Genomic DNA, 53796 nt, shown 5'->3' on the forward strand with positions numbered 1-53796 from the left:
TCGCAACAGCAAGGCTGTGGAGGTCGCATAATCTCGGTCCAAAGCGCGTCGCGTTCAATCGGGCTTATGCGATGCGCTTTAGACTCTTGCTTTCTATGCATGTCCGTATCGCAAAACCGCTGCACACTGTTGCGCGACATGCATTAGCGGGGACGCCGCGGTTTATCTCCCGCGCCAAACGCTTTAAGGGATTTTTGAGAATGGAGCCTTGCATGACGCCGAAAGCGGTTTTCTGGGATATGGACGGCACGCTGGTCGACAGCGAGCCGCTGCACGAAGCGGCGCTGATCGCGGCGCTGCACAGTGTCGGCATCGTACCGCCGGCCGACCTGCATGACCGCGTGCTCGGCATCGCCGCATGGCCGGTCTACGAAATGCTGCGCGACGAGTTCGGCCTCGACCTGCCTTTCGACGACTGGATCGTGCGCAAATACGATCACTATCTGCCGATGGCCGAAACGCTGACGCCGCGCAGAGGCGCGATCGAGATCTTCAACGAGCTGCGCGCGGTTGGCATACCGCAAGCGGTGGTCTCCAACTCGGACAGGCTGATCGTCGATGCCAATCTGCGCGCCGTCGGCCTCGTCTATCCCGGCATGAAGACGGTCAGCCGCAACGACGTGCGTGAAGGCAAGCCGCATGCCGAACCTTTCCTGCGCGCCGCCTGGCTGGCCGACGTCGATCCCGCCGAGGCCGTGGCGGTCGACGACAGCGTGACCGGCGCCACGGCGGGGCTGGCAGCGGGAATGAAGACGATCTTCTGGCCAGAAGCGCCCATGGAGGGGCCGCCGGGGGCGATAATCATCAACAGCGCCGACGAATTGCGAGCCGAACTCGGGCTTTAAGCCAGGCCCGGCGGGACCGCGCTCAACTCCGGTAGGCAGGCTCCTGCTCGTCGAGGATCGCCTTCAGTTCGGAAAGGTGGCGTTCGGCCTGGCCGGGATAGTCTTCCTGTTCCCTTGCCGCCTTTTCGGCGATCTCATCCGACAGTACCCGCAGCGGCCGCCCGGTCCACAGCGCCTTGATATAGGTTTCGGCGGCGCGCTCGAAATAGAACATGCGGTTGAAGGTGTCGGCGACGCTGTCGCCGATGACCAGCACGCCATGGTTGCCCATCACCATCACCTTGACCTTCGGGTCGACAAGAAGCTGCGAGCAGCGCTCGCCCTCTTCCTCGAAGGCCAGCCCGCCATAATGAGCGTCGACGACATGGCGGTTGAAGAAGATTGCCGAGTTCTGGTCGACCGGCGGAAGCGTCGAGTCGGCGAGCGAGGCAAGCACGGTGGCGTGGATCGAGTGGACATGCATGACGCAGCGCGCATGACGCACATTGCGATGAATGGCACCATGCAGGCCCCACGCCGTCGGATCGGGCGCATTCGGGCCGGAGAGCGTGCCGGGATCGTTGGCGTCGATCAGAAGCAGATCGCTCGCCTTGATGCGCGAGAAATGCACCTGGTTGGGATTCATCAGGAATTGCGAACCATCGTCGTTGACGGCCAGTGAGAAATGATTGGCCACCGCCTCGTGCATGTTGAGCCGCGCCGTCCAGCGGAAGGCGCAAGCGAGGTCGACGCGCTCCTCATAGAACGGCAGGTTGGTCAGCACTTCCTTCTGCAGGCGCGTGATGCTCATCGTAAACCTCCGTGAAAGAAGCAAGGATGCCGCGCGGCTGGAACACGCGCAACCGGTTTCGTTTGGTACAGGCGAGCGCCGTTATGCCGCCGTGCTGGTGGCCGCGCCGACCCGAAGCCCGCCATGCTCGACGATGAAATCGATCACCTCCTGCAGCCCCTTGCCGCGCGACAGGTCGGTGAAGCCGAACGGCCGCTTGCCGCGCATGCGGGCAGCGTCGCGTTCCATGATGTCGAGATTTACGTTCACATAGGGCGCAAGGTCGCTCTTGTTGATGACCAGGAAATCGGACCGGGTGATCGCCGGTCCGCCCTTCCTCGGGATCTCCTCGCCCTGGCAAACCGAGATGACATAGAGCGTCAGGTCGGCAAGATCCGGCGAGAAGGTGGCGGCGAGATTGTCGCCGCCCGATTCGATGAAGACGATGTCGAGATCGGGGAATTTTCTGGTCATCTCGGCGATCGCCTGCAGATTGATCGAGGCGTCCTCGCGGATGGCGGTGTGCGGACAGCCGCCGGTCTCGACGCCGACGATGCGATCCTCGGGCAGGGCCTGCAACCTGGCCAGCATCATGGCGTCTTCCTTGGTGTAGATGTCGTTGGTGACGACGGCGATCGAAAACTCGTCACGCAGTGCCTTGCAGAGCTTTTCGGTAAGCGTCGTCTTGCCCGAGCCGACCGGGCCGCCAATGCCGATGCGAAGAGGACCGTTGGGCGATATCATGCGGGGAACTCCGTGACGGCAAGAATGGCGAAGGCAAGCCCGATCAGCAGGCACAGCGGCGAATAATAACGCAGATCGAGCCGCGCGAAAGGCTGTTCGGGCGTCAGCCGGCGCCACCAGGGCGTGAAGCCGGCAATGCCGCGCGCCAGGAAAACCAGCGCGATGAGCAGCGACGTGGCGGCAAGCCCGGCTTTGGGAAACGGCGTGGCAAAGATGCCCTCGAGCGCCATCGGCCACAGTGTCGCCAGGCCAAGGCAGGCGGCAACGGCGAAGCTGGCGAAGGGTGCCGGCATCTCGTCGACGCCATGAAAGCCGATGACCGCACGAGCGCAGGAGGCGGCGTCCCTGCCCGGCCAGATGCCGCCAATGCCCCAATAGACATGCAGTGCTGTGATCAGCAGCAGGACGAGCGAGACGGCGAAAGCGAGGACGATCATGAGCGGAACAGCCGCGAATACTGGGCCTCGTGCTTCATCGCCGTGATGTCGGAGATAAAAGCGCAGCCGCCGAGATCATCGAGGGTCGAGCCGGCAGCGCGGTCGGACGTAGCCAGGGCAAGCGGCTCGAAGCCGGCGAGCAGCGCGGTGGCGCCGGTCTGGCCGACGGCGCCGAGCCGGATCGCGGCCTGAACAAGGTTGGAGAAGAAGGCCTGCAGGAAGGCGGCCAGGGCGTCCCGCAGCGAAATGCCGTGATCGCCGGCAACAGCGCCGACGGCAACGCAATAGGCACATTCGGTCGGCAGGCGATCCAGCACCTGGCACGGCCAGGCGGAGGCTGCTTTCAGGAAAGCGGCGCCCTGCAGCATCGTCTCGGTATGACGCTCGCGCGAGCCTGCCAGAGCTTCGGCAAGGGCGACGATTTCATCGAGATCGCCGGTTTCGCGCGCCCTGCGCCAGCTTTCGGCAAACAGCACCGCATCATTCCAGCCCGAACCCATTTCGACCAGCGTTTCCAGCCACGCGGCGAGGTCTTTGCTGTCGGCAACCAGCCCGGCATGCACGGCTTGTTCCAGGCCATGGCTGTAGGAAAAGCCGCCGACCGGGAAGGAAGGCGACAGCCACGCCATCAGCCGCAACAAAGCAATATTGGAAGGCTGGGCAACGCTGGAAGGCCGGTCAGTCATGGTCATGGTCGTGCGAATGGCTGTGGGAATGCGAATCGCTATGGCTATGGGAATGCGCTTCGGCGTGGCTGTGCGCATGTGCCTCGGCATGGGCATGGCCGTGCCCGCCAAGCGCGGAATAGGCGCCGCGCACCGGCTTGAACGGTTCGGAGACGTCGCTCACAATGGCGCCCAATCCCTCCAGCATCGCCTTGATGACATGGTCGCGCAGGATGAGGATGCGGTTAGCCTCGATGGCGGCGGCGAGATGGCGGTTGCCGATGTGCCAGGCGAGCTCGGCGAGATGGATCGGGTCGCTGCCCCTGATATCGTAGAGCGGCTCTTCGGCCGCGATGATCTCGATGTGGCGGCCATCCTCCAGCACCAGCCGGTCACCATGGTTCAACGTCACCGGTTCGGGCAGGTCGACCAGCACCTTGTCGCTACCGGCCGTTTCGATGGCACGACGGCGCAGATGCCGCTCGTCATGGGCAAGCACCGCCCGGTCGTATGGCGTGGTGGTTCCGGCTTCGCCTGCGGCCAGGACGGCGACGGCGCGCGGGAATTTGGTGAAGTCGGTGCGAATATCGAGCTTCATGTAAAAACTGCCTCTCCCAAAAGCCTAGCCTATCGCGTGCGCCGCCCCAATGGCGCTCAAACGATCGTGTCGAAGAGCCGCATGATAAACGATACCTGATAGACGAGCGCGCCGGCGACAAAGGCGATGTGAAAGCGGCGGTCGCGCAGCAGGACCGCAATGACGCAAAGCGCGACGAAAACCGGCGTGCGGATCAGATATTCAACGCCGAAATGGGCGAAATGCGCCGGCCCTTTCAGCAGCGTGTCGACCACGTCGAGCAGATAGGTCGCCGCCAGCAGGCCGAAGAACCAGGCCCGGCGCGAATAAAAGAAATCCTCATAGCTGGTGTAGTCCAGCATCGAGTCCGGAAACAGCAGCGCGCAGAGCAGGAACAGCGTGACGGCGTAGAAGATGATGAACAGGTATTTGCCGAAGGTCCAATTCTCGATCTGGAACAGGCCGAACTCCCACCACCAGAAATGCACCAGCATCAAAAGCACCGACGCAACCCAGGCGAGATGCACGGGATAGAGCCGGTACTGGCCGGGATGCTGGACGATGCGGGCGAGCCCCGACAGCAGGCGGGTGACGCCAAGCCCGATCACCATGCCCAGGACAATGCGGATATGCGGGAAGATGTCGTGGGCGTAGGGGAGTTGCTGGTCCATAGGCCTGGCGCGGCATGTTCTACATCGGTCGTTCTAACGCCTAGGGTTCAGAACAGGAAGTAGCGTTGCGCCATCGGCAGCACCGTTGCCGGCTCGCAGGTGAGCAATTCACCGTCAGCGCGGACCTCATAGGTCTCCGGGTCGACCTCGACATGCGGCGTGGCGTCGTTGAGCACCATCGAATGCTTGCCGATGCCGCCGCGGGTGTTCTCGACGGCCACCATCTGCTTGTCGACGCCGAGCCTGCCGCGCAGGCCGGCGTCGAGCGCGGCCTTCGAAACGAAGGTCACCGACGAATTGGTCATCGCCTTGCCGTAGGCGCCGAACATCGGCCGATAGTGCATCGGCTGCGGCGTCGGGATCGAGGCGTTGGGATCGCCCATCGGGGCGGCGGCGATCATGCCGCCGATCAGCACCATGTCCGGCTTGACGCCGAAGAAGGCCGGGTTCCACAGCACAAGGTCGGCGCGTTTTCCGACCGCCACCGAGCCGATGTCCTTCGACAGGCCATGCGCGATGGCCGGATTGATGGTGTATTTGGCGATGTAGCGGCGGACGCGGAAATTGTCGTTGTCGCCGGTCTCCTGCGGCAGCGAACCACGCTGGCGCTTCATCTTGTCGGCGGTCTGCCAGGTGCGGATCGCCACTTCGCCGACGCGGCCCATGGCCTGGCTGTCCGACGAGATGATCGAGAAGGCGCCGATGTCGTGAAGAATGTCTTCGGCGGCGATGGTTTCCTTGCGGATGCGGCTTTCGGCAAAGGCGATGTCTTCGGGGATCGACGGCGACAGATGGTGACAGACCATCAGCATGTCGAGGTGCTCGGCCAGCGTGTTGACCGTGTAGGGACGCGTCGGATTGGTCGAGGACGGAATGACGTTGGGCAGACCGCAGACCTTGATGATGTCAGGCGCGTGGCCGCCGCCGGCGCCTTCGGTGTGGAAGGCATGGATGGTGCGGCCCTTGATCGCCGCGACCGTGTTTTCGACGAAGCCGGACTCGTTCAGCGTGTCGGTGTGGATCATCACCTGCACGTCGTAATCGTCGGCGACCGACAGGCAGCAGTCGATTGCAGCCGGTGTCGTGCCCCAGTCCTCATGCAGCTTCAGCGAGCAGGCGCCGGCGAGCACCATCTCCTCGAGCGCGGCAGGTAGCGACGCGTTGCCCTTGCCCGACAGGCCAATATTCATCGGGAAGGCGTCGAAAGACTGGATCATGCGCGCCAGATGCCACGGCCCCGGCGTGCACGTGGTCGCCAGCGTGCCGTGCGCCGGGCCGGTGCCGCCGCCGAGCATGGTGGTGATGCCCGACATCAGCGCTTCCTCGATCTGCTGCGGGCAGATGAAGTGGATATGCGCGTCGAAGCCGCCGGCGGTCAGGATCTTGCCTTCGCCGGCGATGATCTCGGTGCCGGGACCGATGATGATGGTGACGCCGCCTTGGGTATCCGGATTGCCGGCCTTGCCGATCGCGACGATGCGGCCGTCCCTCAAGCCGATGTCGGCCTTGACGATACCGGCGGTGGCATCGACGACCAGCGCATTGGTGATGACGGTGTCGACCGCGCCTTGCGCGCGTGAAACCTGGCTCTGGCCCATGCCGTCGCGGATGACCTTGCCGCCGCCGAATTTCACCTCCTCGCCGTGAACGGTGAGATCCTTTTCGACCTCGATGAACAGCTCGGTGTCGGCGAGCCGGACTTTGTCGCCAACGGTCGGGCCGTACATCTGCGCATAGGCGGCGCGGGTGATTTTAGCCATCAGCAATTGCTCCCGAAATACAGCCCGAAAATACCGCTTGTCGAAGGCGGGCCCCACATTGCCGCCATCCTATGATCACGCAATGACCCGCTGAGCGACACTTTCCGATCCCATTTGGCGTTTGAGGTGGCCGGGCCACCCCAAAACGACCATTTGCCAATCGATGGAAAGGAACATCCATGCGCAAAACGACCCTTTTGGCAGCCGCCGCCACGCTGGTGCTCGCAACCGCCGCCAGCGCCCAGCAACAGCCTGCGCAGCAGCCCAGTCCGGCGCCGGCCGCGCCTGCTCCTGCCGCGCCCGGAGCGCAGCCACAGGCGCCCACCATCCAGGCGATCAACGTCGTCGACATCAAGGATCTGCCGGCGGACACTCAAGCCAAGGTCAACGAGGTGATCGCCAAGCGCAGCGACGCCGATCTGCAGAAACTGCGCGGCTCGATCGACGCGACACCGCAGGTCAAGTCCGCACTCGAAGCCAAGGGGCTCACCTCGGCGCAGGTGATCGCCGCCAGCATGAGCACCAATGGCGCGCTGACGCTGATCACCAAGAAAGCGAGCTGACGAGACAAGGCGGCGGGCCGGCGCCCGGTCAGCCCGCCGCATCGCAAAGGGAACCTTCACGGGGGACGTTTCGTTTCGGTCCTGTCGCCCTGACACAAGCCTCGAAAAGGACCCTGAGAACGAGCGATGGCGATCACCACCTTCTCCGACACCAGATGGCTGCATGGCATTGCCGCGACCGCGTTTCTGGCAGCCAGCATTCCGCACGCCGCGCTGAACGCGCAGAGCCTCGACAGCGCCGAGACCGTCAACCGGATCGTCGGCTCGGAGGTCGGCCAGGAAGAGACCAAGACAAATGCGGAAGCCGGCAAGGTCAGCTCGGCGATCGACCGCACGCGTGAGAACATCGCTGCCGTGCGAAAGACATCCAAGCTCGACAAGGTCGATATCGTGTTTCTTACCGACGCCGCGCGCACCGAAGGCGGCCCGCCGCCGGCGATCGAAAGCAAGGTCAGGCAACATCGGGACGACATTGCCGAGCTGCGCAAGGAGATCGAGGCGAACGCATTGCTGTTCAACGCTATCGACTCGCGGCGAGTGCAGACCGAGGACGTTCTGGCGGTTGAATTCGACGATTCGGGAAAGGTCGTCATCTATGCGGCGGCCAAGCCGCCCGGCTGAGCCGAAACTGCTCGACGCCTTCGATCTCACAGCTTGCCCATGATCTTCTGCTGAAATCCGTAGACCTCGCGCTTGCCGCCGAACGGCACTAGCGTAACATCGCGCTCCTGGCCGGGCTCGAAGCGCATCGCGGTGCCGGCGGCGATGTCGAGGCGCATGCCCCGCGCCTTGTCGCGATCGAATCTCAGTCCTTCATTGGTCTCGAAGAAATGATAGTGGCTGCCGACCTGGATCGGCCGGTCGCCGCTGTTGGCCACCTTCATGGTGACCGTCGGCAGTCCCTTGTTCAGTTCGATCTCGCCGCTTGCCGTGATGATTTCGCCGGGGATCATCACGGCCTCACAGGATGCCGAAGGCGAGGCCGGCGCCAATCGCGGCACAGGCGGCGCCAGCGGCGCGGGCAAGCCCACTGAAGCGCCAGCCGAGGCCGAGACCAGCCGTGATGCCGACGGCATGGAGCAACCCGGTGGCAACGGCAAAGCCTGCGGTATAGCCAAGCCCAGCGGCATTTTCAGGCACCTCGGTGCCGTGGGCGTAGCCATGGAACAGCGCAAACAGGCCGATGACGGCGACGCCGGCCGAGACGGGAAGATCGACGGCGAGCGCAACCAGAAGCCCAAGTGCCACGACGGACGCCAATATGGCCGGCTCGACGAAAGGCATCGGCACATGCAGCATACCGAGCGCGCCGCCGGCCAGCATGACGCCGACGAAAGCCAGCGGCCATGCCCAGATCGCCTTGCCGCCCCTGAGCGCCGCCCACAGGCCGACGACAATCATCACCGTCATATGATCGAGGCCGGAGAGCGGGTGGGAGAAGCCGGCGGTGAAGGACGAAACCTCGCCGACGCCGACATGGGCATAGGCTGGCATAGCTGCCGCCAGCATCAGGACCGCCGACAGTGTCGTGCATTTCATCGTAGCGGAGATCATCGGCGTAGCTTCCATCTTCGAGATCATCATGCCTCTCACGCCGCCTTGCGGGCCGGACCGCAGCCTTCTGCCTTGAGGACGCGCTTGGTCGAGGCCGGATATTTCATCAGCAGCGCTGCCGGACGGATCGGGCGGGCCGAGAAGTTGCCGCCGCAATTCGGGCAGGCGCCGCCGAGCACGTTTTGTGCGCAGTCGGCGCAGAAGGTGCATTCGAAGGTGCAGATCACCGCGTCCGTCGCATCGGGCGGCAGATCCTTGTCGCAGCATTCGCAGTTCGGACGCAGCTGAAGCATTTTCCTCTCCTTGGCGGTCTTATCTAATCGGCTCGTGCACGGTCACCAGCTTGGTGCCGTCTGGAAACGTCGCCTCGACCTGCACATCGTGGATCATTTCGGCAATGCCTTCCATCACCTGGGCCCGGGTGACGACATGGGCGCCGGCCTCCATCAGCTCGGCGACGGCGCGGCCGTCCCGGGCACCCTCGACGACGAAATCGGTTATCAGCGCGATCGCTTCCGGATGGTTGAGCTTGACGCCGCGTTCGAGCCGCTTGCGGGCCACGATCGCCGCCATGGCGATCAGCAGCTTGTCTTTCTCCCTCGGCGTCAGATTCATGCGTTTTCCTGCGGTGGTACAATCGAAATCAGAGTGACCATAATTTGGGCAGGCCCGCCCGTCCGTTGAGCAATTCGACAAGCGGCACCAGCCGCTTGCGGAGCTGGTAGCCGTCCTCGGCGAACAGCCGAGCAAGAAGCTTGCCAGATTTCCGCACGCTCCAGAAACTGACGCCGCCCTGGCCGCCGACCATGGCCCGGGCCGGCTCGAGCAAAGCTTCTGCCCGCGGCGACACCATTAGCAGCGTCGCCACCGCGATGCCGCCGCCGGCAACCGCCGGACGATTCAAGGTAGCGGCAATATCCGGCCCGATGCGAAACTCCTCGGCGTGAATCAGCGCCCCGTCGTGGCGGACGCGCCAGCGATCATGGAATTGGCCTTGCGAAGCCCGTTCACCCATGGCCAGGCGGCCGAAGACGGTAGCTTCCAGGATCAGCGCATCGGCTCCGGCGGCAAGCTCCACCTCAAGCGTGCGGGCAAAGGCCGAGCGGTCGAAGACGATGGTTTCCTGCGGCAGCCAGGCAATGTGGCCGCCTTCGCCGACGCTCAGCTGCACCCGCACTTCGGCGCGGTCGGATGCGGCGCGGTAGATTTTCTCGCAGGCCTGCGTCGTTATCGTTGCGGACGCGCCGGCACCGACATCGACCTCCCAGGCGAGACGGTCGCCACCGGTCAGCCCGCCAGCGGTGTTGATCAGGACGGCTTCGAGCGGATCGGCCGAGACTGCCGGCATGCGGATCTTGGCCGAGCCGTCCTGGTACAGGCGCCGAAGACGCGTGCGGCCTCCGTTCCAGTCGCAGCCAAGCCGTGCAACGCCGGCAACGCGCTGGGCCGGCGGCACTGAGGTCAAGCTATATGCGATCGTGTCCACGACACCAACGTTAAGCACTGCGGCGGCTTTGTCGATATATAGCTTGTTGCTTGACAGCGTTTCGGTTTCTATAGAGGGAGCCACCTTGGTACGGTCACCGGCGCCTGGCGGGGGTAAAAGGCGACGATGACGACGTAATCGAGGACAAAAGGGGCGCTGATCAGTTGGCGTCGGGAAACGACAGAGTTGGGGAAGAAACCGAATGGCTGACCAGCTGGCAAACGATATCATCGCCAAGATCAAGGCTCATGCCGAGCCGGGCGGCGAGGAAATCACCACCAGTACCGAACTGACCGCGCTTGGCATCCATTCGCTGGAACTGACGGAGATCATCTTCGACCTCGAGGAAGAGTATGGCATCGAAATCGAGATGAACACGGTCGATGCCTGGAGCAATCTGAAGAATGTCGGCGACATGGTCGAGGCGGTTCGCGCGCTGATCGCGAAAAAAGCCTGACTGAATGCACAAGCGCATCGTCATCACGGGCATCGGCGGGTTATGCGGCCTCGGCACCAATGCACCGGCAATCTGGAATGAGATGCGCGCCGGCCGTTCGGCAATCGGCGCGATCGACAATCCGCTGCTGCATGATCTGAAGGTCAAGGTCGGCTGCGAAATCAAGGCGCTTCCCGAGCACGGCATCGACCGCAAACAGGTCGTGTCGATGGACCGCTTCAGCCTTCTGGCGACGATCGCCGCGCGGGAGGCGGCACAGCAGGCGGGATTGAACCCGCACGCGGCCAACACCTACCGGATGGGCACCATCGTCGGCGTCGGCGTCTGCGGCTGGGAGGCAATCGAAGAGAACTATCGCGCCATCCTGCTCGAAGGAAAGAACCGCGCCGGCATCTTCACCGTACCGAAAGTAATGCCGGGCGCAGCAGCCGGCCATGTCAGCATGAATCTTGGTCTGCGTGGACCGGTGTTCGGCATCACCTCTGCCTGCTCGTCATCCAACCACGCCATTGCCTCGGCGGTCGATCAGATCAGGCTCGGGCGGGCCGACGTCATGGTCGCCGGCGGCACCGATGCGCCGCTGGTCTGGGGCATCCTCAAGGGCTGGGAGGCCCTTCGGGTATTGTCGCCGGACACCTGCCGGCCGTTTTCGGCCGACCGCCAGGGGCTCGTGCTCGGCGAAGGCGCCGGCATGGTGGTGCTGGAAACGTATGAGCATGCCATGGCGCGCGGCGCCGCCATCCTTGCCGAAATCGCCGGCGTCGGCCTTTCCGCCGACGCCTCCGACATCGTCGCGCCAACTATCGAAGGGCCTGAGGCGGCGATGCGCTTCTGCCTCGTCGATGCCGGGCTCAATCCGGAGGACGTCGACTATCTCAACGCGCATGGCACCGGCACCAAGGCCAACGACCAGATCGAGACGGCGGCCATCAAACGCGTGTTCGGCGACCATGCCTACAAGCTTTCTGTCTCCTCGACCAAATCGATGCATGCCCACTGCCTCGGCGCATCCGGCGCGCTGGAAATGATCGCCTGCGTGATGGCGATCCGCGAAGGCATCGTGCCGCCGACCGCCAATTATCGGGAAGCCGACACCGACTGCGATCTCGACATCACGCCGAACGTGGCACGCGAGCGCGCGGTGCGCACCGCAATGAGCAACAGCTTCGCCTTCGGCGGCACCAATGCGGTGCTGGCGGTCAAGGCCGTGTGACCACACCCTTTGCGGGCCTTTCACCGGGGCCGGTGAAACTTTCCATGCGCATATTGATCGCGCCAGGCGTCGCGCCTAACTCTCTGCGACCCGCCATGACCGTGCCGCTCGGCGCGGTCCCCGACCAGGAGTTTCGATGACCGATCTGTCCGCGTTTCCGATCGCCAGGCGCTGGCCGGCGAGCCACCCCGACCGCATCCAGCTTTATTCGTTTCCGACGCCGAACGGGGTGAAGATATCGATCGCGCTGGAGGAACTTGGCCTGCCCTACGAGCCGCATGCCGTCGACATCGGCAAGAACGAGAGCTGGACGCCGGAATTCCTGTCTTTGAACCCGAACGGCAAGATCCCGGCGATGATCGATCCGGACGGCCAGGGCGGCAAGCCGATCGGCCTGTTCGAATCCGGCGCCATTCTGCTCTATCTCAGCGACAAGACCGGCAAGCTGGTCCCGGCAGACGCAACGCTGCGTTACGAGACGATCCAGTGGGTGTTCTTCCAGATGGCTTCCATCGGGCCGATATTCGGCCAAGTCGGTTTCTTCCACAAATTCGCTGGGCGCGAAATCGCCGACAAGCGCCCGCTGGAGCGTTATCGCGACGAGTCGCGACGGCTGATCGGCGTCCTCGAAACGAGGCTCAAGGGCCGCAGCTGGATCATGGGCGACGATTACACCATCGCCGACATTTCGATGCTTGGATGGGTGCGCAATCTGATCGGCTTTTACGAGGCGCGGGACCTCGTCGGTTTCGACGATTTCCCCGGCGTGGGCGCATGGCTAGAGCGTGGCCTTGCCCGGCCGGCGGTGCAGAGGGGCCTCACCATTCCCGCCAGAGCCTGATCAGAACCCTGACTGCCCCGGCTATTTTGCCTTGGTCCGGGATTTCGAGCCGCTCTTGCCGACTACGGAAGCGGCAAGCGAGGCCGCACCTTTGGCGGTCGCAAGCACGGCACCGGCGGCGACATTGGCCGTTGCCTTAACGGTGCGCATTGCGCTGCCGGCGATCGATCCTCTGCTGCTTGCCGACCTTTTGGCCTTGGGTGCAGCGGCTTTGGCCGCGGCAGGCATCACCTTTTTCGGCGCCGCCTTGCCAAAGCTGGGCTTTGCCGCATCCTTGGAATGGGCCGCCCCTGCCGGGCCGGCGCTGGTTTTCGCTCGAGTGATTTTTGATCGTGTTACCTTGCCCTTGGCGGGCGCAGGCTTTCTTGCCATGGTTTCCATCGAACCGTTCCCTCATGCGGCACAATTGCCGTGTCCGGGATAACGGCCTGAAAGTGTTAAGGTTCCGGCCGAACAGTCCTTACCAGATCAGGCCTGTCCACCGACCACCAGGTCGGCGGGCCGCCGACGGGCAAGCACGCGATCGATGTTCGGCATGTCGTTGGAAGCAATCCAGGCGCGCGCGTCCTCGTCGGACCGGCCGTGCTCGTGCCATCGCTCGAGCAGTCGGCGCTCGAGCTCGGCGCGCGGCACGTCGACGAAGATGGAGTAGTCGAACAGCGGCGCCAGCCGCGTCCATGGCTCTTCGTCGAGCAGCAGGTAATTGCCTTCGACCAGGATGAATTTGGTCTCGGCAGCGATGATCGCAGCGGCGGCGCGCGACAGCTCCATGCTGCGGTCGAACACCGGGATGGCGATATCCGGCTCGCCAGCGCGGATGCGCTTCAGCAGCGCTTCGAAGCCGGCAAAATCAAAGGTTTCCGGGGCACCTTTTCGCTGGCGAAGGCCGCGCCGCTCGAGCACGACGTCATCGTAGTGGAACCCGTCCATCGGCACGACTTCCGCCGTGCCTTCCGGCAGCAGGTCATGCAAGCCTGCCGACAATGTCGACTTGCCGGCGCCGGGCGGACCCGCAATTGCAACAATGAAGCGCGGCGCCTTGCCGGCGCGCTTGAAAATGGTAGCGGCGAGATGGGCGATCTCAGACATTGGCATCCGTTAAGATGATTCTGGCGCATTTTGGCGGCAGTTTTCGAAAATTTCAAACGCGGCTTGTGCCAGGCCTTCAATCGGGCCTGGACTGGCTGATCCGCAGGAAATCGCTGTCGAAGCCGATGTCGCGCTCGGCACCGTCAGCCGCCAGGATGCGCATGCGGCCCGGCGAGGTCGTGACGTCGCGCGGCGGCTCGCCGGATGGCCATGGCAGTGCGCCGATGACATGGCGGAACGAAAAGCGGCGCCCTTCAGCAAGGGCAAAGGCGGTCGCCACGCCTTCGCGCTTCAGCCAGTTGTCGCCGAGCGATGCGGCGTGGCCGACGGCCGTGCGGCCGTCCTCGATGCCGAGCACGCCGCGGTGGCGGCCGCTCCATGGCGCGTAATCGCGCCCGCCATTGCTGACCCACAGCATGGTGACCGGCAGTTCGGCCGGGTTCTTCAGCACCAGCACGAGGTCGGCTTCCGCCTGGCGCGCCAGCGCGGTCCAGCCCGGTCCGCCATGGTCGGCCTCGACCAGCGTGACGAAGTCCTCACGCAGCTGGTCCATGCGATAGCCGGTCAGGTCGATCGTGCCGCCGTCGGCGGCGGGAAAGCGCGTCAGGTCGGTGCTGCGCGCCGGGTAGGCGAGCAAAGAGCGGCCGCGGGCCGGATCGGGCTCCGGCGGCTCGTTCGGCGTCGCGGCAAGGCGCTTCGGCGAGAACGCCAGCCTGCCGCCGGCCTTCATCACCGTCATCGGATGGTGGGCGACCGGAATGGCGCCGGCGCCGCCGGAAAAGACGTGTTCCTGATAGAGAAAGGGATGATCGTCGCGCACGATCAGGATCTTGTCGACGGTTGCGCCCATAACCGGGCGCTGCAGGCGGAAGACGGCGCGCCAGCCATCGGCCGTTGCCGCGCTGTCGACGACGTCCCAGCGACTGTTGGCCGGCCAGCCATGCAAAGGTGCCGCTTCGACGTCGCTGACCGAGAACGGCGCGCACAGGAAATCGCCGGACAGGTGGACCGTACCTTCAGGCAGGTCTTTCGGCAGCGTCTCGCGCGGCTCGCCGACCCAGGGTGCGCGATGCAGCGGCTTAAGCCGGCAGCCATCGATATCGATCGCCACATAGGCGAGATGGCCGACGGCAAGATCGACCGATACCGAAATGCCTTTTGCCGTGATCGTGACCGTATCCATGTGCACCTACCGATTCTGCCGGCGCCAACAAAGCCCACTCGCCGCCGGTTGCGCAAGCGTGGTGGCCGGCAATTCTCATCAGACGGCTCGGCACAGCGGCCACGTGGGCCTGTGGACAGGGCACCAACCCAGGCCCCGACCGATATTAACCAAATGGACTGTGCCTTTGCGGTAAGATAGCTTCGCCTCGTCTCGGAAACAGCCTGCCTTCGGAACCGACTTGTCCGCCTTGCGCTTCTTTTCGCTCATTCACAATTACGCCGCGGTGCTGGCGCTGCTGCTGTTTGCCGCTGGCTGCACGACGGTGACGCCGCCCGACAGCGTGCTGGCCGTGCCGGCGCCGCCGCAGAAATATGCCGCGATGGTCATCGACGCCGGCACAGGCAAGACGCTGTTCGAGGTCAATTCCACGGCGCCACGCTATCCGGCGTCACTGACCAAGATGATGACGCTCTACCTTCTTTTCGAGGCGCTGGAGTCGGGGCGGATCAGCAAGGAGACGCAAATTCCGGTGTCGGACTACGCCGCGCGGCAGCCGCCGACCAAGCTGCGGTTCAGGCCCGGCGAGACGATCGACGTCGATTCGGCGATCCGCGCCATCGTCGTCAAATCGGCCAATGATGTGGCGGTCGCCGTTGCCGAATATCTCGGCGGCAGCGAAGAGGCGTTCGCCGGCATGATGACCGCCAAGGCGCGCCAGATCGGCATGAGCAGCACCGTCTTCCGCAACGCCTCGGGCCTGCCGGATGGCGACCAGCACACCACGGCGCGTGACATGGCGGTGCTCGGTATGGCGCTGCACACCCGCTTCCCGCAGCATTTCCACTATTTCTCCGACAGCGACTTCATGTTCCGCGGCAGGCTGGTGCGCGGCCACAACGACATGCTCGGCCGGGTGCGCGGCGTCGACGGCATCAAGACCGGCTACATCAGAGCTTCGGGTTTCAACATCGTTACCTCCTATAATGCGGACGGGCACAGGCTGATCATCGTGGTGATGGGCGCCGACAGCGCGCGCCAGCGCAACGACCACGTCGAGGCGCTGATCCAGCGCAGCCTGTCGACGGCGACGGCGAATGCGACGACGCGGCTGCTGTATGCCGAGCAGCAGTGAGGGTTGACGTCCGGGTGGGCGGCGGATCGGGGGCTCATCAGGCGACAAACGCAGAACCGCCGTTTTGCGCGACACTGCTGAGATACTTTGCCGGTGGCTTGCCAAGCGCTTTCTTGAACATGGTGATGAAGGCGGTGACCGATTCGTAACCGAGATCGGCCGAAACCTGCTGCACGCTGGCGCCGGAGGCCAGCTCGCGCATCGCGACGATCAAGTGCAATTGCTGGCGCCAGCGTCCGAAGGTCAGCCCTGTCTCCTTGACCACGAGACGTGCGAGACTGCTCTCGCTGAGCGCGACGCGATTGGCCCATTCCGCCAGGGTGCTGCGGTCGGCAGCATCTTCCGCCAGCGCCGCGGCGATGCGCCTCAAGCGCGGCTCGGACGAGATCGGCAAATGTAGCTGCTGGACAGGCATGCGCGGCAGTTCGGTGAGCAGTACCCTGGTCAGGAGCTCGCCCCTCCTATCATCGTCCTCACCGCGATCCGCCAGCTCGATGATGAGCTCGCGCAGCAACGGCGAGATCGAAAGCGTGCAGCACCGGTCCGGCAGATCGGCAGCTCCCGGTTCGATATAGACGAAAAAAATCCGGGCATTGGCGGTCGCGACGTTGCTGTGCTGCATGCCACCCGGAATCCACACCCCGCAATGAGGCGGCACCATCCACAGGCCGCTGGGAACGCGACATGTGACGCCACCGCCCAGCGCGAAGACGAGTTGCGCCTTGCGGTGGCGATGGTCCGGCACCTCCGCCTTGGTCTCGGGAACGTCGACGCGCACGGCAATTGCCGGTGCAAGGACGTCATCGGGATCGAAATTCGGCCAGGGGTAGCGAAGCGGCTGTCTCATTTTGACTGGTTTTAGCGATCATGTGACATGATAGCTAAATTATTCCATCGGCAAAGTCGATAAGCTCCGACCCGGAATGAGTCAGGAGCCTGCAAAAGCGATGAGAAAGATTGTTCAGACGCGCGGCGGTGGTACTGAAAGACCGGGCGGTGGATCGCATCGTCAGCGGCCATCGGAGACGGCGACGGCTTGGCGGCCCGTTGCCTCGACGTGCGGCTGGGCTCCGAGACCCTCCGTCCCGCGCCTGTCCCGCCAAGCCGGGCACGTCCGAGGAGCCATGACGCCATGCTCGCTTTAATCACCTCTCTCGACAGCGCCACAGGGTTGAGGCTCGCCGAGCTTGGCGAGCCCGAGCCCGCCCCGCACGAGGCGCTGGTCTCGGTCAGGGCTGTCTCGCTGAACCGCGGCGAACTGCGCCTGCTCAACATCCGCCGGAACGGCTGGGTGCCTGGCCAGGACGTCGCCGGAATTGTCGAGCGCGCCGCGGCCGATGGCTCCGGGCCGGCCGTCGGCGCCCGCGTTGCGGCTCTGGTCGACGAGGCCGGGTGGGCCGAAAATGTTGCCGTTCCAACCGATCACCTCGCCGTCCTGCCGGACGACGTCAGCTTCGTTGCCGCCGCCACTGTCCCCGTCGCAGGCACGACCGCGCTGCGGACCCTGCGCCTTGGCGGCGAGCTGGTCGGCCAGCGGGTCCTGATTACCGGCGCAAGCGGCGCGGTCGGCCGTTTCCAGGTCCAGCTCGCCCGCCGGCAGGGCGCGTCGGTGACGGCGGTCGCCGCCTCCCGGCATGCCGCGGATCTCCGCAACCTGGGCGCCGAGCGGGTCGTCGAAACGATCGAGCTGGCCGAAGGACTGTTCTCGCTGATCACCGAGTCGGTCGGCGGCGATAGCCTCGCACACGCGATCGAAAGGGTGGCGCCTGGTGGGACCGTCGTCATGTTCGGCTCGAGCAGCGGCGAACTCACGCCCATCGGCTTCCGCCAGTTCGTTCCAGGTCATGAGGGCGCGCGGCTTCAGACCTTCGCCTACTACACGTCCGGTCCGGACCGTGGCGCGGACATCGCCTCGCTGCTCGCGCTGATCGCAGCCGGCCGGCTCGAAACGCGCGTGGTCCTGACCGTGCCGTGGCGGGACGTCGGCCAGGCCCTCGACGCGCTGCGGCAGCGCAGCATCAGCGGCAAGGCGGTGCTTACCGTGACCGCATGAGCAGCCGCGGCCGCCGGACGGGACAGATATCTATCCCAGGGGCCGCTACGGCAACGAGAGTCCGTCCGCGATTGCCCGTTGAAGCCGGCGCCTGCTTCCGCTAAGAAGCCGTGGCTGGCCGGTTTACCGGCTGGTTCGTTTTCCGGATCGCCGATCCTGAAAGCACCCGTAGCTCAGCTGGATAGAGCGCTGCCCTCCGAAGGCAGAGGTCACAGGTTCGAATCCTGTCGGGTGCGCCAATTCTCAGAGGGTCCATTCTGGACACATGGGTTGCGGTTTATACCGGAGACATGGTGGACCGTACCCATAAGGGTGAGACACCAATTAGGGACTGTTCCCCAAATTTTGGATTGCGCACAGCCTCCTAGCGCAACGGTTAGGTAGGCGACCGCGGGAAGTCCGCGGAGGGTCAAGCTTGTGCAAAAACGCCGGGCCTGGCTCCAATAAAATCCGTGGATCATGTACTGTGGTGAGACGTCGGGACCGAGGATCAGCGGATATGGACGAGGAGGGCTTGGCCGAGATCTCAGCCCGATATATTCGCTTCGCCGATACGGAAGCTCGCGGTCGCTCGCCGCTCTACGAGGAGTTGGCTCGGGCAGTCGCTGGGGATCGGGAGGCGCTCGGTTTCCTGTCGATCCTTCCGGACCTAAAGCGGCAACCGAACCTTCTACTTGCAGCGGTGCGTCACCTGTTCGGCACGCCGACAGGGTGGACCGAGTTTCGCCAGGCGCTTCAGGCTAATCCCGACGCTATCCGCTCGCTCATGCTCGAGCGCTCAACGCAAACCAACGAGCCGGGAAGGTGCGCCACCCTGCTCCCCGTCCTGGCTCGGTTGCCGCAGCCGCTGGCGCTCATCGAGGTCGGGACCTCCGCAGGGCTATGCCTCATGCCCGACCTCTACGGCTATGACTATGGACGCACGGTGATCCGCGCACCCGCGATGGCCTTGGAGCCGCCTGTCTTCCGATGCTTCGCCAGCGAAACAACGCCATTGCCGACGGCCTTGCCGCAAGTCGTCTGGCGGGCGGGATTGGACCTGAGCCCGATAGATGCTTCGGATGACTCGCAAGTCGCATGGCTTGAGACACTGGTCTGGCCGGAACAGACAGCACGGCTCGCCAATCTGCGGGCGGCCCTGAAGATCGCTGCCACAGTCAAGCCTCGGGTGGTGAAGGGCGACCTGCGCGGGAGCGACCTCGTGCAACTCTGCAACGAAGCGCCAAACGACGCTACACTCGTCATCTTTCACACAGCCGTCCTCGACTATGTCTCCGACCCTGGTGACAGAGAAGCTTTCGCCGAGCAGGCGATGCGTCTCTCGCCTTATTGGGTATCGAACGAGTTCCCTCGCGTCTTCCCGTCCATCGCCACACGCGCCGGAACAAGCTGGCCGCCCGGCCGCTTCCTCCTATCTGCGAACGGTTCCCCTGTAGCCTGGACTGACCCGCATGGCGCCTCGCTCGAATGGATCGCGGACGCGGCGTAGGCTATAGGTGGTGGATTACCGTCCTTGGCCAGAGGCGCCATCAGTTCTCAGCTTTATTTAGGCTCGTTTCGACTGCTCGCGTCTCGAATTCATTGGAAGCGACCTCTCCGACCTGCCTTGTGGCCGCCTCTACCGGACGGCTGAGAACGAGAACGGCGCGCTGAGGCCTACGAAGACCGCTGCACAGTCGGGAACCACAGCTATCGACAAGCCGTTTACGCTGCAAACCCGCCTGGCGATCCTCAGAGGCCGGGCCGAGTTCTCCGAGATCACAAATTGGAGATTGATCATGACAAGCGCTGCCGACGGCGATCCGCGCCACCACACGCAGAAGATGCAGAAGAAATTGGAGGAGGTGAAACAGCACCTTCGCGAGGACATCGAGAAGGTCGATGAGCCGCAGCTGAAGGCGATGTTCGAGACGTCCGCCGAGGTGATCGGCGGTCTCCAGAAAGCGTTCCAGGACTATGAACAAAAGAATGAACCCGCTTGGCGTTGAACGACTTCTTCGTGACCCCGAAGGGAGCGCCCCGTGCCCGCACCGCCCGAAATGGATGTCGTTCTCGAAAAGCTGCCGTTGAGGATCGGCGCCTACATACCTGACGACCTGCTGGAGGACTGGTTTGCGCCAGGAACGGGCATGAACCCGGTCAGCAAGGAGGCGCTTGCGGCCGCCAAGAATTACGGTTGGCGCTTCGAATGCGACTTCAAGCACTACCCCGAACGCAAGGAGGGCGTGTTCTGGAAGTGGGTGCCGGCGATCTGACCGTGCTGGACGGCTCTGCGTTTCACGGAAACGCAGAGCCGGTCTATCTTTTTTTGACGCAATTCCGGACGGAAACCGTTTCACACTTTTCCTGGAATTGCTCTGGCCTCAGCCTATCGGCGTCGTCACCTTGCCGGTTCCGCCGCATTCGGGGCAGGTCCGGCCGTCGATCATGCCTGACCCTGCACAGCGGCGGCAAATGTTCTCGCCAGCGCCGGGGACGCCTGCCGGAACCTCGTCCATGTTGGTTTGAGCGGCTTGCCGGGGCTTGCCCTGCAGCTTGTTTCTCAACCGGGCGACCCAGCCTTCGTCGACCTCGAGCGGCCTGCTGCTATCGTCCGGCAGGCCTTCGCCGGATTGGCCGATGGTTTCATTGCGCGGCCGGTCGTTCGCGCCTGTCGTGATCTTTTGAGCCATTGCCGTTGCCTTTACGCCTTGCAATTTTTCGAACGCCTCAGCTGCGCAGAGGTTCCGGTTGCGGCCAGCCGCCTTCAGCCGGGTTTTGCCCGCGCCGGCCGGCGGCCGCGGCTGGCGAGGATGGTGGGAAGCGTGACCGGACGAAAATCCCAGCTGTCGACACCGACGTCATACTGGCGTGTGACCGGAGTGAGCCGGCCGTGCGAATGGCCATGCAGGTCGATCGACCTCCTGCCGATCTGGTTCCAGGTGCGAAAAGGATAGTGGCAAAGGATCAGCAGGCTGCCGTCCAGCGTCAGCTCCTTGTAGTGTTGCGTGCTCGCCCAACCCGTCGCGTCAATGGTGGCCGCAGCATCGTTGTTGCCGATGATCAAGTGCTTGCTGCCATGAAGAGACGACAGCAGCGACGACACGAAGGACGCCGAGCCCTTGGCAAAATCGCCGAGGTGCCAGACCTCGTCGTCCGGGCCGACAGTCTCGTTCCAGAACGCAATGAGCGCCCGATCATGCTCCGCCAGCGAGCCGAACGGGCGGCGATCGATGCGCAAAATGCGCGGGTCGCTGAAATGCGTGTCGGCGGTGAAGTAGATCATGCGCGCTCGCGGGGGCCCGTTGTCGAACTGCCGCGCATGTAGGCGCGTGGCGCACCAAGTCCATCTTGCTCCCCCCAATGCTTGCTCAACCCGCTCGATCGCCGGTTGTTCCTGTAAACAGGCCTAGGCGGCTTCCGCTTGGTGGAACTTTAAGAAGGGGGAACTTTAAGAAGGGGAACTTTGAAACGTGGGAACTTTGAAATGAGACGCTGGTTAGAATGCTTGAGGCCGATGCTCTGAAAGGACCTCGACGATGACCGACGCAGCACCTGTTGGGCGAAGCCCGGCTCAAGCGCGGGGCGATATCGACGCCGGGCGCGGAGGGGATAAGACACCGGGGATCGACCCAGCCGCGGCTCCCATGGAAACGGACGCGGAATCGGCCGGCAGCGTTCCGGCAAAGGATCGGTCTGCGCCTCATGAAAAGCCGGAGTTCACCAACCAGGCGAGCTATGCCAATGCGATGCGTCCGCTGAAGGATGAGCCCAACGTCCAACCGAGCAGATATGGGCCGGTGCTGGTGATTGCCGCCATCGTCGTGCTGGCCGCTGCGGTTTTCATCGGCGCAGCCATGCTGCGCTGAATATCGCAGATCCGAGAGCAGTGGCTGGACATTTTGCTTCCGGTCCGGGAACTTGCTGACGCGCCAGGTTGAGGCGCGATCAGTCCGGTGCACGTTGACCACGAACCACCAATTCTTTGCCCGAGACGCCACCACCGTGGCGCGCGACATGATTGGCACGACGCTGCTTTTGCACGGCGTTGGCGGCATCATCGTCGAGACCGAGGCCTATCGCCCCGATGACCCGGCTTCGCATGCTTTCGGTGGCAGGACGGTGCGCAATGGCGCAATGTTCGGCACCCCAGGCAGCGCGTATGTCTATCGCTCCTATGGCCTGCACTGGTGCCTCAATGCCGTGTGCCTGCCCGGCAGTGCCGTGCTCATCCGCGCAATCGAACCGCAATCCGGGCTGGAGGTTATGCGGGCCAATCGCGGCGTTGACGACCCCCGGCTGCTTTGCTCGGGACCCGGTCGTCTTTGCCAGGCGCTGGCAATCGACAAATTCCATGACGGGCTGCCACTGGACGTGCCGCCATTCGAATTCAGGCAGCCGGGCGATGCCAGCGCCATTCTTACAGGCCGCCGGATCGGCATTTCCAAGGCTATCGATGCCGAGTGGCGGTTCGGCCTGCGCGGCTCGGATTATCTGAGCCGCAAATTCTGACGCCTGCGGCAGCGGCAGAGCAGCTGCCTGGCATCACTCGTCGGGTTTGCCGAGATGCATGGGTGTCGCCTGCTGGCGGGCTTCCCTGGTCACCTCGTCGGCTCCGGCAGGTGAAATCCCCCGCAACGCCTTCGCGGCTTCGACCAGGCGGCCGCGATCATTGCCGAAGCTCTTGATCAGCTGACGGACCTGGTCGGCGGTGATGCCGTTCTGCTGGGCAAAATACTCGACTTCACGGTCGTCTTCCGCCGAAACGCGATCGCGGTCGCGGAAATCCCGCTTGCTCTTATCGTCGGCCATTTTTTCCTCCTGGTGGAGCTTCGCATCAACGGCAACGTGGGCAAGCGGCTTTCGTTGCCGCGACCGGGCGGACTTTTGCGCCGCCGAGCAGACTTACCAGGAACCATGAGGCGAGCAGCCGGTTTGGCTTGGATGCAGCAGCCACCAATTCATACCGATGGAGATTACGATGACGCTCGCAAGCAAAACCACTGTAGTTGCCGCGGCTCTGGCTATGTTGGCCGCGCCGGCATTCGGCCAGACGAGCCCGCCCGCGCCCGCAGCTCCGGCGCCCGGAATGAGCGGGCAGAGCCAGGATGCCATGCGCGATATGATGCGCCAGATGATGACCGAGATGCTGGAGGAGAGAATGCAAGAGGATCGCGCGCCCCGGGCGGAACGGCGCGGTCGCGACCGCTGGCATCATGACTACAGGATGGGCCCGCCTGACCGAGATTGGGAGACGGGAGGCCGCGGTGGCATGGGACGCGGGATGCATGGCGCGAGGATGCGAATGATGTTCGCCATAGTCGATGCGGACGGCGATGGCGCGCTTTCCCAGACCGAAGTCCAGGATTTCGTCGGGCGGATATTCAACGCCGTCGATGAGGACGGTGACGGCAGCGTCGACATGCAGGAAATCCGGTCCTTCTTTCACGGAGGCGGCGCCGAGGATCAGGAGTAAGTCTCCCACCGGTCGGCAAGGAGGCCAATCCGGGCAGCGCCACCTACGTCGGCCGGGAAGATGAAAACCGCCGCTGGCAACGGGATACCAGGCTGTCAGCCGGGGAGATCCGTTCCTTGGCTGGCATTCGAACGCCGGCGGACCAATCAGACCAGCAGGGATTCGTTGGCCATGACAGAGAAAATTACGGAGAAAACTCCGACCATCGCCCGTATCTGGCGCGGCAGAACCGTGCCTGAAAAGGCGGATGCCTACGAGAGTTACAATTACGAAGCCGGCATCAAGCCGCTGATCGAGAAGGCCCTGGGCGTGCAGACCTTTCGCGAGGACACGCCCACCCATTCGGAATTCGTGACGATCTCCTATTGGGAAAATGTCGAGGCGATGGCGGCATTCACCGGTGGCGATCCGACAAAAATCCATCATCTGGAGCGGGACGAAGAGTTCCTGATCGAGCTGCCGTCGCGGGTGCAGGTGCTGCGCATCCGCACCAGTCACGGTCGCCTGCAATAGCCCTGGTGAGCGCCGCCCGCCTGATCTAGGAAATCGCCGTCAGGTCGATCTCGGTAATGTGCCAGCGGCCGAGATTTGCGGTGTAGAGCTTATCGCCCTTGAAGGCGATGTTGGTGGGATGGGCGAGCGTGGTTGCCGCCGGATCCTCGATCAGCACCTCGAGCCCGCTATCTTGTCGCCAGCGATAGATGCGGCTCGGCTCGTAGCACGAGATGAACAGCGAACCGTCCGGCGCCACGGCGACGCCATCGGGGACGTTGTTCACGCCGTCCACGACGAGCTGGCGAGGTCCTGCCGTGCCGTCGGCACGGATCGGCACATAGCTGACGCAGGCCGCGTGGCTTTCCACGACGTAAAGCCCATTGCCATCCGGCGCCAACGCCATGCCGTTGGCGAAGGCCATGGCCTCGCGGCACCACAGGCCGCCTTCGCCGGTCTTCAGATCATAGCGGAAGATACCGGAACGGTTGTCTTCGCCGAGGCTATCGGAGACATAGAGCCAGCCGCGCGCCTCGTCGACGATCGGATAATTCGGCACGCGGATGCCGGCCGAAGCGAAGCGTTGCATCTCGGCCACCGCGGCATCCCAGCGAAAGACCGCCGCATGTCTGAGATCGCAAGCAAAGCAGTTGCCTGCGTTATCGAAGGCGATGCCAAGCAGAAAGCCTTCCGTGCCACCCATACGTTCGACCGAGCTGCCATCGGCGGCCAGCCGCAGCAGGTCGCCGGTTTCGGTGCCGCACCAGATCGAGCCGTCGCGATGGATGGCCACGCCTTCAGGATGCGCGACGCGCGGGCTGGTGAAGATGCCGTCGAAGAAGACCTTCGCGGCCGACATTTCGAGCAACGGCTTTGCCATGCGCCGCCCCTCTTCAGCGTTTTTCGATATGCGATTGCTGCGCGGCAATACAGCGCTCGACCATCAGCCGGTCGGCGGCGAGGATCTCGGCGATCAGCGCGCCACGCTCCTTGGCGCTGACGAATTCCAGTCGCCGCAGGCCGAGCGGGTCGATCCGGTTTCGCAGGACATCGAGCGTTTCGTTCGCGGGCAGCGGAACGTCGCGGCAATCGGCATCGAATATCACAGCAAATCCGGTGGCATCTTGGATCTGCTGCCGCGTCACGCCCGGCATGGTCTCGATGACGGCCAGTTGCCGGCTCTCCCGGTCGAGCCGAAACACGCAAAGGTCGGTGAACACTAGCGCCGCCCCGGTCCGATAGCCCATCGGCTCGCGTTCGGCCTGCGTCAACAGTCCGCGCGCCGAGCTGGCGATCTCGACCGCATCGACCAGCGACTGCACGGAATGGCGGGGGACGTACAGCAGATAATCGCGGTGCATGTTGGCGACATCGGCCATGCCGCCTTGCCCGGGCAGCCGGATGGCGCTGCCATCGCGTTTGCGCAGCGCAATGGTGTTGACGCGGCCGCGTCGATCGACCTGCGCGGCACCGACGATCTCATGCGTCACTGCGCCGGCCTGGTAGTAGGTCGAATAGGTGTCGTCGCCGCCGGCATGCGCCACCGCCGTTTCGCAATCGAGGCTTTCGATCAGCGACAGGATCATCGGGCTCGGCGCGATGTCGAGATGGCCGCAACTCATGGTGGCGATGATCATGTCCGGCGCGTGCGTCGCTTTGGCCAGCCGATAGGCGACATTGGCCAGCGGCGATACCGCGCCGGCACTGGCAAAGCTCTCATTGTCGAGTTCGGCGGCGATGCGGGCGGCGATGATCTCGTCGATGGACGCCTGCTTTTCGCCGTGCACGAGCCCGGGCATGGCGAGGACTGTCTCAGCCCGGACTTTTGCAGCATCTTGAACCCGCTCCGGCACGCCTTCCGAAGGCATGCTCAGGCTGTCCGACAAAGGTATTTCCTTGGCCGCGAACGCCCCCGCCAACGCTTGATAATCCGTCACATAGAAAGGCAGGCAGGAGGCGGGATAGGCGCCGCCCGGCGCCAGCGCTATGGCCGACACCTGATTGCGGGTCAAAATGCTTTGCCGGCCGTCATGCCGCAGCGCCCCGACCGGGACGATTTCCTCAACCGTGACCAGCACCTGGCGCGCCGCGCCGGCCATGGCGAAATCCAGCGCCCGCGGCCCGATGATCTGGATATTGCCGCTCTCGTCGGCGCGCTGGCCATGGACGACGAACGTGTCGAGCCGCAAGGCCGGGATGAACCCGATCTCGGTTCTGGCAATGGGATCGGGCACCGCGATCGCGCCCGGCACACGCGCCAGCATGTCCGAGCCCTCCGGAAGCTGAAACGGCATCGACGGCAGGTTCTGCTGCGCCGCCCGCAGCGCCTGGATCATGGCCAGCGCCGTCCAGTCGCGGACCGGCACGGCATTGGTCTCGGCGGCCGCGCGGAAGCGCGGCGGCAAGCCAAAAATGTCGAGGCTGGAAAAGCAGATGTCGATCTCCGCCACGGCATCCGCTTCGAGGAGCAGTTCGAGCGGCAGGCCGCCGGCCCAGCAGACATAGCGTAGGCCCTTGACGCCCGAGCGGGCGATGGCGCGCAGCAGGGCGATCGGCAGCCGGGCAAAATGATGCCCGCCGACGCCGAAGACATCGCCGCCGCCGACCCTCGCCGCCAGGCTCTCGACATCGGTGAAGCGCGGCCGGTTCGGCTTGACCAGGGATGTCATTGCCCAGCCTTCGCCCGCGCGGCACTTTTTTCGGCAAACGCCTTCACCCGCTGCTGGCCGGTCTCGCTACGATAAAGCCGGCCCAATACGTCGCGCTCCATGGCAAGGCCTTCCGCCAAGTCGCCCGACACGGCGTGCGCTGTCAGCGCCTTCAATGCCTCGATCGCGGCAGCCGGTTCGGCGGCTATCATGCCGGCGAGTTCCAGCGCCCGCGGCATCAGCTTTTCGGCGTCGACGACCTCGTTGACCAGCCCGGCGGCGACGAGCTTGGAAGCCGGCACGATGGCGCCGGTCATCAGCAAAAGGTTGGCGCGGTTGCGGCCGAGCTTTTGGACGCTGCGCTGCGTGCCGCCGCCGCCGGGGACCAGCCCTAGCTTGATCTCGGGCAGGCCGAGCTTCGCGAACTGGTTGGCGATGACGATGTCGCAACACAGCACCAGCTCCATGCCGCCGCCGAGCGCAAAACCATTGACCGCGGCGATGACCGGCTTGCGGTTCTGCTCGATCGCCGCATACATGCGCGTGCCGGCAGTCTGGAAGACGTCGAACTCGGCAGCTGTCTGGGCGGCGTATTCCTTGATGTCGGCGCCGGCCATGAAGCCGCGCCCCTCGCCGGTCACCACGATCGCGCCGACCCCGTCATTCCGCGACAGCACCTCGAAAACATCAGTGATCTCGCTTTGCATCAGCCGGTTCATGGCGTTGAGCTGATCGGCGCGCCGGAAGGTGACGACTGCGACGCGCCCGGATATTTCCAAGCTGAGTGTCTGGTAAACGCTCATCGTCAGACAGCATCCACGGTCATGTCGCCGGAGGCCTCAAGTGCTGCAATCTCGCCGCTGGAGAGGCCGAACTCGGCCAGTATCTCGCGGCCATGCTGGCCGACCAGCGGCGCCGGCCGCTCTATGGTAGGCGGCGTCTCGCTCATCTTGACCGCCGGTGCGACCACCCTGACCTTACCGCCGCGCGGATGGTCGTAGCTGGTGATCATGCCCAAGTGCTTGACCTGCGGGTCCTCGGCTGCGCGCCTTATGTCCTTCACCTCGGCACACCAGATGTCGGCTGCCAGCAGCCGCGCCAGCAGGTCCTGCGTGGCAAACTTCCTAGTTTCGGCGTTGACCTTGTCGAACACCTCGTCGCGCTTGTCGAACAGCGTCTTGAGATCGTCATAGACAGCAAGCTGCGGCGCCTCCAGCACTTCATACAGCGTCTTGAACGGGCTCATGGCGATGGACACATAGCCGCCGTCCTTCGCTTCGTAGATGCCGAACGGTGCCTGCATGCCGGGGTGGCCGATGCCTGAATTCGGACGCACGAAATCCTCGCCGAGATTGAGCACGGCGACATATTCCTGATTGAGGTGCGCCAGCATCCCGGCCAGCAGATTGACCTCGATCTTTTGGCCCTTGCCGGTCTTCTCGCGATAGTAGAGCGCCGACAATATGCCGTAGACCATGTTCATGGCGCCGATCTGGTCGGCGAGGCCGGCACCGGCCGGAACAGGAGCCTGATCGCCGCGGCCGGTGTTGGAGATCAGCCCGGACAGCCCCTGGATCAGCATGTCCTGGCCGGGACGCTCGACATAGGGGCCTTCCTCGCCATAGCCGGAGCCAGAGCAATAGATGATGCCGGCGTTGACCGCCTTGAAATCCTCGTAGCCATAGCCGAGCCTGGCGAGCACGCCGGGGCGGAAATTCTGCACCACCACATCCGCCTTCTTGGCCATGTCCATGATGATGGCATGCACCTTGCGGCTTTTCAGGTTGAGCGCGATAGAGCGCTTGTTGCGGTTCCAGGCGAGGAAATTCGGGCTTTCGGAGCCGCCGACCCATTTGGCGAAGAAGGTCATGCCGCGGAACATGTCGCCGGCGCCTGAACGCTCGATCTTGATGACGTCGGCGCCCATGTCGCCGAGCAGCTGCGTGGCGAACGGCCCCTGCAGCAGATGGCTGAAATCGAGGATGCGGACGCCTTCGAGGGCCTTGTTCATTTTTGTCTCATTGGTTGTCAAAGCAGGTCGGGTACGTAGCGGGGTGCGGCGGTGAGGCCGCCGTCGACGCGCAGGTCGGTACCGGTGGTGAAGCCGGCGGCGTCGGAGGCGAGATAGACGGCGGCTTCTGCCACTTCGGACGGTTTGCCGATGCGACCGAGCGGATGCATTTTCACCCAGGCCTTGGCGAGATTGCCGCCGATCTCCTTGACCAGTTTGTCGTTCATCGGCGTGTTGATGGTTCCGGGCGAGATCGAGTTGACGCGAATGTTGAGCGGGCCGAACTCGACCGCCATCTGACGCGTCATCGCCATCACCGCACCTTTGGCGCCGGCATAGGCGGTCCAGCCGTCGAGCCCGATATGACCTTGCGCCGAGGCCATGTTGATGATCGAGCCGGATTTCTGCGCGATCATATGCGGCAGCGCATATTTGCAGCCGCGGAACACGCTGGTCAGGTTGACCGCGATCAGCCGGTGCCACTGCTCGTCGGTCATCTCATGGACCGGCATGCCGCCGATGGCGATGGCGGCATTGTTGACCAGAATGTCGAGATGACCGGTCTTGCCGACGGCGCCGTCTATCAGGGCGGCGATGTCGGCCTCCTCTGCCACGTCGCAATGGATGTAGTCGGCGCGGTGGCCGGCGGCGCGCAGCTCGGCTGCGAATTTTTCGCCCTTCTCATCATCGATGTCGCCGAGGAAGACGTGCGCGCCCTCACGCGCCATTGCCTCGCTGATCGCATGGCCGATGCCGTCGGCGGCGCCGGTGACGATTGCGGTTTTCCCTTTGAGACGATCCATGTCAGACTCCAATGGCGCGCCGGCGCTTCGCTTCGTCGAAAGCGACGGCGGCAATGATGATCATGCCGGTAATGACCAATTGCCATTCGGTCGGCAGGCCGAGACCACGCAGCCCGTTGGACAGAAACTGCAGGATCAGCACGCCGAGCGCCATGCCGGTCAGGCTGCCGATGCCGCCGGCAAGGCTCACCCCGCCGAGCACGGTGGCGGCGACGACCTGGAACTCGAAATTCAGCCCGGCCGTATGCTGCGCCGAGCCGACGCGGGCGGCCAGGATAGTGCCGGCTACCGTTGCCAGCAGCGCGCTGATGATGAAGCAGATGAACTTGACACGGCGCACGTCGTAGCCTGCCAGCCGTGCCACTTCCGGATTGCCGCCGACGGCATAGATCTGCCGTCCGAACGGCCGGTGCTGCATCACGTAGGCGAAGACGGCGAGCAGAACGATGGCAATGACAGCCGAATAGGGAACGACGTTGAACAGGCGACCGTCCGACAGCGCGATGAAGCTGTCGAGCGCTGCATCGTCGGGGATGGCGCGCTGGCCGGTGTAGAGGTAGACACCGCCGCGCATGATGAACATCGTGCCCAGGGTCACGATCAGCGAGTTGATGCCGACATAGGCCGTCAGATAACCATTCACAACGCCGATGATCAGCCCGAACAGCAACGCGCCGCTGATGCCGAGCACAAGCGAGTTGGTGTCGTTCATGATGATGATCAGCGGCAGCGCGATCGTCGCCAGCAGCGACCCGATCGAGATGTCGACCTCGCCGGAGATGAAGACGATGGCGCAGCCGATGCCGGCTGTCAGCGCTAGCGAAGCCTGACCGAGCACATTGGTGATGTTGCGCACGGAGAAGAAATTCTCGGCGGTGAAGGAAAAGAACGCGATCACCAGGATGAGGCAGAGGAGCAATGCCACTTCCTGCCGTGCGACGAGCCGCGCCAGCATGGACGGCCCAGATTTCGTGGTGTCGGTGCTTGCCAGGCTCATCGCTTGGTCCCTTTGCGAAGCGTCATCGTCTTAGCCGATCGCCGCATTGAGGATGTTCTCCTGCGTGGCCTCGTCGCGGGACATGATCGCGGTGAGGCGGCCTTCGCAGATCACCGCGATTCGGTCGGCAAGCCCCAGCAGCTCGGGCATTTCGGACGTCATCATGACGACCGCCAGGCCTTCGCCGGCGAGCCGGTCGATGAGCGCAAAAATCTCCGACTTGGCGCCGACGTCGATGCCGCGGGTCGGTTCGTCGACGACGATCACCTTGAGACCGCGCATCAGCCAGCGCGAGATCAGCACTTTCTGCTGATTGCCGCCCGACAGGTTCTTGACCTGCTGGAACAAGCTCGGCGTCCTGATGCGGAAACGGTCGACATAGTCCTGCACCGCTTTGCGTTCGCTTGCCTTATCGACGAAGCCCATCCTGGCGAAGGCACGGAGCGAGGCGAGGCTGGCATTCTGGTAACCGGCAGCTCGCCCATCAGCCCTTCGCTCTTGCGGTCTTCGGTGAGCAGGCCGATGCCGAGCCGGACGCCGGTGTGCGTGTCGTGCGGCAGCAGCGGGCTGCCATCGACCGAAATCGTGCCGGAGGTGATCGGATCGAAGCCGACAATCGCCTTGGCGAGCTCGGTTCGGCCCGCTCCCATCAAGCCGAAGAAGCCGAGGATTTCGCCGGCATGCGCCTCGAACGACACGTCCTTCAGCTTCTTCGCCGTGCTAAGTCCTTGCACGGAAAGGGCGACCTTGCTGGCTGGTGCACCGCGCTTGCGCGGGAACAGGTTTTCGATGCGCCGACCGATCATGTCCTGGATCAGCGTATCGTTGGTGTGCTCGCCGATCGGCCTGGTCGAGACGTGGCGGCCGTCGCGCAGCACGGTCACGGTATCGGCGATCTCGAAGACCTCGTCGAGCTTGTGGCTGACATAGAGCACGGCGATGCCGAGCGCGGCCAGCCGGCGAATGACGGTGAACAGCAGCGAGACCTCGTTCGGCGTCAGCGAGGAGGTCGGCTCGTCCATCACCACGACGCGTGCTTCATGGGCGAGTGCGCGGGCGATCTCGACCATCTGCTGCTGGCTGACCGGCAGCGATCCCGTGCGCGCCGCCGGGTCGACGTTGAAGCCGATACGCCTGAACAGAGCGGCCGCATCGGCACGGATCTTCTTCCAGTCGATCGAGCCGCCTTTGCCGGTCGGATAGCCTTCGAGGAAGATGTTCTCGGCGACGCTGAATTCGGCGATCAGCGCGATCTCCTGGAACACCACCTTGATGCCCTCTTTCAGGCTGTCGCGCGGCGACTTGATGTCGGCCTCGCGGCCGCGCAGGCGGATGGTGCCGGCATCCTTGCCGTAGACCCCGGCCATGATCTTGATCAGCGTCGACTTGCCGGCGCCGTTCTCGCCCATCAGTGCATGGATCTTACCGGGTTCCAGGGTCAGATCGACGTTATCCAGCGCCACCACGCCGGGAAAGCGCTTGCCGATGCCGCGCATCTCCAGCGCCGGCACGCTTTTATCGACAGCCACGGTTTCGGCGGGGTGAAGGAAATCAACCGACATTGGTTCTGTTCCGCACGATGTCGAGATAGCTCGCCAGGATGATGACGATGCCGGGCACCACCATCTGCAGATCCTGGTTCCAGCCGAGAATGATGATGCCGTTGTCGATGACCTTCAGCACCAGCACGCCAAGCAACGTGCCAAGCAGCGAGCCGCGGCCGCCAAGCAGGCTGGTGCCGCCGAGGATGACCGCGGCAATAACCGTCAGCTCGAAGCCGCGGCCGGCGGTCGGCTGGCCGGCATTCATCAGCGACGACAGGATCATGCCGGCAATGCCGACGCAGAGGCCGGTGACGACGAAGGCGAAGAGTTTTAAGCGTTGCGAGCGCACGCCGGAGAGACGAACCGCGCGCTCGTTGGCGCCGACAGCGTAGAGATAACGGCCGAGCGTGGTGAAGCGCAGCGTTGCCGCGGCCAGCGCGAAAATCACCGCGGCAACGACCACGGGCAGCGGGATCGCGCCGATATAGCCGGCGCCGAGCTCGGTGAAACCGGCAAGTCGGTGGTGGTTCTGCACCGCCTCGCGGGTGAACAGATAGACGCCGCCCTGCAGCATCATCATGGTGCCGATGGTGGCGATCAGCGAGTTCACCTTGAGCATGGTGACGACCAGCCCGTTGAACAGACCGACCGCGCCTGAAAAGGCGAGTGCCGCCAGCAGGCCGAGCGTCAGGCTGTGTGTTGAATTGAGCACGGCCATGCCGATACAGCCGACAAAAGCCAGCGATGCACCGACCGACAGGTCGACTTCCGCGGTGACGATCAGCATCGTCATGCCGGAGGCAACGATCAGCACCAGCGCGCATTGGCGCAGGATGGCGATGATGTTGGCCTCGGAATAGAATTGCGGCGCCGCAATCGACATGGCGATGCAGAGCACGGCCAGGATCACGCCGAGCACCAGCTGGCTGCTGCCCAGCAGCTGGCCGCCGATGAAACGCCTTGGCGCAGAGGATTGCGTAAGCTCGCTCATATCCATTTCATTCCGGGCCCGTATCGGTGCCATCGCCGTTCGGAAACCTGCCGGTCAAAACAGGACGATTGACCTGTTTTGCCGTCGGCATCCGATCCGATGCCCTTCCCGCCGTGCGAGAAGGGCTACCCGGAATCCTTACTTCTTCAGATCAGCAGAGGTTTTCATGCATTTTTCCGGTGGCTGGAGTGCATTGACGGCATCCCATTTGATTTTGCGTGTGGTGCCATCGTAGTCGTAGAACTTCTTCCAGTCGTCACCGTTCATCGGCGCGGTCGGGCTGACGATGTGTTCCGGCACCTCTTCGCCGTTGAAGAGCTTAACCGCTGCATCGATGGCGGTGTAGCCTTCCTTTTCCGGGAACATCGCGGCCTCGATCCGGTAGGACGGCTCGTTCTGCATCGCATTGATGAAGGCGAGGCCTTCGCCGCCGGTGCCGACAGTCAACAGGCTATCCTGCGACTTGCCGGCCGCTTTCCAGGCCTGAAGGCCGCCGAGCGAGGAGGAATCGTTGATGCCGTAGATGATGTTGATGTCGGCGTTCTTGGCAAGAGCCGACGACGAGACTTCGAGTGCGCGATCGGGATTGCCGCCGCCGTCGAGGTCGTGGACCATGACCGCGTCGGGGATGATGGTCTTCAGGCCGTCCATGAAACCCTGCGACCGCAGGACGGTGGCGGACAGCAGCGGCAGGCCGACATTCATCACCTTGGCTTTGCCCTCGAGCTTTTCCTTGGCGTATTTGCCGGCTTCGACGCCGGCGGTGTAGCCGGTGTCGTAGTCGCAGATCGCGACCATTGTGGTCATGCCCTTGACTGGATTGCCTTCGAGCACGACCGGAACGTTGTTGGATTTCGCCTGGCGCAGCAGCGGCACGACGCCTTCCTCGTTGACGGGCGTGATGATCAGGACGTCGATGCCCTTGGCCATGAAATCTTCGGCGGCGGAGACCTCCTTGGCGACGTCCAGATTGGCGTCCTGCACCTCGAGCTCGATACCGAGTTCCTTGGCGCGGGCCTGCATACCCTTGATGACGTTCTGATACCACTCATGCGTGGCGTAGTTGGTGACGTAGCCGATGCGCTTCGGCATGTTTTCGGCCTGTGCCGCGGCGGCGCTCAGAGCCAGCACGGCCGCCGACGCAAACAGCATCGATTTGGACCAGTTCATGTTTCTTCTCCCTGTATTTCTTGTCAGTTGCTGAACGGATAGTCCCGCCGTTCCGGGTCGGCACGTGAAGAGGCGGCAGCTTCGCCCGCGCCCAGCGCCGCCGATATCGTCTCGGCCGCCGCCTTAGTCCGTTCAAAGACGGTGCTGCGATCGAAGCGCGCGGCCTTTTGCGGCAGGAACGGGACGGTGAGCGCGGCAATGACCGCGCCGGTATGGTCGCGCACCGGCGTCGAGATGTTGATGCAGCCCTCGACAGCCAGCGAGGCGCGCATTTCATAGCCGAGCCTTGCGACTTCGTTCAGCCGCGCTTCGATTTCCGCCCGGCTGCCTTGGCCTTCGCCTGCAGCGACGATCCGCTCGACGATGCGGTCGCGCTCGGCGCGGCTCGAATGCGCCAGCAGCACCGCGCCGGAACTCGTTTCGAGGATCGGGAAATGCGAGCCAAGGGCAACCGAATAACGCATCGGCAAAGGCGAATCGATCTGCAGCACGACCAGTGCGCTCTCGCCTTCGCGCACGACGAGATGGCAGCTCTGGTCGGCATTGGCGGCCAGGCCGCGCATCACCGGCAGCGCGCATTCGACCAGGCGGTTCACCGGGGGATGCATATGCGCCAGTTCGAACAGCTTCAGCGACAAGCGGAAGCGGTCCGATTGCGTCCGGAAAATGTAGCCGCGCTTCTCCAGCAGCAGCAGGATGCGATAGATCTCGTGAATGGAGCGCCCAATTCCGGTGGCGATCTCGGTCTGGGTCAGCGGCTCGCCGCTGGCAGCCATGAATTCCAGTATGTCGAGCGCCTTCTCCACAGCGGGCACGCGGTAGCCGTTGCGGCCGCTTTCGCCTTCGTCGACGATGTTGGCAATATCGGTGGCCATTACGCGACGCTCCGTTGCGGCTGGCCATGCCTGGTCTCGCGATAGAGCCGGTTCAGCCGGTCCGCGAGCTCCGCCGCCGGCAATTCGCCGGTGATGGCCGCCGCGGCGTGAGGGGCGCATTGGCGGAAGAAGCTGATGAAGCCCGGATGGGTCGGGCGCAGATAGGAAGCTTCGATCGTCGCCAGCGTCGAGGCGAAGAAGCCGCCTGAGAGAGCGTTGACCTCGGCATCCTGCCACGCCGCCAGCGATCCCGGCTGTCCGCCGGATTTCACGTAGTCGCCGCGCTGATAGCCGGGCGAGCACAGAAACAGCGCGTAATCGATGGCTGCCTGCTTGTGTTTCGATTGAGCGCTGACGCCGATGCCGGCACCGCCGAGCAAGGCGCCGGCGGATCGCGGCGTCGGCACGTCGGCGAAGCGCAGATACGGCCTGTCTGCCCTGGAGGCGTAGTTCACATAGCCGAAGGCGAACGGCACGTAGACCACGTCGTTATGCGCGATCATATGATCGTAGCAGCGGATCGGGTTCCATTTCGGCGAGTTCGGGTGCGACAGCGCCGCAAGCTGGCGCAACTGCCCGACGGCCTGCTCGATTTTTTCCCCAGCAATGAACTCGTCGCCGTCTTCGCGGGGCTCACCGAGCGTCAAAAGCAGGCACATGGCGTCAGTCGGCACCAACGGCAGCCCAAGCCATCTGCCGTCCTTCAAGGCGCGCCGGCCGAGCTCCAGCACCTCGTCATGGCTACGCGGCAGCGAACCGTAGCGCTCCAGTAGATCAGGGCGATACGAGGCAACCTGGCAGGCAGCATCGATCGGCAACGCCCATTGGCGCCCGTCCCTCGCGTAGGATTCCCAGGATGCGCCGACCGAATCCCGTTCGAAGCCGCGGCGCTGCTCAGCCGACAAATCGAACGGCACCATCAGCCCGCCTTCGGCAATATCGCCGATGAACGGATGATCGAACACGACAAGATCATAGGCGCCGAGCACCGGACCAAGCGCGCCCTCGCCGAACTCATAGAGGCTGCGGCGGTCCCATTCGATCTCAAGACCGGGACTGGCGGCGCAATACGGCCCGATGCTGGCCTCGAGCGGACCCCAGCAGCGTCGGTGATCCCACGCGAGGCCGCGCAGTCTTGTCATGCCGAAATTCCTCCCAGAGCCGGCCATGCGCCGGCCCAGCCGATTAGTAGCAACTATTTTCACCTACACAAGTAGTTTTTACATACGCAAAGCCGAACTCTCGCTTCCATTTGACAGAAAGCCCCCAGCCGCCCCTGGTTCGCGTCGCGTTGCCGCCCTGCGCTGCAACCAAAGGCTGCGGTGGATCTGGGTTTTTGGGAACTTTCGCGACGAACATTCGTTCGGTTGGCGCAGCCCTCCAGAGCAGCATCACTGGAATCAGCAGCCACGTCGCAGGGAGCGGACTAAATGGACCAACTATGGGCGCGGCCATGAACCGGTTTGCCGCCTTGGCATTCGCCACGTTTCTGGCGATAACTTCGATCTGGGTACTGTTTCTGGTTTCTTAGGGATTTGGTTCTGGTTTTCTTAGGATTTGGCTCTGGTTGCTTGGGATTTGCCGCGGGTTTTTAGGATTTGGAGGGGTTCTCGACAGGTCGACCGCTTAACGATGACATCCGCCGCATGTGGTTCTGCGAGCCGGGGCCCCGTGCGTGAAGAAACTGTCGCCAGGAACACACCGGCGCGCACATTCGGGGTTGGCAGCCACGCTGCCTGCAACGTTCCAATCGGTTTTCAGGACACGGCGAGATCTCATGTTGCTGAGGGCGATCGTTCGAAATTGTGCGGCCATCCGTGTTGGCCGCGTCGGCGCGACGATGCTGCTTGCCGCGCTGCTTGCCGGCTGCCAGGGCGGCGTACTCGACCCGCAAGGACCAGTCGGCGCCGCGCAGCGGACGATCCTGCTCAATTCGGTCGCCATCATGTTGGCCATCGTCATCCCGACGATCCTGGCGACACTCGGTTTTGCCTGGTGGTTCCGGGAAACCAACACAAGGGCGCAGTACCTGCCGGAATGGGCCTATTCCGGGCGCATCGAACTGGTGGTCTGGTCGATCCCCATCCTCGTCATCCTGTTTCTGAGCGGCATCATCTGGATCGGGTCGCATGACCTCGATCCAATCAAGCCGCTGGATTCCCAGCAAAAGCCGCTCGAGGTGCAGGTCGTGTCGCTCGACTGGAAATGGCTGTTCATCTACCCCGAGCAGAATGTCGCGAGCATCAACCAGCTTGTGGTGCCGGCGGGCAGGCCGGTGCATTTCTCGCTCACCTCGGCAAGCGTGATGAATGCGTTCTTCGTGCCTCAGCTCGGCGGCATGATCTACACGATGAACGGCATGACGACGCAGCTTCACCTGCAGGCGGATCAGCCCGGCGAATTCTATGGGCGGTCGGCCCATTTCAGCGGCGACGGTTTTCCAGGTATGCAATTCGTGCTGCATGCCGTCGCAGCGGATGCCTTCGACGCGTTCGTCAATTCGGCGCGAAGCCGGGGACAGGCACTCGACAAGGCCAGCTACCACGAACTAGCCAGACAGAGCATCGACGTGCCGCCTTCGACCTATCGCTCGGTCGAGCCGGACCTTTTCCATGAAATCGCGACGCAGGGCGTTCCGCCCGCGCCCGGTCCCCAGGCCGATCGCGCCGAGCCGAGCGTATCGCCCAAGACAGGAGGCTGACAATGCTCGGAAAATTGAGCTGGGACGTCATTCCGTTCGATCAGCCTCTGCCGATGATCGCCTCGGCGGTCGTCGCCCTGGCAATCCTCGGCGTGCTGGCCTGGGTCTTCCTGGCCGGCCATTTTCCCTATCTGTGGCGCGAATGGATCACCAGCGTCGATCACAAGCGGATTGGCGTGATGTACACGCTGCTGGCGCTGCTGATGCTGCTGCGCGGCTTCAGCGACGCCGTCATGATGCGGTCCCAGCAGGCCCTCGCCTTCCAGGCGCCCGGCTATCTGCCGCCCGACCACTTCAATCAGGTCTTTTCCGCCCACGGCACCATCATGATCTTTTTCGGGGCGATGCCGTTCGTCATCGGCCTGATGAACCTGGTCGTGCCGCTGCAGCTCGGCGTCCGCGACGTTGCCTTTCCAACGCTCAACTCGGTGAGTTTCTGGCTCACCGCCACCGGCGCGCTGCTGGTCAACATCTCGCTGGTGATCGGCGAGTTCGCGCGCACCGGATGGCTGCCCTATCCGCCGCTCAGCGAGACCGCCTACTCGCCGGGCGTCGGTGTCGATTACTATCTGTGGGCGGTGCAGATAGCGGGTGTCGGAACGCTGCTCACCGGCATCAATTTCGTCACCACGATCCTGAAGATGCGGGCGCCCGGCATGAGTTACCTCAGGATGTCGATGTTCTGCTGGACTTCGCTCGCCGCCAGCCTGCTCATCGTCGCAGCGTTCCCGATCCTCACAGCCACGCTCGCGATGCTGACGCTCGACCGCTATTTCGGCTTTCATTTCTTCACCAACGAAGCCGGCGGCAACATGCTGATGTTCGTGAACCTGATCTGGGCCTGGGGCCATCCCGAGGTCTACATCCTCGTCCTGCCGGCGTTCGGCATCTTCTCGGAGGTCATCTCCACCTTCTCCAGCAAGCCGCTGTTCGGCTACCGCTCGATGGTGGCCGCGACACTCTTCATCTGCATCGTTTCCTTCATGGTGTGGCTGCACCACTTCTTCACCATGGGCGCCGGCGCCGACGTCAACGCTGCGTTCGGCATCGCAACCAGCATCATCGCTGTCGGTACCGGCGTGAAGATCTACAACTGGATGTTCACCATGTATGGCGGCCGCATCCGCTTCGCGACCCCAATGCTGTGGTCGCTGGGCTTCATGGTGACGTTCGTCATCGGCGGCATGACGGGCGTTTTGCTGGCTGTGCCGCCGGCCGATTTCCTGCTCCACAACAGCCTGTTCCTGGTGGCGCATTTCCACAACGTCATCATCGGCGGCGTGCTGTTCGGTGCCTTCGCGGGATATACCTACTGGTTTCCCAAGGCATTCGGTTTCCGGCTGCACGAGGGCTGGGGCAAGCTGGCCTTCTGGCTGACGCTGATCGGGTTCTACGCCACCTTCGTGCCGCTCTACGCCGTCGGTCTGCTCGGCATGACCCGCCGCATGCAGCATTTCGACGTGCCGGCCTGGTATCCCTGGGTGCTGGTTGCCGGCGCCGGCATGATCATCACCACCGCCGGCGTGGTCGCGCAGATCATACAGCTCGTCGTCAGCATCCGGCAGCGTGCGGCGCTTCGAGATTCCACAGGGGATCCCTGGGACGGGCGCTCGCTGGAATGGGCCACGCCCTCGCCGCCGCCGGTCTTCAACTTCGCCGCGCTTCCGCACGTCGAGGGCGAAGAGCCCTACTGGAGCATCAAGCAGCGGGCACGCGAGCAAAACCGCCTGCGCGACGAGCCTGAATACGAGCCGATCGAGATGCCGCGCAACAGTCCCACCGGGTTCATCTGCGCCTTCTTTGCGACCGTGATGGGTTTCGCTCTCATCTGGCACATCTGGTGGATGGTGGCACTCGGCGCGCTCGGTGCTTTCGCTACCTTCGTCGTATTCGCATGGCGCGACAAACCCGAATACGTCATTTCTGCCGCCGAAGTCGCCCGGATCGACCGCGCCAACCGAAGCGCGCGCCGCGAGGCGCTGGCTACCTACACGGGGCCAAGGCCATGACCGCGATGGACGTTCGAGAGCGTGACCCTTACCGTATCCATGGCGGGCACGGCCATGCACTCGGCGGCCCGGCCCCGATCCGGATCGTCGTCGGCTATGGCTTCTGGATCTTCCTTCTGAGCGACATCGTGATGTTCTCCGCCTTCTTCGCGGCCTATGCCGTGCTGGCGGGCAAGACGGCGGGCGGACCAAGCGGGGCCGAGCTGTTCGACCTGCGCAACGTCGCGATCGAGACGGCCGCTTTGCTGTTGTCGAGCTTTACCTGCGGTCTCGCCGGCCTTGCCGTGACAGCGCGGCGAAGCTCCTGGTTCTATGTCGCGATGACTGTTACCTTCGTGCTCGGCGCCAGCTTCATCCTGCTCGAGTTGCGCGAGTTCGTGCATATGGTTGCCAGTGGTGCCGGACCGACGCGCAGCGCTTTCCTGTCGGCGTTCTTCACGCTGGTGGGATGCCATGGCCTTCACGTCACGGCGGGGCTGCTGTGGCTGCTCACGATGATGGCGCAGATCTTCGCCAAGGGATTCCGCGACGATATTCTTCGGCGTTTCATGTGCTTCAGCCTGTTCTGGCACGCCCTCGACATCATCTGGGTCGCGCTGTTCACCGTGGTCTATCTCCTGGGAGCAAGTCGATGAGCAATGCGGATGATCGCCACGCGCAACGGCGCGACACCCATGGCCTGGAGCGCTACGACATCGATACGGCGCCGGGTGACGAATACCTCGGCGACACCGACGTCGGATCCGGGCTACGCGGCTATGTGATCGGCCTCGGGCTGGCAACGCTGCTGACCATCGCCTCGTTCTGGTTGCCCGGAACCGACCTGGTATGGGCACCCGGCGTTCCGGTGGCGCTGGTCGTGCTGGCGATCGCCCAGATGGGGGTGCATCTCGTCTTCTTCCTGCACATCACGACGGGACCGGACAACACCAACAACGCCCTGGCGCTTGCCTTCGGCGTGCTGATCGTAGTTCTGGTGATCGGCGGCTCGATCTGGATCATGGCCAATCTCGACCACAATTTGATGCCGATGAACGCGACCATAAACATGAACCGCTGATTTAGCGATTATTCCGGCCATCGGCCGCAGTTCATGCGACAGCGAACTCCGGTCTCAAGCCCGTTCGAATGTGCCGACGAGGTCGGCGTCTCACAGGACGTGTGGGGCGGCCTCCTTCAGCACGTCGTCCACGGCGGCCTTCTCGCCGGGACGCAGCGTCTCGACGTCGACTGCAAGAAGCTCCGGGCAGCCACCCGGTCAAACCCGCAGCCGGCCGTTGGCCGGAACATTCGCCGCGTCAACGGGTTTTTTGGTTCGGACGCATTGCCGCGGAAACGGCAATGGGCTCGGCAATGGACGAAGGGCGCGACATGACCGGGCTAAGCGGTAGGCAACCAAGCGGGGCGAGAGGTGTTGTGATCGCATTCTCCGCGCCGGGCGGCGAGACCATCTACGCCCATGAACGGGAAACCGTCGCTGCCGTCGCACGCACGATTGCAGCGTTGAAGGGATTTTCCTTCCGCGAGGGCCTGCGTGACGGTGGCGGTGACAGGGGCGGGTTGTATTTCGTGCCGGACGACAGCCTGCTTGCTGCCGATGCGGTTCAACTGGGCATAAACGGGCCCGACGATCTCTTCGGCGGGGTGGTGCCCTGGCGCCTCGCAACCACCAAGGCCATAACCCACGAGCTGGTGGACGAATCGGCGGCACGGCCAAAAGAATGGCACGCCGGCTTCGGCAGCGCCGTCGCCGCGGCCGTACTGCCCGGCTACACCGCATTTTCACGCCACGACGCGCTGCGCGCAGCGCAACGTCTGCTGGAGCTCGGGCTGGTCCGGTTCAAGCCACCGCGCGCTTCGCGGGGCCGCGACCAGCACACCGCCGCGACGGTCGGCGATGTCGAAAGGCTGCTGGACCAATATCCGTCGTCTGAGCTAAGCGAATACGGCCTTGTTCTCGAAACGCAGCTTCGCGACATCGTTACGCTGAGCGTTGGCAGAACCATGATCGACGAATTGTCGATCAGCTATTACGGCACCCAGCGGACGACGACCGACAACGACGGACAGCCCGTCTACGGCGGATCCGATCTGGTTGTCGTGCGCGGCGGATGGGAGGCGCTGGATGAGCTGCGATTATCTCCGGCGCTGGGTTTGGCCGTGGCGCAGGCGAGAACCTATGACGCAGCGATGGATGGCTATCCCGGATTCTTCGCCTCGCGACGCAACTACGACATCGGCCAAGGTGTCGATTCCTCGGGCATCTGGCGATCGGGTGTGCTGGAAGCCAGCTGGCGGATCGGTGGCAGCAGCAGCGCCGAGCTGGCAGCGATGGACGCCATGAAGCGCGACCCCAACATCCAGATCGTGCATGTCTCCGCCGTCAAGCAGTTCGGCAGCACTGCGCGGCTGCCGCCGAACGCAGCAATCCATTTCCACGGGGAGGACCCCGAGGAGGGTCAAATCACGCGTTATACCGTCGTCAGCCAGGCGATCCGAGGGCCGATCGGGGAAGCCGGCCGATTCTAGCCATGTCAGGTTGAAGTCAAGCACGCCTCCGGCAGGGAACATCCACCAATGGCCCGAGTTTGTTTCGGGCAGGCAGCAACTCAGAAAAGGCCCAGGCCCTGAAACGGGTGGCGGGCGTGCAATAGGGGCGTTGCCTGCAGGAGTGGTTACGGAAATGGCCATGCCAACCGTTTACGACAAACGACAGGATCCGGAAGGCCTCTGGGAGGTCTATGACAGCGAGAGCGACGAAGCCGTCGTGGTCGATGGCTTGCCGCTTTCCGGTCTCGACGAAAGCGAAGCCGATGAAGCGATTGAAAAGCTCAATCGCGGCGAGCTGACGTCGGACAACATCCCCGAGACAGCTCGGTCAGGGTGGCCTCCGACCAAGAATGGATTGTGATGACGGCCTGACGGACGTCACCGAGGCGATCTGTCGCGGATCTACGACGAGGCCTTGACCCCGAGCTTGCGGGCCTTGTCCTCGAAGTCGTCACGAATGTCCTCGATCGTCGGCAGATGCAGTCGGCGCAGCTGGGCGTGCAACTTTTTGGCAGCGTCGGAATTCAGGTCGCGCCTGAAGTTGGTCGCGACCTCCTCGGCCGAGCCGTAGCGGCGATAGCGCTCAATCTCGGTCTTCGTGGCCTGCTGGACGTGTTCGAGCGTCTTGCGCTCGGCATCGGATTTTCCGTCCGGTTTGGCTCGCATGACCGGGTTGAAGGCTTTGCTGATAACGAATTCGACCAGTTCCTGCTGGGCGTGAGCCATGATTGTTCTCCCTCGAAGGAGGCCTGTCCGAGCCCAACCACGGCGGCAATTGAAGGTTCCGCGGCTTCGGATTTCGTTGCCGCTACAGGGCAAGGTGGTTACTCGAGGATCACAGCCGAGCCTTGGTGGTGCGTGGCGTTGCCAGGAGCAGGCTTGTTTCGCTGCCGGTAATTCCGGGGATCAGGCGGATACGTCTCAGCACCGCGTCGAACTCGCTCAGGGTCTGGGTTCCGAGTTCTATCACCAGATCCCAGCGGCCATTGGTGGTGTGGATGGTCGAGACCTCGGAGAAGCCACCCAGCGCCCGAATGACGCGATCGGCGGCGTGGCCTTCGATCTCGATCATCATGATGCCACGCACGCGCTGATCGACCGCGTCGGCGCGCAGAATGACGGTGTAGCCGACGATGACGCCGTCCCTTTCAAGCCGCTCGATCCGGGACCTTACCGTCGCCCGGGAGACACCCAGGCCGACGGCAAGATCGGAAATGCTGCGCCGGGCGTCGTGCCGCAAAGAGGTGATGATCTGCTCGTCGAGCTGGTCCATGATTGCTCACAACGGAAGTAGATGATGCCACTATGGTAAGGCATTTCGACAAATTTGCCAATTTGACATGTTCATTTTGCCAGCGATGCGGGCTTCAATAAAGGCATCGCAATTGGCGGGGTATGAGAATGCATTGCACGATCGTGGGCGCACCGATCCAGGCCGGCTCAGGCCGCATGGGCTGCGAGATGGGGCCGAGTGCGCTGCGCACGGCCGGCCTGGCCACCGCATTGACCGAGCTCGGCCATACGCTGACCGACCTCGGAACGATCGTCCCTGCCGATATGCGTCCCGTCGTACACGGCAACGCGGCGGTGAAGGCGCTGCCGGAAATTGCCGCCTGGACGGCAGCAATCAGCGAAACGGCCTATGCCGCGAGCGCCGATGCGATGCCGATCTTTCTCGGCGGCGACCACAGCATTTCGGCCGGCACGCTCGCCGGCATTGCCCGCCGGGCGGCTAATGCCGGCCGGCCGCTCTTCGTGCTGTGGCTCGATGCGCACCCCGATTTTCATACGCTCGACACGACCACCAGCGGCAATTTGCATGGTGTGCCGCTGGCCTATGCCAGCGGGCAGCCCGGCTTCGAGGGCTATTTCCCCCGCCTTGCAGCGCAGGTGGACCCGGCTCGCATATGCGCGCTGGGGATCCGCAGCGTGGACCTGGCGGAACGGGAAGCGTTGCGCAGAGCCGGCGTGACGGTCCATGACATGCGTTCGATCGACGAGCACGGCATTGCGCAACTGCTTCGCGCCTTTCTCGAACGGGTGAGCGCCGCCAACGGCATGCTGCACGTCAGCCTCGACGTCGATTTTCTCGACCCGTCGATCGCCCCGGCGGTCGGCACCACCGTTCCCGGCGGCGCCACCTTCCGCGAGGCGCATCTGGCGATGGAAATGCTGCATGACAGCGGCCTCGTCACCAGTCTCGACCTGGTCGAGCTCAACCCTTTTCTCGACGAACGCGGCCGCACAGCCACGCTTTTGGTCGACCTGACAGCGAGCCTGATGGGCCGGCGGATCATGGATCGCCCGACGAGGGGGTTCTGAGCCATGACCGTGAATTTGAACATCGTGCCGTTCGTCAGCGTCGACCGCATGATGAAGCTGGTGCTTGCCATCGGCATCGAGCGCTTCCTGCTCGAGCTTGCCGCCTATATCGAAGAGGATTTCAGGCGCTGGGAGCTGTTCGACAAGACACCGCGCGTCGCCTCGCACAGCGTTGACGGCGTCATCGAGCTGATGCCGACCAGCGACGGACAGCTTTACGGGTTCAAATACGTCAACGGGCATCCGAAGAACACGCGTGACGGCCGCCAGACCGTGACCGCTTTCGGCGTGCTTGCCGATGTCGGCAACGGCTATCCGATGCTGCTTTCGGAAATGACCATCCTGACCGCGCTCCGAACCGCCGCAAGCTCGGCCGTCGCGGCGAAATACCTTGCTCCCGAGGCCGCCAGGTGCATGGCGATCATCGGCAATGGTGCGCAATCGGAATTCCAGGCGATTGCCTTCAAGGCGCTGCTTGGCGTCGACAGGCTGCGTCTCTACGATATCGACCCGGCGGCCTCGACGAAATGCATGAGGAACCTTGCCGGCATGGGTTTCGACATCAAGCTCTGCGCGTCGGCGCAGGAAGCCGTTGAAGGTGCAGAGATCATCACCACGGTTACCGCCGACAAGCGGTCGGCAACAATCCTGACCGACAACATGGTCGGATCCGGCGTGCACATCAACGCGGTGGGCGGCGACTGCCCGGGCAAGACCGAGCTGCATCGCGACATACTGCTGCGCTCGGACATTTTCGTCGAATATCCGCCGCAGACGCGCATCGAAGGCGAGAGCCAGCAGCTCGATGCGGATCATCCGCTCACCGAATTGTGGCAGGTGATGACAGGAACGGCAGCAGGCCGGACGGATGCCCGACAGATCACATTGTTTGATTCCGTCGGCTTTGCGATCGAGGATTTTTCCGCGCTGCGCTACGTCCGTGATCAGCTGCAGCGGACCGGCCTTTACGAGGAACTAGACCTTCTGGCCGATCCCGATGAGCCGCGCGACCTGTTTGGCATGCTGCTCCGCGCCGAAAAAGCGACCGGGCTGGCGGTTGCCGGCAGCTGAGCTGCGATCCCGTCGGTCAGTCCTTCTTTTCCTGATACAGGCGCTCGGTCGCACGCTCGCTTTCCCTGCGCTCCGCCGGGCCGCGACGGCGCTGCGTGAGCAGGGCGTAGGCGATCAGGACTGCCAGCAGCAGTGGACCGCCTGCAACAACGAGCAACCACAAACTATTCCCAGACATCGACCGTCTCCTTTCCCTCACAACCGGAAAGGACCCGAACCGTTCCTCCGTCTTGTTGGATGTCGCCCGCAGGACGTGGTGCGATTCAGGATTTTGTGCCGCGAGCAGGACGTTCCACGCCTTGTCTGCACTCAGGATGCCCTTATCTAGACTCTTATCGTTCGGTCACATGCACTCTCTGCGAAGTGAAGGGAACCACAAGGGCTTTCCAACATTTGGTTGTTCAAGAGACAAACATGCAGCCACATCGGCTCCGGGGCTAGGAATACCATGCGTGAGAATCAATCCGACGTCTTCGATCTGTTTTCCGAGGTTTACAAGAATGCGGCGCAGGAGGAGATAAGCCTCCAGCAATATCTGCTTGCCTGCCGCGAGGACAAGTCGATGTACGCCTCGGCGCCCGAGCGGATGGTCGAGGCGATCGGCGAGCCGACCTTTGTCGATACCAGCAAGGACGAGCGGCTCGGCCGTATTTTTTCGAACCGGACGATCAAGATCTATCCGACCTTCGCCGACTTTTACGGCATGGAGGATACGATCGAGCGTATCGCCGGTTATTTCCGCTACGCGTCGCAAGGGCTCGAGGAACGCAAGCAGATCCTCTATCTCCTCGGCCCGGTCGGCGGCGGCAAGTCCTCGCTTGCGGAGCAGTTGAAAAGGCTGATGGAGCAGCGTCCGATCTATACGCTGAAGGTCGGCGGCCAGGTCAGCCCGGTCTTCGAATCGCCGCTCGGGCTGTTCGATCCCGACCGCATGGGCGATCTTTTGGAGGACAAATACGGCATCGCCCGGCGGCGGCTGACCGGCCTGATCTCGCCCTGGGCGGCCAAGCGCCTCGACGAATTGTCCGGCGACATCTCCAAATTCAGCGTCGTCAAGCTGATGCCGTCCAGGCTTCGCCAGATCGGCATCGCCAAGACCGAGCCGGGCGACGAGAACAACCAGGACGTTTCGGCCCTGGTCGGCAAGGTCGACATCAGGCAGCTGGAAAACTTCAGCCAGTCCGATCCGGACGCCTATTCCTATAGCGGCGGGCTGAACCGGACGACGCAAGGACTGCTCGAATTCGTCGAGATGTTCAAGGCGCCGATCAAGGTGCTGCATCCGCTGCTGACCGCCACCCAGGAAGGCAGCTACAACGGCACCGAGAATTTCGGCGCTTTCCCCTATCAGGGCATCATCGTTGCCCATTCCAACGAATCGGAATGGCTGCAGTTCAAGAACAACAAGAACAACGAGGCGTTCCTCGACCGCATCCTGGTGGTCAAGGTGCCGTATTGCCTGCGCGTCACCGAAGAGCGGCAGATCTACGAGAAGCTGTTGCGCGAAAGCGAATTGGCTAACAGCCCCTGCGCTCCGGAAGTGCTCGACATCCTCAGCCGGTTCACCGTCTCGACCCGCCTGGCCGAACACGACAATTCGCCGCTCTACACCAAGATGCGCGTCTATGACGGCGAGAACCTCAAGGAAACCGATCCCAAGGCGAAGTCGGTCCAGGAGTACCGAAACGCGGCCGGTGTCGATGAAGGCATGACCGGCGTCAGCACCCGCTTCGCCTTCAAAATCCTGTCGCAGACCTTCAACTACGACACCGAAGAGGTGGCCGCCGATCCGGTGCATCTGATGTACATCCTGGAAGAGGCGATCAAGCGCGAGCAGTTCCCGAAGGAAACAGAGGCGGACTATCTCGATTTCATAAAGTCGGAGCTGGCCACCCGTTATGCCGAGTTCATCGGCCACGAGATCCAGAAGGCCTATCTGGAATCGTACAGCGAATACGGCCAGAACCTGTTCGACCGCTACATCGCCTATGCCGATGCCTGGATCGAGGATCAGGACTACAAGGATACCGATACCGGCCAGATCCTCAATCGCGAGGTCTTGGACAATGAACTGTCGCAGGTCGAAAAGCCGGCCGGCATCGCCAATCCCAAAGACTTCCGCAATGAAGTGGTGAAGTTCACGCTGCGCGCGCGGGCCAGAAACCATGGCCGCAACCCGTCATGGACAAGCTATGAAAAGCTGCGCGAAGTCATCGAGAAGCGGATGTTCGGGCAGGTCGAGGATCTGCTGCCGGTGATCAGCTTCGGCTCCAAGCAGGACAGCGTGACGGAGAAGCGGCATACCGAATTCGTGCAGCGGATGATCCAGCGCGGTTACACCGAACGCCAGGTTCGCCGGCTGGTGGACTGGTACATGCGGGTGAACAAGGCGGGTTGAAGCCAGCCCGGGGTAATATATGCCGATCTTCATCGATCGCCGACTGAACCCGAAGGACAAAAGCCTCGGCAATCGGCAGCGTTTCCTGCGGCGGGCGCGCGAAGAGTTGAAGCGCACCATCCGCGATCAGATTCGCACCGGCAAGATCGCCGACGTGGACGCCGAGCATGCCGTTTCGATGCCGGCGCGAGGCACCGGCGAGCCGAGCTTCAACGATGCCAGGAACAGCGGCAGCCGCCAGCACGTCCTGCCCGGCAACAAGCATTTCTCCCCAGGCGACCGGCTGCCCAAGCCCGGCCAGGGCGGCGGTATGGGGTCCGCACCGGGGAGAACCGAATCGGAGGACGATTTCCGCTTCGTGCTGTCGCGCGAAGAGGTGCTCGACCTCTTTTTCGAAGACCTCGAGCTGCCTGACATGGTCAAGCTCAACCTCAAGGAGATCCTCGCCTTCAAGCCGCGCCGGGCCGGCTTCGCCGCGACCGGCTCGCCGACCAACATCAATGTCGGGCGCACGATGCGCAACAGCCATGGCCGCCGCATAGCGCTCAGGCGTCCCAAGCAGGAGGACCTCGATGCGATCGCGCAGGAGATTGCGTCGCTGGAGGCGAAGCCGCAAAACGTCGAGATGCGCCAGCGCATCGTGGCGCTGCAGGAAGAGTTCGATCGACTGGAGCGTCGCCGCAAGCGGATCGCCTATGTCGACCCGGTCGATATCCGCTTCAACCGCTTCGACGCCCAGCCGGTGCCGAACGCCAACGCGGTGATGTTCTGCCTCATGGACGTGTCCGGTTCGATGGGCGAACGCGAGAAGGATCTGGCCAAGCGCTTCTTCGTGCTGCTGCACCTGTTCCTGAAGCGGCGCTACGACCGGACCGAAGTGGTCTTCATCCGCCACACCCACGAGGCGCAGGAGGTCGACGAGGAAACCTTCTTCTACAACACCCAGAGCGGCGGTACGGTGGTTTCCACCGCGCTCGAGGAGATGCACCGCATCGTCGAGCAACGCTATCCCAGCCGCGAATGGAACATCTATGTCGCCCAGGCCTCGGACGGTGACAATTTCGTCACCGATTCCGAGCGCTGCATCGCCCTGCTCGACGAACAGATCATGCGGCTGTGCCAGTATTTCGCCTATGTCGAGATCCTCGACGAGCGCGAGAGCCACATCTTCGGCGCTACCGACAACGGCACGTCGCTGTGGCGTGCCTACAGTGCGGTCAAGCTGAGGTGGTCGAATTTCCAGATGAGCCGCATCGCCACCGCGGCCGACATCTACCCGGTTTTCCGCCAGCTCTTCGCCAGACAGCCGGGCTATCAAAAGAGCGGTGAAAGAGGGGGCTGATGGCGAGCAGATCCGGGCTGCTGTTTTCCGGTTCCGACTGGGATTTCAGGACGCTGTCGCGCGCCTACGAGACCATCGAGGCGATCGCCACCGAAGAGCTCCACCTCGACACCTATCCGGTACAGATGGAGATCATCTCGTCCGAACAGATGCTCGACGCCTATTCCTCGGTCGGCATGCCGCTGATGTACCGGCACTGGTCCTTCGGCAAGCACTACCTCTACCAGGAACTGCTCTATCGCAAAGGCGGGCGGGGGCTCGCCTATGAACTCGTCATCAATTCGAATCCCTGCATCGTCTATCTGATGGAGGAAAACACCATGGCCCTCCAGGCCCTGGTGACGGCGCACGCAGCACTCGGCCATAACCATTTCTTCAAGAACAACTATCTTTTCCGGCAGTGGACGGACGCCGGCGCCATCCTCAGCTATCTGGACTTTGCCAAGGGCTACATTGCCCGCTGCGAGGAGCGGCATGGCGTCGATGCGGTGGAAGAGATCCTCGATGCCGCACATGCGCTGATGGAACAGGGCGTGTTCAGATATCACCGGCCACCGAAGCTGTCGTCGGAAAAGCAGCGCGAGGGCCTTCGCGAGCGCCTGGAATACGAGGAGCGCTCCTACAACGATCTGTGGCGCACGCTGCCGCCGTCCAAGGACGGCACCAAGGTCCGCGAGACGGACACCATGGCGGAGCGCAAGAAATCGCTCAAGCTGCCCGAGGAGAACCTGCTTTATTTCCTGGAGAAGAACAGCCTGATCCTGGAACCGTGGCAGCGTGAGGTTATCCGGATCGTCCGCGTTATCGCGCAGTATTTCTATCCACAGCGCCAAACGCAGGTGATGAACGAGGGTTGCGCCACCTTCGTGCATTACACGCTGATGAACCTTTTGTTCGACCGCGGGCTGATCGGCGAAGGTGCCATGCTGGAGATCCTGCGCAACCATTCGAACGTGATCTTCCAGCCGGGCTTCGACGATCCGCGCTTTTCCGGTATCAACCCTTACGCGCTGGGTCTTGACATGATGCAGGACATCCAGCGCATCTCGACCGCGCCGACGGCCGAGGACCGCGACTGGTTCCCCGATATCGCCGGCAACGGCGACTGGCGCCAGACCTTGCTGGACGCCTGGGCCAACCATCGCGACGAGTCCTTCATCCGCCAATATCTGAGCCCTACCCTGATACGGAAATGGCGGTTCTTTGTGCTTGCCGACGCTGCCAACGACCCCCATTACGAAGTCGCCTCGATACACAATGAGCGCGGCTACGAGAGTATCCGCAGCGCACTCGCCCACTGCTACGACATCGGCGCCAGCCGGCCGGACATCCAGGTGGTGGATGTGGACCTGCTCGGCGACCGGCATCTGCGCCTGCAGCACAAGGTCAAGGACGGCATCGTGCTGGAAGGCGGCAGCCGCGACGCCACGCTGCGCCACATCCGCAAGCTCTGGGGCTACGAGGTCAGCATGGTCGCGGTCGACGCGCAGACCGGCGCCAGGCTCCACGAACGCTCGACCAGCCAGATCGGGGAATGACCGAACAGCCTGCCGGCGAAGTCGGGCGCCTTTTCAGGATTGCCACCCACCCTATCTACGCGCGCACCACGAGCGCATGGTCGGGAGCAGGAACATGCGCGCATTGACGATCGCCACGCTTCTGTTGGTCGCCGTCTCGATGGCGCTCTCGCTCGCGCACGCTTTGGAATTGCCCGGCAAGTTGCGCCTCAAGGAGGCCACCTACAGATCAGTGCAGGCGATCTACTATCCCGGCTTCACGATCGGCGGGTTCGCCGAGATCGGCGGCATCATTGCACTCGCCGTCCTGCTTTACCTGACGCCCTATCCAAGCGCCCGATTCTGGTGGACCTTGGCGGCGCTTGTCTCATTGCTGGCGGAGCACGCGACCTATTGGTTGGTCACCCACCCCGTCAATAATTTCTGGGTGCAAGACACTGTCCTGCCGAAATCCGCCGCGACTTTTTTTCAATGTTCTCTCGAAAGCAGACCGGCGACTGGATAGATTTGCGCAACGCCTGGGAGGCTTCGCACGTCGCCAGGGCAGGCCTGGCAATGCTGAGCCTCGTCTCAATTGCTGTCGCCGCGACATTTTTTGCCGAATAGCCCCAGGGATTAAGGTCAGGGGACGGACCCGGCGCCGTATTGTCTTAACGTCAAGCGATCCGGCCGTTCAGCGGTCGGCGCGATGCTTGTTGTGGGCGCTTTCCTGGTGCTCGCCGCGGATGATGTTGCGATCGTCGGGATCGGCAATATCTTTCGGGTCCGATCTGAGCTCGGCACCGCGCCGGAACGCCTCGCGCTCTTGCCTGGTCTTTTTCAAATCCGCTGCCGCGTCGAAATCCTTGCCGGCGTTTTTCGTGTTCTCGCGCTCTTCGATGATGCGCAATTGCTGCTCATGAGTCTTCTTTCCGGCCATTGGTGACCTCCTTCCTTTCGATTTTCCGCTTCCCCAAGGTCCAGATTCGCTACAGCCCGAAAGGATAAGTCTCGGGAAGGCCTGTCCCCGCATGCTCCGGCCCAAGCGGCGTCACGGCATTGGTTTCATCGAACCAGACGAAAGCATCGAACTGGCGGGCGAGCGAGGCGTCCGCATAGTGGCTGTGCAGCTCGGTCTCGGGCCGATAGATGACGCCGATAAAGCGTTCCAGCCGGCGCTCCAGAAGCCGTTGGCGCAGCGTGTCGTCGCGCTCGAAATCGAGCAGGAAAGGCGAGACGCCGCTGTCGTGGCAAAGCCGCTCATAGCTGTCGCTGTGGGAAGGCCGAACCGGTTTGACTTCCATGTCGCCGTCCCAGTCGGTGGCAGCGGCCACCGTCCCGGAATGCGTACTGAGCCCAATCAAGGCAGCCTCGTCGCCAAGACGCTGGCGGCAGAGCTGGCCGATGTTCAATTCGTCCCTGACGATCCCCATCTCGGTATAGCGGGCATCGCCAATATGGGAATTATGCGCCCACACCACCGCCTTGGCGTTCGGGCCGCGGGCCTGCAGCAGGTGCTCCAGCGTTTCGAACATGTGGGTGTCGCGCAGGTTCCAGGATTGCGCGCCACCATAATACATGGTGCGGTAATAGCGCTCGGCGGAGGCGACCAGGCGGGCGTTCTGGGTGGCGTCGAGGAAATCGAACCCGTCCTGCTGCGCATAGTCGAGCTCTCTGGCAAGCAGTTCCCGGCATTGCTCGAGCACGGCCTTCTCGCATTTCTGGTAGCCGGAAGTGAGTGCGACACGGCCATAAGTGGCCGGGTCGTTCTGCCACGGCGTCAAGCAGCCGTAGCGTTCGCGTGCGATCCTAGCCGCCTGCGGATCGACCCGGTCGAGATATTGCAGGACCGCCGCGATCGACCCGCCCATATTGTAAATGTCGAGACCATAGAACCCGGCCCGCCGGGAGGATATCCTGATCCGCTCGTTATGCTCTCGCATCCAGTCGACGAACGCCGCGACGTCGGTGTTGCGCCACATCCAGGTGGGAAAGCGCTGGAACGGCGGATCGGCGCCCGGCCGTGGTGGCCGGTGGCGGACGTAACGGTCGATCGCCGCGGCATCGGGCCAGTCGGCCTCGACCGCGACGATGGTGAAGCCATGCTTCTCGATCAGCCTGCGCGTGATCGCGGCGCGCGCACGATAGAACTCCGACGTGCCGTGGCTGGCTTCGCCGAGCAAGACGACGCGGCGGTCGGCAAACCGGTCGAACAGCGCACCGAAGGCCGGATCGTCGAAATCCGGAAGCGGTTCGGCGGCGGCCGCTATCATCTGCGGCAGGCTGCTCCTGCGCTGATGCCGGTGCGGAAGATCGGCCGCTATCTGGCTGTCGCTGCCTGGCTCGCCCCAGCCTTGCTCGCCGATCAGCGGAACAAACCGCACGCCGCCGAAATCCTCCTCGGTGTAAGTTGCTGCGCCGGTCCGGGTGACCTTGAGCAGGCGCTGCGCGTCGAATTCGTCGCCGACCGGGATGATAAGCCGGCCAGCGACGTCGAGCTGTTCCTGCAGCGCGAGCGGTGCGCCGGGTCCAGCGGCGGCAACCAGGATAGCATCGAAGGGTGCAGCCTCTGGCCAGCCCTTGGTGCCGTCGCCGGTGCGGACTTCGATATTGTCGTAGCCAAGCTTTTTAAACCGCTGCCTTGCCGTTGCAGCCAACGCGGCGTGGCGCTCAATGGTGTAGACACGTTCGACGATCCGGCTCATTACGGCAGCCGCATAGCCCGAGCCGGTGCCGACCTCGAGAACATGGTCACCGGCTCCGACCTCGGCCATTTCGATCATCAACGCAACGATATAGGGCTGCGATATCGTCTGACCTTCGGCGATCGGCAGCGGCCCGTCTTCATAGGCAAATTCTTCAAAACCGGGCTCGACGAAAGCCTCGCGCGGGACCTCGCG

Annotated in this window: 62 protein-coding genes, 1 tRNA gene and 2 pseudogenes (1 of these 65 cut by a window edge); 28 read left to right on the top strand and 37 right to left on the bottom strand. The window is 63.4% G+C overall.

Annotated features, from left to right (window positions below):
* Nucleotides 1–212 precede the first annotated feature (212 nt).
* The gene (locus NKI79_RS08115; RefSeq protein WP_352476991.1) at nt 213–845 is read left to right on the top strand and encodes an HAD family hydrolase; all 633 of its coding nucleotides are present in this window, start codon (nt 213–215) and stop codon (nt 843–845) included.
* A 22-nt stretch (nt 846–867) separates the two neighbouring features.
* On the opposite strand, the gene NKI79_RS08120 is transcribed toward NKI79_RS08115, so the two are convergent.
* From NKI79_RS08120 to ureC, 7 genes are all read right to left on the bottom strand, one after another.
* On the bottom strand, nt 868–1635 hold the full coding sequence (locus NKI79_RS08120; RefSeq protein WP_254815830.1) for a class II aldolase and adducin N-terminal domain-containing protein: 768 nt from the start codon (nt 1633–1635) through the stop codon (nt 868–870).
* 81 nt (nt 1636–1716) lie between these two features.
* The gene (gene ureG, locus NKI79_RS08125) at nt 1717–2358 is read right to left on the bottom strand and encodes an urease accessory protein UreG (protein ID WP_254815829.1); all 642 of its coding nucleotides are present in this window, start codon (nt 2356–2358) and stop codon (nt 1717–1719) included.
* Complete coding sequence (locus NKI79_RS08130) at nt 2355–2795, bottom strand: DUF3995 domain-containing protein (RefSeq protein ID WP_352476988.1); 441 nt, start codon at nt 2793–2795, stop codon at nt 2355–2357. The genes ureG and NKI79_RS08130 overlap by 4 nt, the downstream gene beginning before the upstream one ends.
* Nucleotides 2792–3481 carry an urease accessory protein UreF gene (locus tag NKI79_RS08135; RefSeq protein ID WP_352476987.1) on the bottom strand — a complete coding sequence of 230 codons (690 nt, stop codon included), beginning with the start codon at nt 3479–3481 and terminating at the stop codon, nt 2792–2794. Before NKI79_RS08135 ends, NKI79_RS08130 begins: the two co-directional genes overlap by 4 nt.
* On the bottom strand, nt 3474–4058 hold the full coding sequence (gene ureE / locus NKI79_RS08140; protein ID WP_352476986.1) for an urease accessory protein UreE: 585 nt from the start codon (nt 4056–4058) through the stop codon (nt 3474–3476). Before ureE ends, NKI79_RS08135 begins: the two co-directional genes overlap by 8 nt.
* 56 nt (nt 4059–4114) lie before the next feature.
* Nucleotides 4115–4708 carry a hypothetical protein gene (locus NKI79_RS08145; RefSeq protein ID WP_352476985.1) on the bottom strand — a complete coding sequence of 198 codons (594 nt, stop codon included), beginning with the start codon at nt 4706–4708 and terminating at the stop codon, nt 4115–4117.
* Nucleotides 4709–4755: 47 nt separating this feature from the next.
* On the bottom strand, nt 4756–6468 hold the full coding sequence (ureC, locus tag NKI79_RS08150; RefSeq protein WP_502899780.1) for an urease subunit alpha: 1713 nt from the start codon (nt 6466–6468) through the stop codon (nt 4756–4758).
* A 179-nt stretch (nt 6469–6647) separates the two neighbouring features.
* On the opposite strand from ureC, the gene NKI79_RS08155 reads away from it, so the two are divergent.
* Nucleotides 6648–7031, top strand: coding sequence for a hypothetical protein (locus tag NKI79_RS08155; RefSeq protein ID WP_023677006.1), 384 nt, complete (start codon nt 6648–6650; stop codon nt 7029–7031).
* Between the two features lie 126 nt (nt 7032–7157).
* The gene (locus NKI79_RS08160) at nt 7158–7652 is read left to right on the top strand and encodes a hypothetical protein (protein ID WP_352476984.1); all 495 of its coding nucleotides are present in this window, start codon (nt 7158–7160) and stop codon (nt 7650–7652) included.
* A gap of 26 nt (nt 7653–7678) precedes the next feature.
* Here NKI79_RS08160 and NKI79_RS08165 read toward each other — a convergent pair whose 3' ends face one another.
* From NKI79_RS08165 to NKI79_RS08185, 5 genes are read right to left on the bottom strand one after another with little or no spacing between them, the layout of a single operon-like run.
* Nucleotides 7679–7984 carry an urease subunit beta gene (locus NKI79_RS08165; protein ID WP_352476983.1) on the bottom strand — a complete coding sequence of 102 codons (306 nt, stop codon included), beginning with the start codon at nt 7982–7984 and terminating at the stop codon, nt 7679–7681.
* 7 nt (nt 7985–7991) lie between these two features.
* Nucleotides 7992–8585 carry a HupE/UreJ family protein gene (locus tag NKI79_RS08170; RefSeq protein ID WP_352801090.1) on the bottom strand — a complete coding sequence of 198 codons (594 nt, stop codon included), beginning with the start codon at nt 8583–8585 and terminating at the stop codon, nt 7992–7994.
* A 35-nt stretch (nt 8586–8620) separates the two neighbouring features.
* Nucleotides 8621–8878 carry a DUF1272 domain-containing protein gene (locus NKI79_RS08175; RefSeq protein WP_352800901.1) on the bottom strand — a complete coding sequence of 86 codons (258 nt, stop codon included), beginning with the start codon at nt 8876–8878 and terminating at the stop codon, nt 8621–8623.
* A 19-nt stretch (nt 8879–8897) separates the two neighbouring features.
* Nucleotides 8898–9200 (bottom strand): urease subunit gamma, encoded by a 303-nt coding sequence (locus NKI79_RS08180; protein ID WP_023677011.1) that lies wholly within the window; start codon nt 9198–9200, stop codon nt 8898–8900.
* A gap of 28 nt (nt 9201–9228) precedes the next feature.
* On the bottom strand, nt 9229–10071 hold the full coding sequence (locus tag NKI79_RS08185) for an urease accessory protein UreD (RefSeq protein WP_502909794.1): 843 nt from the start codon (nt 10069–10071) through the stop codon (nt 9229–9231).
* 202 nt (nt 10072–10273) lie between these two features.
* Between NKI79_RS08185 and NKI79_RS08190 the strand changes: the two genes are divergently transcribed.
* From NKI79_RS08190 to NKI79_RS08200, 3 genes are all read left to right on the top strand, one after another.
* Entirely contained in the window at nt 10274–10528 is a 255-nt protein-coding gene (locus NKI79_RS08190) for an acyl carrier protein (protein ID WP_023677013.1), read from the top strand.
* A 4-nt stretch (nt 10529–10532) separates the two neighbouring features.
* A complete protein-coding gene (locus NKI79_RS08195; RefSeq protein WP_254815821.1) occupies nt 10533–11741 on the top strand; it encodes a beta-ketoacyl-[acyl-carrier-protein] synthase family protein in 1209 nt (402 codons plus the stop codon).
* Between the two features lie 136 nt (nt 11742–11877).
* Nucleotides 11878–12582: a glutathione S-transferase family protein gene (locus tag NKI79_RS08200; protein ID WP_352800903.1), complete on the top strand. Its 705-nt coding sequence runs from the start codon at nt 11878–11880 to the stop codon at nt 12580–12582.
* Between the two features lie 21 nt (nt 12583–12603).
* On the opposite strand, the gene NKI79_RS08205 is transcribed toward NKI79_RS08200, so the two are convergent.
* From NKI79_RS08205 to NKI79_RS08215, 3 genes are all read right to left on the bottom strand, one after another.
* Nucleotides 12604–12954: a hypothetical protein gene (locus tag NKI79_RS08205; protein ID WP_352800905.1), complete on the bottom strand. Its 351-nt coding sequence runs from the start codon at nt 12952–12954 to the stop codon at nt 12604–12606.
* 96 nt (nt 12955–13050) lie between these two features.
* On the bottom strand, nt 13051–13671 hold the full coding sequence (locus NKI79_RS08210) for a nucleoside triphosphate hydrolase (protein ID WP_352476977.1): 621 nt from the start codon (nt 13669–13671) through the stop codon (nt 13051–13053).
* A 76-nt stretch (nt 13672–13747) separates the two neighbouring features.
* Entirely contained in the window at nt 13748–14854 is a 1107-nt protein-coding gene (locus tag NKI79_RS08215) for a hypothetical protein (protein WP_352800907.1), read from the bottom strand.
* 220 nt (nt 14855–15074) lie between these two features.
* Between NKI79_RS08215 and NKI79_RS08220 the strand changes: the two genes are divergently transcribed.
* Nucleotides 15075–15968 (top strand): D-alanyl-D-alanine carboxypeptidase family protein, encoded by an 894-nt coding sequence (locus tag NKI79_RS08220; protein ID WP_502909795.1) that lies wholly within the window; start codon nt 15075–15077, stop codon nt 15966–15968.
* 37 nt (nt 15969–16005) lie between these two features.
* On the opposite strand, the gene NKI79_RS08225 is transcribed toward NKI79_RS08220, so the two are convergent.
* Nucleotides 16006–16815: an AraC family transcriptional regulator gene (locus NKI79_RS08225; RefSeq protein ID WP_352800909.1), complete on the bottom strand. Its 810-nt coding sequence runs from the start codon at nt 16813–16815 to the stop codon at nt 16006–16008.
* Between the two features lie 285 nt (nt 16816–17100).
* Between NKI79_RS08225 and NKI79_RS08230 the strand changes: the two genes are divergently transcribed.
* The 5 genes from NKI79_RS08230 to NKI79_RS08250 all read left to right on the top strand — a co-directional run bounded on the left by NKI79_RS08230 (nt 17101) and on the right by NKI79_RS08250 (nt 20276).
* A complete protein-coding gene (locus tag NKI79_RS08230; RefSeq protein WP_352800911.1) occupies nt 17101–18021 on the top strand; it encodes a zinc-binding dehydrogenase in 921 nt (306 codons plus the stop codon).
* A gap of 162 nt (nt 18022–18183) precedes the next feature.
* Nucleotides 18184–18260: transfer RNA gene (locus NKI79_RS08235), tRNA-Arg, on the top strand.
* 260 nt (nt 18261–18520) lie between these two features.
* Nucleotides 18521–19510: a DUF2332 domain-containing protein gene (locus NKI79_RS08240; RefSeq protein ID WP_352800913.1), complete on the top strand. Its 990-nt coding sequence runs from the start codon at nt 18521–18523 to the stop codon at nt 19508–19510.
* A gap of 289 nt (nt 19511–19799) precedes the next feature.
* Nucleotides 19800–20009: a hypothetical protein gene (locus tag NKI79_RS08245; RefSeq protein WP_352800915.1), complete on the top strand. Its 210-nt coding sequence runs from the start codon at nt 19800–19802 to the stop codon at nt 20007–20009.
* 33 nt (nt 20010–20042) lie between these two features.
* Nucleotides 20043–20276: a hypothetical protein gene (locus NKI79_RS08250; RefSeq protein WP_352800917.1), complete on the top strand. Its 234-nt coding sequence runs from the start codon at nt 20043–20045 to the stop codon at nt 20274–20276.
* 108 nt (nt 20277–20384) lie between these two features.
* Here NKI79_RS08250 and NKI79_RS08255 read toward each other — a convergent pair whose 3' ends face one another.
* Nucleotides 20385–20693: a hypothetical protein gene (locus NKI79_RS08255; protein ID WP_352477109.1), complete on the bottom strand. Its 309-nt coding sequence runs from the start codon at nt 20691–20693 to the stop codon at nt 20385–20387.
* A gap of 74 nt (nt 20694–20767) precedes the next feature.
* A complete protein-coding gene (locus NKI79_RS08260; RefSeq protein WP_352800919.1) occupies nt 20768–21286 on the bottom strand; it encodes a metallophosphoesterase in 519 nt (172 codons plus the stop codon).
* Nucleotides 21287–21539: 253 nt separating this feature from the next.
* Between NKI79_RS08260 and NKI79_RS08265 the strand changes: the two genes are divergently transcribed.
* The gene (locus tag NKI79_RS08265; RefSeq protein ID WP_352800921.1) at nt 21540–21869 is read left to right on the top strand and encodes a hypothetical protein; all 330 of its coding nucleotides are present in this window, start codon (nt 21540–21542) and stop codon (nt 21867–21869) included.
* Nucleotides 21870–21963: 94 nt separating this feature from the next.
* Nucleotides 21964–22512, top strand: coding sequence for a DNA-3-methyladenine glycosylase (locus NKI79_RS08270; protein ID WP_352800923.1), 549 nt, complete (start codon nt 21964–21966; stop codon nt 22510–22512).
* Nucleotides 22513–22545: 33 nt separating this feature from the next.
* Here the strand turns inward: NKI79_RS08270 and NKI79_RS08275 are convergent, their stop codons facing one another.
* Nucleotides 22546–22812 carry a DUF3606 domain-containing protein gene (locus tag NKI79_RS08275; RefSeq protein ID WP_352476970.1) on the bottom strand — a complete coding sequence of 89 codons (267 nt, stop codon included), beginning with the start codon at nt 22810–22812 and terminating at the stop codon, nt 22546–22548.
* A 214-nt stretch (nt 22813–23026) separates the two neighbouring features.
* On the opposite strand from NKI79_RS08275, the gene NKI79_RS08280 reads away from it, so the two are divergent.
* Both NKI79_RS08280 and NKI79_RS08285 read left to right on the top strand, forming a co-directional pair.
* The gene (locus NKI79_RS08280) at nt 23027–23476 is read left to right on the top strand and encodes an EF-hand domain-containing protein (RefSeq protein ID WP_352800926.1); all 450 of its coding nucleotides are present in this window, start codon (nt 23027–23029) and stop codon (nt 23474–23476) included.
* Between the two features lie 171 nt (nt 23477–23647).
* The gene (locus NKI79_RS08285) at nt 23648–23989 is read left to right on the top strand and encodes an antibiotic biosynthesis monooxygenase family protein (protein WP_352800928.1); all 342 of its coding nucleotides are present in this window, start codon (nt 23648–23650) and stop codon (nt 23987–23989) included.
* 25 nt (nt 23990–24014) lie between these two features.
* On the opposite strand, the gene NKI79_RS08290 is transcribed toward NKI79_RS08285, so the two are convergent.
* The 13 genes and pseudogenes from NKI79_RS08290 to NKI79_RS08350 form a co-directional block, all read right to left on the bottom strand.
* Nucleotides 24015–24848: an SMP-30/gluconolactonase/LRE family protein gene (locus tag NKI79_RS08290; RefSeq protein ID WP_352800930.1), complete on the bottom strand. Its 834-nt coding sequence runs from the start codon at nt 24846–24848 to the stop codon at nt 24015–24017.
* Nucleotides 24849–24861: 13 nt separating this feature from the next.
* Nucleotides 24862–26637 (bottom strand): CoA-transferase, encoded by a 1776-nt coding sequence (locus NKI79_RS08295; RefSeq protein WP_352800932.1) that lies wholly within the window; start codon nt 26635–26637, stop codon nt 24862–24864.
* Nucleotides 26634–27419, bottom strand: coding sequence for an enoyl-CoA hydratase/isomerase family protein (locus NKI79_RS08300; protein WP_352800934.1), 786 nt, complete (start codon nt 27417–27419; stop codon nt 26634–26636). Before NKI79_RS08300 ends, NKI79_RS08295 begins: the two co-directional genes overlap by 4 nt.
* Before the next feature lie 2 nt (nt 27420–27421).
* The gene (locus NKI79_RS08305; RefSeq protein WP_352800936.1) at nt 27422–28627 is read right to left on the bottom strand and encodes a CaiB/BaiF CoA transferase family protein; all 1206 of its coding nucleotides are present in this window, start codon (nt 28625–28627) and stop codon (nt 27422–27424) included.
* A gap of 17 nt (nt 28628–28644) precedes the next feature.
* Nucleotides 28645–29430 carry an SDR family NAD(P)-dependent oxidoreductase gene (locus NKI79_RS08310; RefSeq protein WP_352800938.1) on the bottom strand — a complete coding sequence of 262 codons (786 nt, stop codon included), beginning with the start codon at nt 29428–29430 and terminating at the stop codon, nt 28645–28647.
* Between the two features lies 1 nt (nt 29431).
* Nucleotides 29432–30427 (bottom strand): ABC transporter permease, encoded by a 996-nt coding sequence (locus NKI79_RS08315; protein ID WP_352800940.1) that lies wholly within the window; start codon nt 30425–30427, stop codon nt 29432–29434.
* A 30-nt stretch (nt 30428–30457) separates the two neighbouring features.
* Nucleotides 30458–30730, bottom strand: coding sequence for a hypothetical protein (locus NKI79_RS08320; RefSeq protein WP_352801102.1), 273 nt, complete (start codon nt 30728–30730; stop codon nt 30458–30460).
* Nucleotides 30731–30853 (bottom strand): annotated as a pseudogene (locus tag NKI79_RS08325) (hypothetical protein); the annotation flags it as partial.
* A gap of 134 nt (nt 30854–30987) precedes the next feature.
* Nucleotides 30988–31989, bottom strand: a pseudogene (locus tag NKI79_RS08330) (sugar ABC transporter ATP-binding protein); the annotation flags it as partial.
* The gene (locus NKI79_RS08335) at nt 31979–32962 is read right to left on the bottom strand and encodes an ABC transporter permease (protein WP_352800942.1); all 984 of its coding nucleotides are present in this window, start codon (nt 32960–32962) and stop codon (nt 31979–31981) included. The gene NKI79_RS08335 and the pseudogene NKI79_RS08330, both read right to left, overlap by 11 nt.
* A gap of 138 nt (nt 32963–33100) precedes the next feature.
* On the bottom strand, nt 33101–34132 hold the full coding sequence (locus tag NKI79_RS08340; protein WP_352800944.1) for a sugar ABC transporter substrate-binding protein: 1032 nt from the start codon (nt 34130–34132) through the stop codon (nt 33101–33103).
* A gap of 23 nt (nt 34133–34155) precedes the next feature.
* On the bottom strand, nt 34156–35007 hold the full coding sequence (locus NKI79_RS08345) for an IclR family transcriptional regulator (RefSeq protein ID WP_352800946.1): 852 nt from the start codon (nt 35005–35007) through the stop codon (nt 34156–34158).
* Nucleotides 35007–36149, bottom strand: coding sequence for an extracellular solute-binding protein (locus tag NKI79_RS08350; RefSeq protein WP_352800948.1), 1143 nt, complete (start codon nt 36147–36149; stop codon nt 35007–35009). The genes NKI79_RS08345 and NKI79_RS08350 overlap by 1 nt, the downstream gene beginning before the upstream one ends.
* A gap of 635 nt (nt 36150–36784) precedes the next feature.
* On the opposite strand from NKI79_RS08350, the gene cyoA reads away from it, so the two are divergent.
* The 6 genes from cyoA (at nt 36785) to NKI79_RS08380 (ending at nt 42628) form a co-directional block, all read left to right on the top strand.
* Entirely contained in the window at nt 36785–37708 is a 924-nt protein-coding gene (gene cyoA / locus NKI79_RS08355) for a ubiquinol oxidase subunit II (RefSeq protein ID WP_352800950.1), read from the top strand.
* Between the two features lie 2 nt (nt 37709–37710).
* Nucleotides 37711–39717, top strand: coding sequence for a cytochrome o ubiquinol oxidase subunit I (gene cyoB, locus NKI79_RS08360; protein WP_352800952.1), 2007 nt, complete (start codon nt 37711–37713; stop codon nt 39715–39717).
* A gap of 5 nt (nt 39718–39722) precedes the next feature.
* Complete coding sequence (gene cyoC, locus NKI79_RS08365; RefSeq protein WP_352801096.1) at nt 39723–40352, top strand: cytochrome o ubiquinol oxidase subunit III; 630 nt, start codon at nt 39723–39725, stop codon at nt 40350–40352.
* The gene (gene cyoD / locus NKI79_RS08370) at nt 40349–40777 is read left to right on the top strand and encodes a cytochrome o ubiquinol oxidase subunit IV (protein ID WP_352800954.1); all 429 of its coding nucleotides are present in this window, start codon (nt 40349–40351) and stop codon (nt 40775–40777) included. The genes cyoC and cyoD overlap by 4 nt, the downstream gene beginning before the upstream one ends.
* Nucleotides 40778–41088: 311 nt before the next feature.
* Nucleotides 41089–42246, top strand: a complete 1158-nt coding sequence (locus NKI79_RS08375) for a DUF3182 family protein (protein ID WP_352801098.1) — start codon at nt 41089–41091, stop codon at nt 42244–42246.
* A gap of 160 nt (nt 42247–42406) precedes the next feature.
* Nucleotides 42407–42628: a hypothetical protein gene (locus NKI79_RS08380; protein WP_352800956.1), complete on the top strand. Its 222-nt coding sequence runs from the start codon at nt 42407–42409 to the stop codon at nt 42626–42628.
* 41 nt (nt 42629–42669) lie between these two features.
* On the opposite strand, the gene NKI79_RS08385 is transcribed toward NKI79_RS08380, so the two are convergent.
* Both NKI79_RS08385 and NKI79_RS08390 read right to left on the bottom strand, forming a co-directional pair.
* Nucleotides 42670–42993: a hypothetical protein gene (locus NKI79_RS08385; RefSeq protein WP_352476950.1), complete on the bottom strand. Its 324-nt coding sequence runs from the start codon at nt 42991–42993 to the stop codon at nt 42670–42672.
* Nucleotides 42994–43102: 109 nt separating this feature from the next.
* Nucleotides 43103–43540 (bottom strand): Lrp/AsnC family transcriptional regulator, encoded by a 438-nt coding sequence (locus tag NKI79_RS08390; RefSeq protein WP_352476949.1) that lies wholly within the window; start codon nt 43538–43540, stop codon nt 43103–43105.
* A gap of 128 nt (nt 43541–43668) precedes the next feature.
* On the opposite strand from NKI79_RS08390, the gene rocF reads away from it, so the two are divergent.
* Complete coding sequence (gene rocF, locus NKI79_RS08395) at nt 43669–44589, top strand: arginase (RefSeq protein WP_352476948.1); 921 nt, start codon at nt 43669–43671, stop codon at nt 44587–44589.
* 3 nt (nt 44590–44592) lie between these two features.
* On the top strand, nt 44593–45660 hold the full coding sequence (ocd, locus tag NKI79_RS08400) for an ornithine cyclodeaminase (RefSeq protein WP_352800959.1): 1068 nt from the start codon (nt 44593–44595) through the stop codon (nt 45658–45660).
* A 16-nt stretch (nt 45661–45676) separates the two neighbouring features.
* On the opposite strand, the gene NKI79_RS08405 is transcribed toward ocd, so the two are convergent.
* Nucleotides 45677–45838 (bottom strand): hypothetical protein, encoded by a 162-nt coding sequence (locus NKI79_RS08405; protein WP_254815787.1) that lies wholly within the window; start codon nt 45836–45838, stop codon nt 45677–45679.
* A 270-nt stretch (nt 45839–46108) separates the two neighbouring features.
* Between NKI79_RS08405 and NKI79_RS08410 the strand changes: the two genes are divergently transcribed.
* The 4 genes from NKI79_RS08410 to NKI79_RS08425 all read left to right on the top strand — a co-directional run bounded on the left by NKI79_RS08410 (nt 46109) and on the right by NKI79_RS08425 (nt 51422).
* A complete protein-coding gene (locus tag NKI79_RS08410; RefSeq protein WP_254815786.1) occupies nt 46109–48058 on the top strand; it encodes a PrkA family serine protein kinase in 1950 nt (649 codons plus the stop codon).
* Between the two features lie 19 nt (nt 48059–48077).
* A complete protein-coding gene (locus NKI79_RS08415) occupies nt 48078–49400 on the top strand; it encodes a YeaH/YhbH family protein (RefSeq protein ID WP_352476946.1) in 1323 nt (440 codons plus the stop codon).
* Nucleotides 49400–50938 (top strand): SpoVR family protein, encoded by a 1539-nt coding sequence (locus tag NKI79_RS08420; protein WP_352800962.1) that lies wholly within the window; start codon nt 49400–49402, stop codon nt 50936–50938. Before NKI79_RS08415 ends, NKI79_RS08420 begins: the two co-directional genes overlap by 1 nt.
* A 94-nt stretch (nt 50939–51032) precedes the next feature.
* Nucleotides 51033–51422, top strand: a complete 390-nt coding sequence (locus NKI79_RS08425) for a hypothetical protein (RefSeq protein ID WP_352800964.1) — start codon at nt 51033–51035, stop codon at nt 51420–51422.
* A 168-nt stretch (nt 51423–51590) separates the two neighbouring features.
* On the opposite strand, the gene NKI79_RS08430 is transcribed toward NKI79_RS08425, so the two are convergent.
* Together NKI79_RS08430 and NKI79_RS08435 are read right to left on the bottom strand one after the other, a co-directional pair.
* A complete protein-coding gene (locus NKI79_RS08430) occupies nt 51591–51836 on the bottom strand; it encodes a hypothetical protein (RefSeq protein WP_352800966.1) in 246 nt (81 codons plus the stop codon).
* A gap of 49 nt (nt 51837–51885) precedes the next feature.
* Nucleotides 51886–53796: the 3' portion of a protein-L-isoaspartate(D-aspartate) O-methyltransferase gene (locus NKI79_RS08435; protein ID WP_352800969.1), read on the bottom strand. It continues 90 nt past the right edge of the window; the window shows 1911 of its 2001 coding nt (coding positions 91–2001); the start codon falls outside the window, past its right edge; it ends in the stop codon at nt 51886–51888.

Origin of the sequence: Mesorhizobium sp. M0340 (assembly GCF_040321535.1) — a bacterium.
Lineage (GTDB): Bacteria > Pseudomonadota > Alphaproteobacteria > Rhizobiales > Rhizobiaceae > Mesorhizobium.

Excerpts from the sequence above, each read along its gene's own strand:
- NKI79_RS08115 (WP_352476991.1), top strand. The coding sequence starts at position 213 with ATGACGCCGAAAGCGGTTTTCTGGGATATGGACGGCACGCTGGTCGAC.
- NKI79_RS08120 (WP_254815830.1), bottom strand. The coding sequence starts at position 1,635 with ATGAGCATCACGCGCCTGCAGAAGGAAGTGCTGACCAACCTGCCGTTC.
- ureG (WP_254815829.1), bottom strand. The coding sequence starts at position 2,358 with ATGATATCGCCCAACGGTCCTCTTCGCATCGGCATTGGCGGCCCGGTC.
- NKI79_RS08130 (WP_352476988.1), bottom strand. The coding sequence starts at position 2,795 with ATGATCGTCCTCGCTTTCGCCGTCTCGCTCGTCCTGCTGCTGATCACA.
- NKI79_RS08135 (WP_352476987.1), bottom strand. The coding sequence starts at position 3,481 with ATGACTGACCGGCCTTCCAGCGTTGCCCAGCCTTCCAATATTGCTTTG.
- ureE (WP_352476986.1), bottom strand. The coding sequence starts at position 4,058 with ATGAAGCTCGATATTCGCACCGACTTCACCAAATTCCCGCGCGCCGTC.
- NKI79_RS08145 (WP_352476985.1), bottom strand. The coding sequence starts at position 4,708 with ATGGACCAGCAACTCCCCTACGCCCACGACATCTTCCCGCATATCCGC.
- ureC (WP_502899780.1), bottom strand. The coding sequence starts at position 6,468 with ATGGCTAAAATCACCCGCGCCGCCTATGCGCAGATGTACGGCCCGACC.
- NKI79_RS08155 (WP_023677006.1), top strand. The coding sequence starts at position 6,648 with ATGCGCAAAACGACCCTTTTGGCAGCCGCCGCCACGCTGGTGCTCGCA.
- NKI79_RS08160 (WP_352476984.1), top strand. The coding sequence starts at position 7,158 with ATGGCGATCACCACCTTCTCCGACACCAGATGGCTGCATGGCATTGCC.
- NKI79_RS08165 (WP_352476983.1), bottom strand. The coding sequence starts at position 7,984 with ATGATCCCCGGCGAAATCATCACGGCAAGCGGCGAGATCGAACTGAAC.
- NKI79_RS08170 (WP_352801090.1), bottom strand. The coding sequence starts at position 8,585 with ATGATCTCCGCTACGATGAAATGCACGACACTGTCGGCGGTCCTGATG.
- NKI79_RS08175 (WP_352800901.1), bottom strand. The coding sequence starts at position 8,878 with ATGCTTCAGCTGCGTCCGAACTGCGAATGCTGCGACAAGGATCTGCCG.
- NKI79_RS08180 (WP_023677011.1), bottom strand. The coding sequence starts at position 9,200 with ATGAATCTGACGCCGAGGGAGAAAGACAAGCTGCTGATCGCCATGGCG.
- NKI79_RS08190 (WP_023677013.1), top strand. The coding sequence starts at position 10,274 with ATGGCTGACCAGCTGGCAAACGATATCATCGCCAAGATCAAGGCTCAT.
- NKI79_RS08195 (WP_254815821.1), top strand. The coding sequence starts at position 10,533 with ATGCACAAGCGCATCGTCATCACGGGCATCGGCGGGTTATGCGGCCTC.
- NKI79_RS08200 (WP_352800903.1), top strand. The coding sequence starts at position 11,878 with ATGACCGATCTGTCCGCGTTTCCGATCGCCAGGCGCTGGCCGGCGAGC.
- NKI79_RS08205 (WP_352800905.1), bottom strand. The coding sequence starts at position 12,954 with ATGGCAAGAAAGCCTGCGCCCGCCAAGGGCAAGGTAACACGATCAAAA.
- NKI79_RS08210 (WP_352476977.1), bottom strand. The coding sequence starts at position 13,671 with ATGTCTGAGATCGCCCATCTCGCCGCTACCATTTTCAAGCGCGCCGGC.
- NKI79_RS08215 (WP_352800907.1), bottom strand. The coding sequence starts at position 14,854 with ATGGATACGGTCACGATCACGGCAAAAGGCATTTCGGTATCGGTCGAT.
- NKI79_RS08225 (WP_352800909.1), bottom strand. The coding sequence starts at position 16,815 with ATGAGACAGCCGCTTCGCTACCCCTGGCCGAATTTCGATCCCGATGAC.
- NKI79_RS08230 (WP_352800911.1), top strand. The coding sequence starts at position 17,101 with ATGCTCGCTTTAATCACCTCTCTCGACAGCGCCACAGGGTTGAGGCTC.
- NKI79_RS08240 (WP_352800913.1), top strand. The coding sequence starts at position 18,521 with ATGGACGAGGAGGGCTTGGCCGAGATCTCAGCCCGATATATTCGCTTC.
- NKI79_RS08245 (WP_352800915.1), top strand. The coding sequence starts at position 19,800 with ATGACAAGCGCTGCCGACGGCGATCCGCGCCACCACACGCAGAAGATG.
- NKI79_RS08255 (WP_352477109.1), bottom strand. The coding sequence starts at position 20,693 with ATGGCTCAAAAGATCACGACAGGCGCGAACGACCGGCCGCGCAATGAA.
- NKI79_RS08260 (WP_352800919.1), bottom strand. The coding sequence starts at position 21,286 with ATGATCTACTTCACCGCCGACACGCATTTCAGCGACCCGCGCATTTTG.
- NKI79_RS08265 (WP_352800921.1), top strand. The coding sequence starts at position 21,540 with ATGACCGACGCAGCACCTGTTGGGCGAAGCCCGGCTCAAGCGCGGGGC.
- NKI79_RS08275 (WP_352476970.1), bottom strand. The coding sequence starts at position 22,812 with ATGGCCGACGATAAGAGCAAGCGGGATTTCCGCGACCGCGATCGCGTT.
- NKI79_RS08280 (WP_352800926.1), top strand. The coding sequence starts at position 23,027 with ATGTTGGCCGCGCCGGCATTCGGCCAGACGAGCCCGCCCGCGCCCGCA.
- NKI79_RS08285 (WP_352800928.1), top strand. The coding sequence starts at position 23,648 with ATGACAGAGAAAATTACGGAGAAAACTCCGACCATCGCCCGTATCTGG.
- NKI79_RS08290 (WP_352800930.1), bottom strand. The coding sequence starts at position 24,848 with ATGGCAAAGCCGTTGCTCGAAATGTCGGCCGCGAAGGTCTTCTTCGAC.
- NKI79_RS08295 (WP_352800932.1), bottom strand. The coding sequence starts at position 26,637 with ATGACATCCCTGGTCAAGCCGAACCGGCCGCGCTTCACCGATGTCGAG.
- NKI79_RS08300 (WP_352800934.1), bottom strand. The coding sequence starts at position 27,419 with ATGAGCGTTTACCAGACACTCAGCTTGGAAATATCCGGGCGCGTCGCA.
- NKI79_RS08305 (WP_352800936.1), bottom strand. The coding sequence starts at position 28,627 with ATGAACAAGGCCCTCGAAGGCGTCCGCATCCTCGATTTCAGCCATCTG.
- NKI79_RS08310 (WP_352800938.1), bottom strand. The coding sequence starts at position 29,430 with ATGGATCGTCTCAAAGGGAAAACCGCAATCGTCACCGGCGCCGCCGAC.
- NKI79_RS08315 (WP_352800940.1), bottom strand. The coding sequence starts at position 30,427 with ATGAGCCTGGCAAGCACCGACACCACGAAATCTGGGCCGTCCATGCTG.
- NKI79_RS08335 (WP_352800942.1), bottom strand. The coding sequence starts at position 32,962 with ATGAGCGAGCTTACGCAATCCTCTGCGCCAAGGCGTTTCATCGGCGGC.
- NKI79_RS08340 (WP_352800944.1), bottom strand. The coding sequence starts at position 34,132 with ATGAACTGGTCCAAATCGATGCTGTTTGCGTCGGCGGCCGTGCTGGCT.
- NKI79_RS08345 (WP_352800946.1), bottom strand. The coding sequence starts at position 35,007 with ATGGCCACCGATATTGCCAACATCGTCGACGAAGGCGAAAGCGGCCGC.
- NKI79_RS08350 (WP_352800948.1), bottom strand. The coding sequence starts at position 36,149 with ATGACAAGACTGCGCGGCCTCGCGTGGGATCACCGACGCTGCTGGGGT.
- cyoA (WP_352800950.1), top strand. The coding sequence starts at position 36,785 with ATGTTGCTGAGGGCGATCGTTCGAAATTGTGCGGCCATCCGTGTTGGC.
- cyoB (WP_352800952.1), top strand. The coding sequence starts at position 37,711 with ATGCTCGGAAAATTGAGCTGGGACGTCATTCCGTTCGATCAGCCTCTG.
- cyoC (WP_352801096.1), top strand. The coding sequence starts at position 39,723 with ATGGACGTTCGAGAGCGTGACCCTTACCGTATCCATGGCGGGCACGGC.
- cyoD (WP_352800954.1), top strand. The coding sequence starts at position 40,349 with ATGAGCAATGCGGATGATCGCCACGCGCAACGGCGCGACACCCATGGC.
- NKI79_RS08375 (WP_352801098.1), top strand. The coding sequence starts at position 41,089 with ATGACCGGGCTAAGCGGTAGGCAACCAAGCGGGGCGAGAGGTGTTGTG.
- NKI79_RS08380 (WP_352800956.1), top strand. The coding sequence starts at position 42,407 with ATGCCAACCGTTTACGACAAACGACAGGATCCGGAAGGCCTCTGGGAG.
- NKI79_RS08385 (WP_352476950.1), bottom strand. The coding sequence starts at position 42,993 with ATGGCTCACGCCCAGCAGGAACTGGTCGAATTCGTTATCAGCAAAGCC.
- NKI79_RS08390 (WP_352476949.1), bottom strand. The coding sequence starts at position 43,540 with ATGGACCAGCTCGACGAGCAGATCATCACCTCTTTGCGGCACGACGCC.
- rocF (WP_352476948.1), top strand. The coding sequence starts at position 43,669 with ATGCATTGCACGATCGTGGGCGCACCGATCCAGGCCGGCTCAGGCCGC.
- ocd (WP_352800959.1), top strand. The coding sequence starts at position 44,593 with ATGACCGTGAATTTGAACATCGTGCCGTTCGTCAGCGTCGACCGCATG.
- NKI79_RS08405 (WP_254815787.1), bottom strand. The coding sequence starts at position 45,838 with ATGTCTGGGAATAGTTTGTGGTTGCTCGTTGTTGCAGGCGGTCCACTG.
- NKI79_RS08410 (WP_254815786.1), top strand. The coding sequence starts at position 46,109 with ATGCGTGAGAATCAATCCGACGTCTTCGATCTGTTTTCCGAGGTTTAC.
- NKI79_RS08415 (WP_352476946.1), top strand. The coding sequence starts at position 48,078 with ATGCCGATCTTCATCGATCGCCGACTGAACCCGAAGGACAAAAGCCTC.
- NKI79_RS08420 (WP_352800962.1), top strand. The coding sequence starts at position 49,400 with ATGGCGAGCAGATCCGGGCTGCTGTTTTCCGGTTCCGACTGGGATTTC.
- NKI79_RS08425 (WP_352800964.1), top strand. The coding sequence starts at position 51,033 with ATGCGCGCATTGACGATCGCCACGCTTCTGTTGGTCGCCGTCTCGATG.
- NKI79_RS08430 (WP_352800966.1), bottom strand. The coding sequence starts at position 51,836 with ATGGCCGGAAAGAAGACTCATGAGCAGCAATTGCGCATCATCGAAGAG.